Raw genomic sequence first — 57,671 nt, forward strand, 5'->3', positions numbered from 1 at the left:
GGGCGACCGCCACGCGGGGCCGACGCTTATCACGTCGTCATGTATTACGGGTTGCGATCCTCGGCCGCCCCGGGGGGCGACCGCCACCCGCCGGTGGTCCTGGAGCTGGAAAGCCGGTCGGCGGGTTGCGATCCTCGGCCGCCCCGGGGGCGACCGCCACCTCCGAGCGGAGGCCGAGTTGTCCAGCCGACACGCAGTTGCGATCCTCGGCCGCCCCGGGGGGCGACCGCCACGTTCCTGCGTGCGTCGGTGACGGCGGGCCCGACGGAGTTGCGATCCTCGGCCGCCCCGGGGGGCGACCGCCACGTAGGTGTCCGCGATGATGCCGCCCGGGGCGCGAGAGTTGCGATCCTCGGCCGCCCCGGGGGGCGACCGCCACCCGGGAGGCCCCGGGGACGGGGCACGGCTGCGAACGAGTTGCGATCCTCGGCCGCCCCGGGGGGCGACCGCCACAGCGTCTCCGCCCGCATGCCGTCGCCCGAAGAAGCGGTTGCGATCCTCGGCCGCCCCGGGGGGCGACCGCCACGTCCCACTTCGTCCAGATCATCGGCCGGCCGTCCGGGTTGCGATCCTCGGCCGCCCCGGGGGGCGACCGCCACAACCCCTCGGGCTGCAGGCAAAAGAACGTTCAACTGTTGCGATCCTCGGCCGCCCCGGGGGGCGACCGCCACCGTCGCCCGCCGCACCGAGGCCGAGCTCCGCGAGGGGTTGCGATCCTCGGCCGCCCCGGGGGGCGACCGCCACTACGACTGCCTGATGCAGGCCGCCTGGGCCAACATGTTGCGATCCTCGGCCGCCCCGGGGGGCGACCGCCACCCGGGTTCGTCGGCTGCGGCGATCCGCCGCCGGAGCCGTTGCGATCCTCGGCCGCCCCGGGGGGCGACCGCCACCTGGGGCCTCCAAGCTCGGCGGCTTCATGGGCGGCGGGTTGCGATCCTCGGCCGCCCCGGGGGGCGACCGCCACCCCTGACCGCCTCCAGCGCGTCCGCTACGCCGGGGTTGCGATCCTCGGCCGCCCCGGGGGGCGACCGCCACTCCGGGGCCGGGGCGTTCCTGGGGATCGAGCGGAAGTTGCGATCCTCGGCCGCCCCGGGGGGCGACCGCCACGCCGGCTGACCAGCGACAACTAGCGATCCGATACAGGATGACGAAGCATCCCAGAGGCCCAGACATATCCAAACAGGACATACTGCTTCGGCGTGAAGCGCGTGTCGCCTGCATGCTCCGGGTTCCGAACCACCCTCTGCCAGCCTGCCGACGACAGTAGGGTCCGGTCATGGGAAATCTGATCGGTATGGAGGACTCAAGCAGCGATGTGACGCCACTGTGGGCACACAGCCGGAACCTATCAGGCCGGCGCCACACTCTGGAGGATCACCTGCGCGGATCCGCAGCCCTGGCACGGCAGTTCGGCGCCGCCTTCGACGCGGGCGAGCTGGCCGAGTACCTGGCCCTGGTACATGACGTCGGCAAGGGCTCCTGCTCCTGGCAGCACGGTCTGCAGGTTGCCGAAGCCGACAGCCGGCGAGTCGGTATTCCTCACAAGGAGGCCGGGGCGTGGCTGGCGGCGTCGCATGCCGGGCGTCCGTTCGCCGCCGTCGTGCAGGGCCACCACGGCGGTCTTCCCGGATACCAGGACCTGCAGACGCTCATCGACTCCGTGAAGGCACGAACTCACAAGGAGCAGCCGCTGGTCGAGGAGGCGATCGCCCGTGTCGCCCTGGTTGTTCCGGAGATCGCTCCTACCGGTCGGGTGCCGCTGCCGCGGTGGCTCATGGGCCCTTCTTCCCCGGGCGCCCTGCTTGCGCGGGATCTGCTGCTGCGGATGCTGTTCAGCTGCGTGGTGGACGCCGACTTTCTCGACACCGGCGCGCACTTCGCCGATCTGCCTGTCGTGCTCCGTGAGGACGTCGATATGGCCGCTCTGGCCGGGGTGTTCGAGGAGCGCCGCCGGCGCGCGCTCGCGGCGCGTCGGCCGTCGCCGGTCGACGATGTTCGCCGCCGCGTCTATGAGCAAGCAGTGGCTCGCGCCACCGGCGGGCCCGGTATGTACGTGCTGCACGTGCCGACCGGCGGCGGGAAGACCTTCGCCTCGGCCGGGTTCGCGCTGCATCACGCGGCCGCGCATGGCCTTCGGCGGGTCGTGGTCGCCGTGCCCTACGTGAGCATCACCCAGCAGAACGCCCAGATCTACCGGGACCTCCTCGACCCCGACGATGACGCTCTCCCCTTGACCGTGCTGGAGCATCACAGCTCCGTGGACCTGGACGCCCCGGACTCCCGCCGGGCGCGCACGGCCGCCGAGAACTGGGACGCCCCGTTCGTCGTGACCACCACGGTCCAGCTCTTCGAATCGCTCTACTCCCACAAGCCCGCCGCCATGCGCAAGCTCCACCGCCTGGCGAAATCCGTGATCGTCCTGGACGAGGTCCAGGCCCTGCCGGACCATCTGCTGGTTCCGATCCTCAGTGCCCTGCGCGGGCTCGTCGAACGCTTCGGCGCCACCGTCGTCCTCGTCTCCGCGACCCAGCCCGACTTCTGGTCCCTCGCCCAGCTCCACGGCCTTCCCCGCCGCCGACTCATCGACGACCCCTCCGGCCTGTTCACCTCACTGCGCCGCGTGACCTACGACTGGCGCCAAGGCCCCCACGTCACCTGGGAATCGATGGCCGAGGAGATCGCCCACCGCAGCGGCCGCCAAACGCTGACCGTGGTGAACACCACCACGGACGCCGCACGCCTGCACCGCCTTCTGGAACACCAGGCGCCCGGCCCGGTGCTCCACCTCTCGACGCGGATGACGGCCGAACACCGTCGCACGACCATCGCCCTGATCCGGGACATGCTCGACGCCGACCAGGATGTCCACGTGGTCTCGACCCAGCTCATCGAGGCCGGCGTCGACCTCGACTTCCCCCGGGTCCTCCGGGCCTGGGCCCCCGCGGAATCCCTCCAGCAGGCCGCCGGCCGCTGCAACCGCGACGGCCGGCTTGTGCAGGGCACCGTCGTCGTGTTCCACATCCACGACGCCGGCCAGCCCCGCGACAACCTCTACGAGGCCGCCCTCAAAGCCACCGCGGCCCACATCGGCCCCGGCCTCGCCCAACCCGACGACCTCGACGCCCTCAACCGCTACTACCAGCTGCGCTACACCCTCCACGGCAGCACCCCAGCCGCCATGGGCGGCGACATCGACGACCTGCGCACCCGCTTGGAGTTCCCCGCCGTCGACCTAGCGTTCCGGATGATCAACGACGAGTACAGCCGGCCTGTCGTCGTCGTCCGCGACGAAGCCGACCGGGACGCCATCGAGGCCGACATCGCCGCGCTGCGCTCCCCCTTCCCGAGCGGCCCCGAACCCCTGCGCCGCCTGCAACCCCACACCGCCTCGCTCCCCCGCCACGAAGCCCAGGCCGCGCTCGCCGACGGGCTCGCCGAACCCGTGATCGGCGACCTCCTGCTGTGGAACGGCGCCTACCACCCCGACCGGGGACTCGACCCGGCCGAGAAGGAGGACCGCACAGCGTTCGTCGTGTAGCCGCCGACCACCGCCACAGGGCCGTCCCCATGGCCGCCCGCCCCGACGGCCGGCTGAGGTCTCACCATCGCCTACGCGGACGGATCACCCCCGCCCCCTGCGGGTCCTCGACCCGCTCCGCAAAACGCACCACCGAACTCGGCCTGCCCCGGAAGACATGTCGGCTTCCTCCGAATCCGGAGGGAGCCGACATGCCACCACAGTTGGGCACTATGCGCCGAAGGTCTCAGGCTGCCACTCGATGCAGGTGGGACGCTGTCCGCCCGAGGTCAGGAACTCCTTCACCGCCTGGCGGACGAGCGGTATCGGGATCTCCGAGTGGTCGGCGAACTGGGTCATGTTCCACACGAAGTGGTACGTGGGCCTGGTCCGGGTCTCCGGCGCTCCGACCGAGGTGAAGTTCCTCTTCTGGTCCATGTACGACACGAGCCCCAGGTCAAGACTCCTGTCCGCACCGACCACGAGCTGGTGATCCGGGAACCCCGACGAATGCAGTTCCCGGTCCTGTGAGTACACCTCCGCCAGGGTGCAGCAGTCATCCTCCCCGTCCAGGAGGTCGTCGACGAACGCATCGACGCCCTCCAGGGTGGTGATGACGACCGGCGCCTTCCCGTGGCCCTTCCGGTACCTGGCTTCAACGCCCTTCGTCAGCATTCGTTCGTCCATTTTGCTTTGTTCCTTCCGAACGCCTTGCTCGGCCGGCCGTCGCGACAAACCGGATCCGGCCAGTGCACCACCAGGTCCTTGTCGCCGAGCAGGCAGTCGAGAATCGCATCGTAACCGAGGACCGCATAGTCGCCGGGGGCCGCCGTGGTTGTTGACGGCAGTGAGCTTGTCGAAGACGGCCCGCAGTTTCGGTTCGCTGTTGGGCAGCCGCTTGTCGAACACGGTCTTGCCGCCGACGGTCAGGCCGCGGCCGTAGTGGTCGCGCTTGCCGACGTCCAGGCCGAGGCGCCGCCCTCGCCCCCGCAGCACCGCCCGCATGGAGGCCCACCTGCGCCACATCGGCGCCGTGGAGCTGTTCGTCGGCGGCGGCGCGGCAACGACTGATTCAGAACGACAGCTATATCGGATCTGTCCGTATACATGCCCTTGGCTCTAAGCCATCCGCCGCCCAGTTTCAGTCGATCCCCGACTATCGCTCCGCGATCCAAGTCGCGCTCTCGCATGATCATCCCGGCGCTGGTCTGCAGCGTCACAATCTGCGCGCGAAGGGATCGCTTCAAATATGAGGCACAACCTCCGTAGGTCATTACTCGGGTTTCTGTTATTGGCCCTTGTTTCACTGGTTCTGACACCGCCGTCGTGGGCTGAGCCGGGGAAGAATCCAGACGGTGGCGCGAGCAGCCATGGCGGTGCGGCCCCTCAGGCCGCTGCGCCGCCGGTCCCCTGGTCGATGGGGCAGAAGCAGCGCCAGGCCCACGAGCTCAAGACGGAAGGGCCCGCTGGCCCGCTGCCGAAGCCGGTCGCGGAGCGCATCGCGGGTCCGGGGACTGAGGGCTACCGCAGCCTGACGGAGGAGGAGTCGCGGGCCTGGTCTGCGGACAAGGTACAGTCGGCGTCCGCGCGCTCTGCCCGTGACGGGGAGGGTGCTGCGGCGGGCTGGCCTGCGGGTCACCCGTATATCGCCAATCTCCGGACGTTCGTCGATAATTACCAGAGCGGGAACACCGGACTTTCGTGGTGTGCGACCTGGGACTTCAACACGGATCTCCCGGCTGAGCTGCGGGCGAACAGCCGCGGGGATGTCGTGGTCACGTTTCACCGGGCTTCTGACAACGCTCTGATGCCGGGTGCCAGTCAGTGGATGGTGTACGAGGCCACCGGGTGGTGCTCCCTCGACGCTCCGATCCAGCGCGGTGTGAACTACTACGTGAAGGTCCGGTATGGGTACGCGGACGGGAGCTCGGACGAGCTGACGTCGGTCGCGGCCCCGCCGGTGCCGATCGTCGGTGTGCCGGACAACGTGTCGCTGGCGTGCCCGGACTCGCCGTCCAGCACCGGGATCGTGCTGAGCCTGGTCAAGTACTGTGCCGACCCGGTCAACACCTCAACAGGTGCTTTCGGCGAGGCGGTCACGGACGCCGAACTGCCCGGCCCCGGCCAGCCGTTCCGGCTGACCCGAAGCTACTCTTCCTCCTCCTCGACGGCCTCGGGTGTGCTCGGCAAGGGCTGGGTGTTCCCGTACTCGGCCTCCCTGGTCCTGGGCCAGTCGGTGGTCACCTTCCGGGCCGAGGACGGCTCTCAGGTCGACTACGCGGTCCAGACCGACGGTTCGCTGAAGGCCACACGCCCTTATGTCCGCTCGGTTCTGCAGAAGCAGGGCGCCGGATATCGGCTGACCACGCCCGATCGGCGTCAGCTGATGTTCGACTCGAATGGCCGGCTCACCGCGATGGTCGATGCTGCCGGTATCGGGCTGACGATGTCGTACACGGGCAGCCAGCTGACCGGCATCACCGACGGCGCCGGCCGCACTGTCGGCCTCGCCTACACCGGCGGGCTGCTCACCAGCATGACCGTTCCCGGTCAGCGCACGGTCGCCTACCAGTACACCGGCAACCTGGTCACCGGTGTCCGTGACCTGCGCGGCCAGAGCACCTCCTACGGCTACGACGCGAACGGACGGCTCAGCACCGTCACCGACCCGCTCGGCCACGTCGTGACCGCCAACACCTACGACGGCTCCGGCCGGGTCGCCGGCCAGGTCGACGCCCTCGGCGGCACAACGACGTTCAGCTACGACACCGCCAACTCCACGACGTATGTGACCCACCCGGACGGCGGCATCTGGACCCACGCCTACTCCGGCGGCGTCATCAGCTGGCAGTCCGACCCCTACGGCAAGACCACCCGCTACACCTACGACAGCGCGTTCAACCGCACGGCGTTCACCGATCCGAACGGCAACACCTCGACGTTCACGTTCGACGCCAACGGCAACATGCTGACCAGCACAGCCCCGGCGCCGGTGTCCGCCACCCAGACATGGACCTACGACGGCAACAACAACGTCACCTCGCAGAAGGACGCCCTCGGCCGCACCATCACCTACGCCTACAACACGCTGAACCAGCTGACCGGCACCACCGACCCCGCCGGCGGGAAGACCGGCTACACCTACACTGCCCTCGGTGCCCTCGCCACCGTGACCACGCCTCGCGGGGCCACCACCACGTACGGGTACGACGCAGCGGGCAACCGGACATCGGTCACCACCCCGCTCGGCGAGAAGACGACGTTCACCTACGACACGGCCACCCGGCTCACGAGCAAGACCGACCCGCGCGGGAACGCGGCAGGTGCCAACGCCGCCGCCTACACGACGGCCTACACGTACGACGCGGGCGGCCTGCTCACCTCCGCGACCGACCCGCTCGGCAACACCACCGCCTACGGCTACGACAATGCGGGCAACCTGACCAGCGTCAAGAACCCGCTCGGCGCCACCACCGCCTACGGCTACGACAACGCGGGCAACCGCACCACGGTCAAGGACTCCGCGGGCAGCACCACCTCCAGCGTCTACGACCCCGCCGGTAACCCGACCGCCGTCACGGACGCGCTGGGGAACCAGACCACTTACGGCTACGACAAGAACAACCGGCACATCAAGACAGTCACCGCCCGGGGCAACACCAGCCCTGAGCATCCGTTCGAGCGCTTCTACACCTGGACCTACGGCTACGACGCCAACGGCAACCTCACCTCGACCGGCCAGCAGGCCGGCGGCGGCCTGTCGATGACGTACGACGCCGTCAACCGGCTGCTCAGCGTCACCACGCAGAACGGCCGCACCACCTCGACGACCTACGACGCCGCCGGCCAGGCCGTCACCACCACCGACCCGACCAGCGCGATCACCACGCTCGCCTACGATGCGCTCGGCCGCCCGACAAGCCGAACCGACGCGCGTGGCAAGACCACGAGCTACGGCTACGACGCCGACGGAAACCGGACCAGCCTCACCACCCCCGAGGGCAACAGGACCACCTGGACCTACGACCTCGACCAGCGGCCGACCGGCACCGTCGACCCCCGCGGGAACGCCACCGGCGCCACCGCGGCCACCTACACCACCGCATACGCCTACGACCCGGCCGGGAACCCGACGTCTCTCAAGGACCCGCTCGGCAACACCATCACCACCGGCTTCGATCCGCTCAACCGCCCGACCACGGTCACCGACCCCCTCGGCCGCAAGACCACCACCGGCTACGATGCCGCGGGCCGCGTCACCACCGTCACCGACCCCAACGGAGCCGTCACCACCAACACGTGGAACGCGGCCGGCGAGCGCACCAAACGAACGGACGCCAACGGGCACGTCACCGGCTACGCCTACGACCAGCTCCACAGGATCACCGCCGTCACCGACCCCCTCGGTCGCACGACCCGCACCTGGTACGACGAGGAAGGCAACCGCTCCAAGACCACCGACGCCCGCGGCGTCACCAGCGAGACCAAGTACGACCCGCGCGGTTTCCCCATGGAGACGGTCTTCTCCGACGGCACCCCGAAGCTCGAGACCGCCTACGACGGCGACAACCGACTGGTCCACGTCGCCAACGGCACCGACACCCGGGACCTTGGATACGACCCCGCCGGCCGCCTGGCATCGGTGACCAAGCCCAACGAGACCACCGGCTTCGCCTACGCCTACGACACCGTCGGCAACATCACCAGCCGCCAGTATCCCGACGGCCGCAAGACCACCTACACCTACGACGCCGACGGCCGCAGGACCCAACAAACCGTCGACGGCGCCACCACCACCTACACCTACGACCCCGCAGGGCACCTGGCCACCACCGCCCTGCCCGCGAGCAACGGCCACACCGAAGCCCGCTCCTACGACCCCGCAGGCCGCCTCAGCGGCATCACCAGCGCCAAGGGCGCCACCACACTCGCCTCCTGGCAGATCACCCGCGACGCCAACGGCCGACCCGCCAAGGTCGACACCACACGCGCCGGCCTGCCCCCCGGCACCCAGAACTACACCTACGACAACGCCGGCCGCCTCCTGTCCGGCTGCCCGCTGTCGACCACCACGACCGGCTGCGCCGGCGGAACCCTGACCTACTCCTACGACCAGGTCGGAAACCGCCTCACCCAGAGCGACCCCGCCGGAACCACCACCTACACCTACGACGCCGCGGACCAGCTCACCAAGACCACCGCTCCCACGGCCACCACGACCTACGGCTACGACGCCAACGGCAACAACACCACCGTCACCGCACCCGCCAACAACAAGGACCTCGCCACCGGAACAAGCCTCAACTCCGGTGCCAGCCTGACCTCCAACACGGTTCGCCTGGCCATGCAGAGCGACGGCAACCTCGTCCTGTCCTCCGTCTCCACCAACCAGACCCTCTGGTCCTCCGGCACGGCAGGACACCCCGGTGCCTCGGCGACCATGCAGGCCGACGGGAACCTCGTCGTCTACGACACCGGTCACAACGTCCTGTGGGCCAGCAACACCCCCGCCAACCCCGGCGCCCACGCCACGCTCCAGGACGACGGCGACCTCGCCCTCTACAACAGTGCCGGCAGCCGAATCTGGAAGTCCGACACCGCCAAGGCCGTCCCCGACACCGGCAACCTCACCTACACCTACGACGCCGCCGGGCGCCTCACTACCGCCACCGGCAAGAGCACCCAGTCCTTCACCTACGACCCGCTCGGCAACCGCGCCACCTCCACAGGCACCAACACTCCCGCCCGCACGATCACCTGGGACATCAACAACCCCCTGCCGCAGATCGCCACCCAGAGCGACGGCACCGGCCAACTGATCGGCGACTACACCTACAACCCCCTCGGCCAGCCCCAGAGCCAACACGCAGGCAACGGAACCTTCTACAACCACCACGACTGGCTCGGCTCCGTCACCGACCTGACCAGCACCAACGGCACACCGCAGAGCCGCACCACCTACGACCCCTACGGGCGTGCCGCCACCACCCCCCTCGCAACCGAAGCCCCCACCTCGCCCTTCGGCTTCACCGGCCAGTACAACGACCCCGGCCTCGCCGGCAAGCAGTACCTCCGGGCCCGCGAGTACGACCCCTCACTCGGCCGCTTCACCGCCCAGGACCCCCTCGCCACCCCGGCCGGCTCCCCCTACGCATCCGCCTACACCTACGCGGCTGGCGCACCCACCGTCTACACCGACCCCACCGGCCTGTCGCCCGAGGACGACGACCCCGAGAAGATGGGCAACCTCGAGGCCATAGGCAGCGGCCTCGTCAAGGGCTTCAAAATGCCCTTCGAATTCGTCGGCGACGTCTTCAACGCCGTCACCGGCCGCAACGGCGGCGCCGGCGCCTTCGTCGACAAGTACGTCCCCGTCCGCCCCGCCTACGCCATGTACGTCGCCGCGGCCAAACTCCGCGAATTCGGCTGCCTCAACGTCGCCGACAAGGTTGAAAAACAAGCCGACGAGCTGGCCACCCAGGTCGTTCTTGCCGGTCTCGGCGGTGTACGCAGCTGGGGGAAAAAGGCGTTCGGCGAGAAAGCCGACATTGCTGGCGGCGGGGCACCCCTTCGCCGCTGGTGGGCCGCCGATGTGCGTACGACATTGAACGGCGACACCTACCTGGTTCCCTCGACGCCAGGCCTCAGGGCACGAATCAACCCTGATTGTGGCACGATGAACTGCGGACTCGTTTCTTTAGCCACTGACCAGTTGCTGGCAGGAAAGAACCCTCCCCCAGCACCCGCTGCAGACAATCCGCTTCTTCCTCACGAGCTCCAGGCCCTCGCCAACTCCAGTCAGCCATTCGTACAAAAGGGTGGCCTGTCAGGAGTCGTGAGCGACATGCTGAGCTGGGGAAACGGCTCTCGCGCGATCGTCATGGGCCAGCCAGCTTCGGCAGCGCAAAGAAGGGGTACCCTGGGGCATTTTTTCAATGTAATCAACGATAACGGCGTAATCGTCTTCCTCGATGCACAAAGCGGGCGCGCAGCCCCTGAGGGATGGCGCTACTACTACATCATGCGGACAAACTAGCCCCACCGCCTTCTGGATGGCCTCCCAAACCTTACCCGGGAGGCCATCCAGAGCCATCACGCCAAACTCCGAAGGCTTTTCAGTTGCCACACACCTAGCCCGGCGATTGCCTTGCGCGATAGAATCGCGATTACCAGAAAGGCCGCACCCGGCACGCCCGCAACCCTTCGCGAAAATTCGGAGCCGACAGTGAATGTAAGCAAGGAGCAAGCCGTCAAGCTGATTGAAGACCTGCTGATCAGGCGGCAGAGCGAAGCAGGGCTGCCAAAGCTTGCCGTCATTGGCGTCAATCAGACCGCTGTCGGATGGGTTGTGGCCTGGCAGTCCGAGCAATACAAATTGAATCCGACTCCTGAAAACATTCTCGTCGGCGGTGGACCGTACCTCGTCGACGGCACGGATGGAAGCATCTATGTAATTCCGGGAGAAACCTTCCGAACTGCGGACTGGCAAACAATGTACCGACAGCAGTTCAAAGGAGAACAGCCTCCCGACCCTATCCTTGACTCAATTCGGGCCGCCCTCCGGGCGAACGGTCAGCTCGCAGCAATTCGACTGGCGCGAAAGGTTGAACCTTCTTTCAGTATTTCCGAAGCAAAAGCGTACGTTTCTGCAATTCAAAGCGCAGGCGGCCCGCCAGAAGAATTGGTGCAACGAACCCGCAGGGTCGACCCCTGCCCACCACTTTCAATCTACAAAATTTCAGGGCCAAATATTTGATCATCCCATCGCCGTGAACTCCACTTCCCTCCGGTGCCCACTGGCACAACGGCGGCTAGGCCGTCTGGAAATCGGCCCCGCACTCGCGGGGACAGCTCCGGCATCTCAGGCATGGGGTCCTGACTCAGGGGGTCGGCCCATCCGCGAAGCGATAAGTGACCGACTCCTCTGCTTAGCGCGAACTTCCCGATGGCCTCTCGGCAGCATGGAGAGCGGCGTTCAACAGCAACCCGACAGCGTCTGATCTCGATGCGGCGTGTCCCTCCTGCGGCGCGTACGACCTGCACCGCTGGTACGGGCGGGAGACGGAGACCCGCCGGGTAGCCATGGGAGTCGTTTTCACTGCGTACGGAATCCTATGGGAGTGGTGCAGCTCGTGCTTCCGGTACCAGGTGTACCGCGACGCGATGGTTCCGGCGGAGTGGAGTCCGCCTTACAGGGTCGCGGCCAGCGACTGGGAATACTCGCCGGCACCCATTGACAAAGCCCGGAGGGATTTCATCAACCCCCTCGCTAAGGGGTGGGGGTATGAATCCCGGTAAATGAAGCGCACTAACCTTGATCGTTCGTGACGGCCCGTCGGTTCATCCGGCGGGCCGTTTCGGCTTGTCGGGTTGGCGATAGGCAGTCCGGTGGCCTGGCTGTCACGTCGGGTGAGCGCCGGGTTCCGCTGCTCCACCGGAGCCCCGACCTCCCACTGGCGAGTGGTACTCGGCAAGGAGTCTGCCGACCGCACCCGCGAAGCAGATCACCATGGAGAAGCAGGTTGGTAGCTCAGATCCGAGGTCAGCTGCGGCTGATCGGCTATCGCCTCGGGCGCCTACCGGCTCATCGGGCGAGTACGACCTGGAGCTCGGTGTCCTCGCAGCCGGCAGCGATCCGGTGCAGCGCATCGGCCTCGCGTTGATCGATGCTCAAACCCCAGCGGGTCTTCATGACAACCCAGTCGCTGACGTACGTGCAAGCGAAGCCTGCTGCCGGGGGCATCCAGTCCGCAGGGTCCTTGTCGGCTTTCGAGCGGTTCGTCTTGGCAGAGACGGCGAGCAGCGCGCGGGGGTCGCCGAGGTCGTTGCCGTACCGCTCACGCTCCTTCGAACTCCAGTTCGAGGCCCCGACTGGCGGGGAGCGTCATTCCGAACGTGCCATATTCCCCTGGCAGGAGCCTGGGGCGCCGCCATGCGCTATGTGCTGCAGACCCCCGGGCGTATGGCCAAGCTGCCCAGGTCGTCGAGGCAGGACACGGCCACGGCTCGTGTGGATGACAAGGTTCAGGAACGGAGTTGCCTCCGGGCCAGAGGGCCGGAGGCAACTCGCTCCGCCAGGGGCGGTGTTGGGGTCGTTATCCGGCGCCAGTGTGGTGCTGTCGTGGCCGGGTGCGGTCATCGGCTGGCCTCGGTGTCGCGCTGGCGGATTTCGAGGAGGAGGAGTTCGACGAAGTCGAGGGCGAGGACGGGGTCGTGGAGGGTCCAGGGGCGATCGTGCCGGCCGCGCTGGATGCTGCGGGCGCCGTCCGGGCTGGTTTCGACGCGGTGGAGGTGGCCGCGCTGAGTGAGGACGGCGAGCCAGGAGTCCGCCTCGGCCCAAGTGGCGGGGGTGGTGCGCATGGTGGGGTGCTCCCGTTCGGCGGTGGTGCGGGCGGGTTACCGGCCGGGGTGACCTGGTCGGTCACCTCGGCGTTCGGGTGTCGGTCAGTTCCGGTCGGCGGTGACCGGCTGACCGGGCTGGGGCCGGAGCTGGGCCATCAGCTCGGTCAGCGTGGCGCTGGACAGGGGGATCTTCTGACCTCGGATCGCCTCGGCGACCACCTTGCGGGTCAGCCTGCCGTTCTCCGGCGCGGCCTGCCGGGCGATGGCCAGCAGGTCCTCGGTGTCCAGGTCAGGACGGCGGTCACTGTCCCGGTCAGTGACCGGTGGGTCGGCGACCTCGGCGGGGCTGACCATCGCGGTGGTGACCGGCCTGGTGTCCGCCGGTCGCTCAGCGACCTGTCGGCCGTTGACCGGGTGACCGCCCAGGTCAGAGAGCTTGGTCAGACTGACCGCGCTGACCGGGGTCAGCAGCGGCTGATCGCCTGATGCGGTGACCGGACGGCTGACCGGCAGCTCCGCACCGGAGCAAACTCCGCTGTCCTGACCGCCGGTCAGCGCCGCCAGCCGCTCGGTCAGTCCGGCCTCGACGCTGACCTGACCTCGGCCAAGGGTGACCTCGGTCAGGTCAGGAGTGACCTGACCTCGGTCGGCCTCGGCCCCACGGCCAACCTGGCCGTCCCAGTCAACGGGGCTGACCGGTCCGCGGGCGATGAGGATGTAAAGGTGGACGGCGCCGGCCAGGGCGAGCGGGGCGATCGTGGAGAGCACCGCGACCACCGAGTCGCCAAGCCGCAGGCCGGCGGTGGCGCTCTGCTCGTTGAGCCGCACGGCGTGCAAGGCGTTGGCCCACAGGCTCGCCCCGGTGGCCGTGCCAAAGAGCAGCCAGACGTACATGCGGGCCCGCAACGGGGCATCCCGCATCACGAGCAGAGCGCGCACCCCGTAGGCAATGAAACCGTCGATCACGAGCGGGAACACGAAAGTGAGCATGCCCCTCACGTGGATGGCCACGGCCATCTGCTGCAGCGCGTCGTAGCTGAGCGCGCAGCCCGCGCCGCCGAGGGCGATGACGACGGCCCGGTCCCAGCCGGTGACGTGCGCGGAGTTCGGGGTGGTCGCGGTGGTGGTGCTCATGCGGCCGTCCCGAAGTCGTCGCGGTGCAGTTGGTCGGCGGCGCCCTGGTCGGCCGAGGCGGTGCGGGTGGCCTGTTCGGCGATGCGGCGGTGGCGGATCGCGCGGCGGGTTTCGCGGTAGAGCTTGAGGGCGTGCTCCGGGCTGATCTTGAGGAGCCAGGCGAGGCGCTCGACCGGCACGTCCTGGCGGTATCCGGCGAGGACGACAGCGCGGCGCTCGGCGCGGGTGATGTGGATGTCCCGTCCGGCCAGCACGGCGTTGACCCGGCTGTAGTCGAGGCGGTCGTTGAGCCTGGTGTGCAGGGGTTCGCGCTCCTCCTCGGTGAGGCCGCCCCGGATGCCGTGGGTGTCGCCCGTCTCCAGCGCGGCGTCCAGGCAGGCGCGGGCGACCGGGCACTGGGCGCACAGCGCCTTGGCGGTGGTGATCGCGGCCGTGTCCTCAGGACCGGGGAAGAACACCTCGGGGTCGACGGGGGTGTACTCGGTCGGGGTGCAGACGGCCTGGTCCTGCCAGGTCTGGTCGCCGAGTGCGCGGTGGCGGACAGGGCGGGTCGTGGTGGTCATGCGGGGTTGCTCCGATCGCTCTCCGCGCGCAGGGCGGCGTCGGCGGAGAGGTGCGCTGGGTCGGTGAAGGGTGGGCGGCTCGCCGTGGGGCGGCCGGGCGCGGCGGCGGCTCAGGCGGCGCGCTGGAGGCGTCTGCGGTCGACCGGCTCGAATGCGACCCGGGTGGTCATCTGGGCGAGCCGGGAGGTGACGCGGTCACCGAGGCAGGTGCGCAGGTCCTTGATCGGCAGGTTGCTGGTGATCAAGGTCGGGAGCAGGCTGTTGTAGCGCCGGTTGATCAGCCGGTAGGTCTGCTCTTCAACGAACTCGCTCGACTTGGCGGCGCCGAGGTCGTCGAGGATCAGCAGCGGCACCCGGCTGTAGGCGGCGAGAACCCGCTCGGCGTCGCTGTCCGAGCCGGGACGGAGTTCGGCATAGAGGTCCGCGGCGGTGGTGGCGCGCCACCGCACTCCGATGCCGGCCTCGACCAGGCAGCGGACGGCGCCGTACGCCTCGTGGGTCTTCCCGGCGCCGACGACCCCGGCCATCAGCAGGCTGGGGCCAGTGGCGACCTGGCGGCGGGCACCGAGGCTCGGGGCGGTGGCCTCGGCGGCAACCTGCCGCACCCAGGCCAGGACCTGCGGGTTCGTGGCAACCGCGTCGCGGTAGCGCGGCGGAAGCCCTGCAGACAGGACCTCCGCCGCCGAGTACGGCTCCACCTCGTCCGGGAGGGCGTCGACCACATGCTGGTCGATGCCCCGGGAGGCGAGGATGCGGGCCATCCGGTCGAGCACCGAGGGCGCGTCGGCGAGGGTCTGCGGGTCGCGGTGGGTGCGCATCACAGCTCCTCGGCGTAGGCGGCGACGGCGTCGACCGGGTTGGTCCACGCCTGGTGAACGGGCACGTCAGGCCGGAATCCCGGCCGGGCCAAACCGGTGCCTCGTGCGTTCATGGCGTCGTTGACCAGGCTCGGCAGCCGGGACGGGTGGCCCTGGATCTCGGCGAACCGCTGCAGCCCGGCCCGGACGTGCTCGGCGGCGATGCCCTCGTCCAGCAGGGTCTTGACGACCTTGCCGAGGTGGCCGAGCACGCTGCCCGGCGGACGCTCGGCGCAGGCCGTGACGTACTCGCCGATCAGCTGACCGGCCGAGGCGGTGTCCGCGTCGGGCGCCTCGCGCCCCGTAGGGAAAGATCCAAGATCCAAGATCCTAGATCCAGGCGCCGAGGACTCCGGGAGGGTTCGGCGAACCTTCGGGGAGGCTTCACCGAATGCCGTCTGACCTGTGGTTTTCCGGGGAGCCGGAACCGGCTTGCACTCAGCCTCGATCACCGGGGCGACTGCTTCTGCGGTACCCGGAGCCGTCTGCGCGGCGGGCACCGGGAAGTGCTCGTGCGGCTGCTGGAGGGCTGCCGGAGTGTTCGCCGAGATTTCGCCGAACACTCGGGGAGCACTCGTGGTGGTCTCGGCTCCGGGCACCGGGGTGGCTGCGAGGACGGCCTGCTGGATGCAGGGGCCCTTGCAGACGCCGCACCGCTCCGGCTCGCAGTGCGGGCACGCGGGAAGGCGACTGAGCGACGGCTTGTCGATCTTCTGGTGCTTGCGCCACGTCGGGTAATGGAAGTACCGGCGGCCGTCGCAGCCGGTGTACCGGCAGACGGCACCGACGGCTGCGAGCTGCTGGAGGTGGTCCTCGACGTCCGCTCGACCGATCTCGTCGCGCATCGGCCAGATGAGGCCGTAGACGATCGCCGCATTGTCGCGATGGCGACCGTGGTCGTCGGCGTGGTTCGCCATGCCGAGAAAGGTGATCACGGCGGGGATGGCCACCTCGGCGAGCGTCTCGCTCACCCAGGTCTCGGGCTTGATCGCTCGTATTCGCGCCATGTCAGCGGCTCCGAACCGAGGCGACGGCGAGCTGGCCGGTGGCAAGGTCCAGCGTGTGCGGGCGCGTCCAGTCCGCCTCCGGCCAGGATCGCAGCACCCAGCGGGCGGCGACCTTGGTGGTGCTGCCGCTCAGCATGAGCTGCTCGCCGCGCCCGTCGACCGCCACGGTGTAGGGGTGGGGCCACTGACGGCTGGGGTGGGTGAGGCTGACGCGGACGGCGACCGCGCCGGGAATCATGCCCGCGAGCTTGTCCCCGAGCCGCTGCTGGCTCGGGCTGGGCTCCACGTACTGGGTTCCCCTGGACAGGGCAGTCATGCGATACTCCGTGATTCGTAGGAAACGCGCGCGGCGGCCTCTCGTGCAAAAGAAGTCCCGCCGCTCGCGCGGTAGTGAATCAGCGACCTTCGGGGCGCTGGCCCGGCGTCCAGGAGTTGGTAGCTCCAGGGCGCCGGTTCTCTTTTCCGGACGTGTCCTACTGCATCGACTCCCCCTCTCTGCCCACCTGTCGCCTCCGCGGCGGGACGAGAACCTTAGGGCCTTCGGCGCCACACATCCAGTCCTTAACTCCCCACCGGGGAACACCCGTGCACACACCGCCCCACACCCCGAGCCCCTCGCCGCGCCAGAAGTGTCCGGCCATACTTCGGGTCAGGCCGCACGATCTCAGCCCGCCCAAGCACCGGCCACTGCCGCCTGCGGCAATCCCGGGCCACAGGCTGCACGCTCCCGGAATTCTGGGCCGCATCCCGCGACATCAATGAGACCTTATGATCGCCACTTGATTCCGGTCAAGAATTTCGAGCCGTCTACACGAGTATCAGCCGCCATTTCCCGCCTGGCGGGAAATGATCTTGATCGATGAATGCAAAGCACCACGTTGGCCACACTGCCTCAATCATTCCGGCACCCCAGGACTGCATCAAATGATGCCGCCTACCCTCCGATAGGCCACCGCACTCCAGAAAATGAACTGGCGGCCGACAGGCTTTCCCGTCGGCCGCCAGTTCGGGCATAGCAAAAGCGCAGCGCCCGTCCTATACGACCATTTGCCCGCCAGCAATCAGGCTCATGGCGCGCGCAGCATCGCATGTTCGCTGGATTACTCCTCGCAGGTCGCCCGGCATCTCCTTGGCCGGCATCGCTAGGGCGAGCGATCCCATCACCGTCGACCCCCACAAGACGGGCGCCGCGATGCCGTCCCACCCGGCCACGGCTTCCTGGCGGCCGATGGCGTAGCCGCGGCGGCGGATATCGGCGAGGGAAGCGAGCAGGGCAGCCTCCTCGCGGATCACACCTGGGGCCGGAGCCCGCGGCGGCCCCTCGGCAAGCACCGTCTCCTGCATGTGGGTCGGCAGGTGGGCCAGGATCACGCGTCCGGATGCTCCGACCCGCAGTGAGCGCGGGATGGAACCGAGTTGGTAGGTCAGGACCTTGCGGGTCTCGGGGTCGCCGTCGCCCAGCGTGTAGTCGGTGCACAGGCGGCGCAGACCGCCGAAGCCAGTGACCGTGAACAGCAGGGCGACGCCGCCGGTGTTTCGCTGGAGGTCGTCGAGCATCTGCTGGACGTCGGCCTCCGCGGGGGCAGAGGTCATGGCCTGCAGGGCCATCTCGATCATGGCGGGACCCGGCCGGTAGCGGCCACGGCCGACCTGGTCGACAGTGCGGGTCTCCACGCCGGCCTGGAGGATGCGGTGGACTGTGGAGTCGGGGATGCCGGTGGACCTGGTGAGGTCGAGTACGCCCTGGACGCCGCCGCGCTGGGTGACCGCCCGCAGAACGGTCAGGACGCGGGCGTGGGCACCGGCCGCCGGGGATGCCTGCTGGCAGGGCATCGGGAGCGCTGGTATTGCAGGAGAAGGCACGGGAGTCTCGCAGATGTGCAGTGTCGGGACCGGCCAGCCTCGTCAGATCTCTGGCCGGCGTCGACAGGTAGGGCCGATGGCCTCACCTGGGTCACATGGCCTCGTAAAGGGTCCGGTACAAGTGGTCGCAGCTGGAGCTGTGGGCGCGCCGGGCGTGCGAGCGGCGGGGTTGGTGCACCGGGCCTGGACATCCGCTCGTGCGCCCAGGCCCGGCAAGCGGGTCAGTGCCCCATGCCTGCGCCGCCATCAACGGGGATGATTGCCCCGGTCAGGTAGGCAGCGGAGTCGCTCGCCAGGAAGGACACCGCGGCGGCGATCTCCTCCGGCTGGGCCATGCGGCCGAGCGGCACCCGCTGGAGCAGGGCCTCGCGCTGGGCCTCGGAGAGGGCGGCAGTCATGTCCGTTTCGGTCAGGCCGGGGGCGACGACGTTGCTGGTGATACCGCGCGGACCGAGTTCGCGGGCCAGGGAACGGGCGAAGCCCACGAGGCCGGCCTTGGAGGCGGCGTAGTTGGCCTGTCCGCTCTCGCCGGTCATAGCGACGGCGGAGGAGATGAAGATCAGCCGGCCGTGCTTCGCGCGCAGCATTCCCCTGGCGGCGCGCTTGGCTGCCCGATAGGCGCCAGCCAGGTTGGTCTGGAGGGTGGCGTCGAAGTCGTCCTCGGACATGCGCAGCAGCAGCGCGTCCCGGGTGATGCCGGCGTTGACGACGAGGATCTCGACCGGTCCCTGGGCGGCCTCGACCGCGGTGAACGCGGCGTCGACGGACTCGGTGGACGTCACGTCGCACTCCACGCCGAGGAGCCCCTCGGGGGCGAGCCCGCTACGGGAGGCGACCGCCACGGTGGCGCCGCCCGCGGCAAGCCTCTGCGCGACTGCGAGGCCGATACCTCGACTACCTCCGACGATCAGGGCCGAGCGGGACATGGGAGCTCTCCTTCGTGGTGCGGGTCACCGAGCGCTCCGTCCGCAGCCCGGCAGCCCTCACCCTGCCAGCCCCCGGCTGGAACTCTCACTTCCAGAAGTGCCAGTTCCGGAAGTGAAAGTTCGCGAACTCAGAGTTCCAGACTACGCGCGTAGATAACTCAGTGTAATTTAATGGATATTTTCCGCGACGCCCCAATTTTCGCCACCTCGGAGACGGTCGGAGGCTATTGACTGCTCGTCACACACCCACCTCAAACACATGGTCAAATGATGATTCATCACTCCAGAACAGCGACTTGTTGAAAGACAAACAACAATGTCGTGATTGCGCTGATGTGGCTTTCCCCACACGCCTATCGGCGCCGACCCGCCTGTCGGCAATGCCTAGAATCGGTTGCCATGAGCACCGACTTCGAGCGCCTTGCGGCTCGCGATCAGACGCTCGCCAGCATGGTCCAGTGCTGGCGCCAGCGGACAGATCCCAACTCCATCCCCGGTCTGGTCACAAGCCCTACCCGCCGCACGCGGGAACTCTCCAAAACGGAGGTCGCCCGACTGGTTGGAATCAGCGTCAAGTGGTACTCGAAGCTGGAAGCCGGAGAATCCGCCCAATTCTCCGATGCAATTCTCGAACGTCTGGCATTCACGTTCCGGCTCAATGATGCGGAACGCCTCGCCCTGTACCACCACGCCACTGGGCGCGCCCCCGCCCCACGAGACACGGAGCCCGACGCCATGGCGGCCATGGACGCAGACATGCAGCGCCTTCTCGACAAGATGCTCCCCCACCCCGCGTACATCTCGGATGTCGCCTGGAATGTCGTGGCGCACAACAATCCGTCCCGCGAGATGTACCCCTGGGTCTACGAGCGCAACATCATGCGATGGGCGTTCCTCTACCCCGGAGCCCGCGAGCAGTTGGTCAACTGGAAGGAGAGCTGGGCCGTCCCCTTCCTCGCCCAGATCCGCACTGCCGCCGCCCAATACCCCGACAACGAGCAGCTGAAGAAGCTGGTCGCGGATATCTTGCAGGGCTGCCCCGAGGCCCAGGAGCTGTGGGACCGGCACGACTTCTACGAGCACCCTGACGGCGACATCAGGCACATGCGAATTCCGCACGGCGGCGCCGGCGAGGTCCCCGTCCGCATCATGGCCCTGGCCCCGCTGCGAACAGACAGCTGCGGTTCATCGTCGCCTTCCACGGCGTATAGCGGCTTGCGGCGCGCCGCCACTGCCGCGCCGCAAGCGACCAAGGCCCGAAGACTTGGAAAGCGGGGGGCCAACCGTGAATGCCGGAGTAAACGAGACTGGCAGTGATGGCACGCGCTGCCGGCCGTCGCACTCTGCGAGAACAGCCCACTCGACCCCCTACCGGACAGCACAGGCGCAAGGCCCTCGGCTGGCACTGCGGCGCAGTGCCAGCCGAGACAAGAGCAGGATCCCCTGTCAATGCGCACACGCCAATGCGACTACTGCCAGAAGGACATGGTCTCATTTGTCGCATATTGTGCGTACATGTCTTAGATGGGCTGTCGCCGGAACGCAGGCGGGCCACGAGAGGATGGGGTCGTGTCGTGTCCGACAGTGCCGAGGCGATCCATTCCCGACTTGCCGAGCTGATCGCACCGACGGCCCACAGCCAGGTCGTCGATCTCGGCTGCGGTTCCGGGCCGACGCTTCTCGCGCTGAGCCGGATGGCTCCCGAGGCCACGCTGATCGGGATCGACAGGTCCGTCGCGTTCCTGAGGCAAGCGCGGCAGGAGCTCCAAACGCACCGCGGTCCAGTGGTGACGCTTGCAGCCGACCTGCGTACCCCGCTTCCGTGCGGGGACGAGAGCGCAGACATCGTCGTCTCGTACAACACCATCGAGTGCCTGCCTCGCCCGGAGCGGATGCTGGTCGAGGTCGCGCGGATCCTGCGGCCGGGCGGGCGGGCGATCCTCGCACACGTCGACTTCGACTCCCTGGTGATCGCCGGCGCGGATGCAGACCTTGATCGACGGCTCTGCCACACCTTCGCAGACGATGCGCAGAATTGGATGGATCACTCGGACGGGCGGATCGGCCGGAAACTCGGGCTGCTGCTCGCACGGAGCCCGTTGAGGCTGGTGAGCGTCGAACCGTTGTTGACATGGTCGACCGAACTGTCGGGGCACGCGGAGGACCGGATCGGCGAGATCCGGAAGGCAACGTTGTCCGCCGCCAGGCATGGTCGGGGTTCAGTCAGCGCGGCCGAGGTCGAGCAGTGGTACGCAGCGGTGTGCGAGGCAGACCGCCTGGGCGGGTTCTTCTTTTCGGAGCTGGCCTTCATCGCGGTCGCCGAACGTCTTCGCGAAGAACGGTTGACCAGCAACGTCGATCCGCCGGTGCGGGACGGCGTTCTGCCCGGACCTGAAAGTGACTGCGCACCGGGCCGTCCCGCTGCCGCGTGACGGCCGTCTACTGGTCGGCGCTGCCCTGTAACACGTTGTCGGCGAAGGAGCAGAGGGCTTTCACCGAGACGTTGAAGGGAGCGGTGGTGTTCAGGGTGAGCGCCGGATGCTCGGGTTCCGTCCAGGAGAGCTCTGGTGCGTCAGGTGCGGGGTTCGCACGGTAGGCAGGTGAGGGTCGAAGGGCGTCGCGGGCGTACCGGAGTTCTTCGGGTGCGCGGACGTGGATGAGGTGGAGTCGTCGGCCGAGGAGGACAGCGGCGAGCCGTCGTTCCGTCGGCGTGGAGGTTACGAGCGTGACGATGCCGACGAAGTGCTGGCTGGCAGCGTGCGAGAGCGCCTCGATGGTGGCGATGCGGTCTTCTGGGGACCAGCCGAGTTCGCGCAGGATTCCGGTGGCCCGTTGCTCATCGGCGTCGTAGAGACCGCAATCGTGGTGCTCGGGTTGGAGGTGGGCGAGGAGTCGGCGGGCGAGGGTGGTCTTGCCCGAGGCCGGCAGGCCCATGAGCCAGAAGACCGCAGAAGCGGGTATCTGGTTCACGCCGGGTAGCCCCACTTCTGGCACCAGCGCTGGAGAAGCGGTGGGATTGCCACAGCGAGGGGAGGCGGGGTGGCGTCCTGGATGCGTCCGGAGGCGATCTGGGGGGACCAGTCGCCGATGCCGTAGATGAACGGACCGTGGTCGTGACGCCCGTAGTCGAGCATGGCAGGATCCCAGGCGATGCCGATGTACTGGCACAGTGCTTTGCAGGTGGCTTCCGGTTCGGCGGTCAGCTGTTCGTAGGTGACGCTGATGGAGGTGGGGACGTTGTCGGCGGCTTCATCGAGGGCGGTGGCGAACTTATCGACGGTGACGGCGGCTTCGGCGAGGTCTGTGGCGTCGCCGGCGCGGCGGATGGAGTCGGCAATGGCCGCTGGGTGGCGGCGCAGAATGATGTAGCGGGCGTCGGGCCAGCAGCCGACCAGCCGCCGCCAGATGAAGACGTTGCCGGGGGATTTCTCGACGAACACGGTTTTGCCGGTTTCGGTGAGTTGGCGGTGCAGCAGTCGGTCCCACAGCAGGTGTTCGAGGTCCTGGCGGTCGCGGTTCAGGGTGCGCATGGCGAGGTCGGTGAACTCGTCGTCGACCGTGACGGTAAGGCCGCCGAGGTGGAGTTCGTGCGGGGCGTAGACGTCAGGGTGGGAGCCGAGCAGGCAGCGCAGCAGGGTCGACCCGGAGCGGATCGGGGAGAGGATGAAAACGGGTGCGGGGACGAGGCGGTCGTCAGGCACGGAAGTCCTCCTTCGCCTGCTGCTCGCGTTCGGCGAAGACGCGTAGGCGGGTCGCGAGGTCTCGGCGGTAGTGGGCTGAGCCGGGCACGGTCTTCTCGTCGCAATGGAAGACCCGAAGCGACAGTTGGTGCAGGTAGCCGATGCCAGGCCCGGCCGGGTGGGCGAAGGTGTGGGAGAGCCAGTCCTCGTAGTTCATCCAGCTCTGGCCGTCGTCGTGGAACCGGTCGCCGGGGATGCCGCCGGCCGCGGCCATGACGGGCCGCGCCCGGTGGGTCTCGTAGATCAGGAAGTGGGAGGAGACCCGGTTGACCGAGCGGGCCCTGGTGCTGAGGGCGGGGCCGGTTTCTTCGAGTTGCCACTGCCAGCAGTCGTGGTCGTCGATGCGCTGGGCGAGGGCGAGTTGGGGGCAACGGTCGAAGGTGTCGGCGATCTCGGCGAGGACGTCGGTGGCGCCCGGGTCGCGGAAGGCGACGACGTCGCCCTCGATGGTGATCAGGAATCGGCTCTTGTCGGTGACGAAGTGGGTGTGGATGTTGTTGGCTTGATCGCCGGAGGCCCGGTGGCGGGTGCGCCAGCGTAGCCGCACTTCATCGAATCCCCAGGTGGCGTGAGCGAGTTCCGTGATCTCGTCGATCGGTGCGGTTTCGGCACCGTCCACGACGAGGACCAGGTCGTACGGGTGGCGGGTGCCGCGGGTCAGGGCGTCCAGCGTGGCGGGGATGGTGCGGCGCAGGAGCTCGACGTCGCTGTGGACGAGGTAGGCGATGGTGAACGCGGGCGGGTAGGTCACGGTGTTCACCAGCCTGCCGGTCCGGTCACGCCCGCCGCGGCACTGCCGTCGGACGGCGCCGGGGCGGTGAGGATCGTGCGGGCGTCGGTCAACATGGTGGCGGTCAGCTCCTGGGCAAGGTCGAGGATGCTCTGCTCGATGTCGTGCTCGACCTTCTCGGCGATGTGGGGATGTCCGACGCACATGCCCATGACCTGGTACTTGGCGGTGGTGCCGAGTCCGATGCGGTCGGCGAGGTCCTGGAGGGCGAAGAGGTCGAAGACCACGGCGCCGCTGCGGTAGAGGCGGTCGGCGAAGGCCGCGGTGTAGCGGGAGACGAGCGCGCGCACCGCTGGGTGGAGTTCCGGCCGGCTGTAAGTCTCCTGGAGCGCGTGGGCGACCTGATCGGGGAGGAAGACGAACGCGCACCGGTAGAAGTCGGACGTGCCGAGTATGCGGAAGCTGCCGGTGCGCTCCAGCAGGTCGACCATCCGCTGGTAGGCGGCCTGCCGGCCTTCGACGAGCCGGCCGATACCGTCGATTCCCTGGTGCTTCATCAGGGCCCAGAGCTTGAGTGACTCGAAGCCGCGCGAACCGTAGAACGGGGTGATCAGCCCGAGGTCGAGGCAGTCGGGGTCGTCGGCGCGGTCCGGGTAGCGGGCGAAGCGGCCGAGCGTGGCCGGGTCGCGGAAGAGCGCGTAGCTGGAGGGGTAGGAGACGAACAGGCCCTTGTGCGGGTCGAGGGCAACGGAGTCGGCGCGTTCGATGCCTGCGAGCTGGATCTTGAGTTTCTCGGACAAGATCTGCGTAGCCCTGGCGGAAGGCCGGCAAGGTAGCGCTGTTGAGCGCAAAGTCCTTGTCGTGGGTGGCGTTGACCGGCTTCATGTAGATGTTGCGGGCGCCGACGTCCTCGAAGAGGTGGCGGAAGATCGCGACGAAGTCGGTGCAGTACGCGGTCAGCACCGCGGAGACGCCCATGTCGGGGTGGCGGGCCAGCACCCGGTCCAGGACGGGCCGCACGTGGTCGTAGGTACCGCCCCGGTCGCCCGTGTAGAAGCGGACCCGGTCGTGGACGTCCTTGGGACCGTCGAGGCTGATGTCCTGGGGCGGGCCGAGCCGGTCGGCGAGTGCGGCCGTCATCGACAGCGTCGCGTTGGTGACCATCGGCCCGGCCCACACCACACTGACCGGCGACGTGGCCAGGCCTTCCTCCACCAGGGCCTGGACCTCCTCGTGCATGTGGCGCACCAGCATCGTCTCGCCGGCGAGCCCGAAGTCGATCCGGCTGTACCGCGCGTTCTCCTCGCCGAGCTGCTTGCGGTGGGTGGCGAGCCCCTGCACCACCGTCTCCAGGGGGATCGTCACGGGCTTGCCGTCGGCGTGGACCCGGTCGCGGAACGAGCAGTACGTGCAGGCCATGTTGCACTGGTCGGTCAGGGACAACTGGGCCTGCGGGTACGCCTCCCGGTAGGCCGTGACCTGGTGGACCGCCTCCGGGCCGGCGCACGGGCACGGCTCGCCCGGGGCGGTGATCTGGCCCCCGCGGACGTGGAAGACGTAGCCGTCCGCGAAGAAGACGTGCGCTGTGTCGCTGGTGGAGAGTGGAATCGCGTCACTGATCACGGTGGACCTCTCGGTCGAGAATGGTGCGGATCGGGGCGGTACCGAATTCACAGGTCTCTCGGGCCGGGCAGTCCAACACGCTGGCGGAATCGGTCCAGCCGGTCGGCGAGCCGGGCGATCTCGCCCATGGCCTGGTCCTCCGGCGGGCGCGCCAGGCCAGACCTCTCCCGCAGGGAGAAGGTGGCATGGACAAGATCGCGCAGCTCGGCCGCGTCTTCTGCGCCGATAACCTGCGGGATGACAGCGAGCTGCCCCTCAAGAGTCACAGGCATCCGAGAGATGTCCGAGGCGGTGAAGGCAAGACGCGCCAACGCGGCCCGGGACTCGAACCACAGGTACTTGGCAGTGCTCTCGCGGCCCTGCTGTTCGTACTGGCTCGGGCGAGCGACAGTACCTGCGGACGGCGGGAGCAGCAAGTCCGTTGTCCAGCCGGGGTCTTGGAATACAGAGCCGGGTCGGCGGAGCTCCAACCATTCGTGCAGGTCGCGGCTTGTGCGATTGTCCGTACTGACGAGGTCGCTCTCAGCCGGGCGCGCGGCGGATCCCTCGGCCGCCAACCCGAGGCAGGCGAGCACTTCGATCAGCAGGTCCTCCACCGGCCGGTGGCCGTCAGGGTGTTCGGCCGAGCTCAGCTCGAAGTCGACATCACTGCCACGGGCTACCACACCCTGGGCGCACGATCCCCGCAACAGCAGGTCCAACTCCTCGTTGAGCAGCAGGACGGCAAGGATGACGGCAGCGAGCCGGCCGGTGATCTCCGCAGCCGCCGCGGCCCTCTCGCATGCCGCCGCCCAACCGCTCGTGAAGGCCAACCGTTCTAACTGCGCGGCCAGTTGGTCCAGCGGCAACCCCGACACGGGCATGAGGCATGTCTCGGCAGCCGAGAACAACGCCAGCACCCAGGTCCGTCTCAACCCCTCCAACTCCAGTGAAGGAGTGGCCGACTGCCGGCCGGAGACCAGGCTCTCCAACTGCCCGAGCAGGAACGCGTAGGCATCCTCGCCGCACTGCTCGCGCAGGCGCGCGGTCAGCACACTGTGGAAGACGCCGAGCCCCGGGGGAAGGACATCCTCAGCGAGGTGTCCCAGCGATGCAGCGCTCGCCGATCCGTTTTTCCCCAAGGGAAGTTCACTCGCGAGCGTCACCCCGATCCCGTAACCGCGGACGTCCCGCCGCGCCATGGCCGGGAGCAGCCATCCCGCGAGGACGGTCTCGAAGCCGTCCAGCTCCATCTCCCGGTCCGGCGCCGAAACGGGGATCTGCTCCCGTAACTTGAGATCACGCCCGAGCAGGTCGGACCAGGCGATGTCCCACTTCATCAGGGTCAGCTCGTCCGGAGCGGTACCGGCCGGCACCAGGAGCGCGTCCTCCCAGTCGATCAGCACGGTCTCGCCCACCCGGCGGAACATGTTCCGTGGCACGCACCCCGACGCCTCGACTCCTCGATCGAGCAAGGCCACCAGCAGGCCGACGATGACGGGTGCGGAGAGACCGATCACCCCGCCGTCTTCGGCGGACATGCGTGTGCCCAGATACGGGGAGACCAGCGCAGCCCTCCGCCCGGGCAATGGAACCAGCTCAGGGACGCAGACCTTGACGATCCCGAACCCGTTGACCACCAGCCGGCCCAGACGGCGCGCGGCCTCGGCAGCGAGGGCCCGTTCGGAGCGCGCGGCCTCAAGCGGCCGGAGCTTCGCCACAAGATCACGCCCGCGATACCGGAAACGACGCACCTGCCCACCGACGTCGACGAGATCGAGGCCATCGAAGGCGACCCCTTCGCCTCCCCCGTCGTACAGCTGCCGAACCGACGCCGCAAGCTTCCCCAATTCACGCGCACTCCTCACGACCCTGCTCACCGCACTCCCCTCCCGAGCGCCGCACACAGGCTTGCCACCGTAGCCGCTTCGTCACCGTGCGTTCGATCGAATTCGTGGACTCGACCGCCGACTTCCGCTTGCGCGCGGACCACGCAGAGCGGAATGGCGAGTGCCAGGTAGTGATGATCATTCAAGTTCACTGCTTATTCCTCCTGTTGACAGTGCCTGATGCCGTCGCCAGCTGGACTTAATCGGCCTTCGCCCTCAGGGAGCATGGGATAATCGGCGCACGGCGCCAACCGTTCACCTGGTGCGGCTGCTGTGCGACTCCCGCGGCTCGTTCGCGGATCCGCCCTCTCACAGAAGTGGTCCTTCGTTCTATGGCTACGGTCACCTCCATCGCCGACGCGCTGCAGCAGCGCCTTGCTCAGGCGATTTCCACTGCGTTCCCCGACGCCGCGGACGGCGACCCCCAGCTCCGACGAAGCGACCGCGCCGACTTCCAGGCCAACGGCATCATGAGCCTCGCCAAGCCCCTACGGGCCAACCCCCGCGAGGTGGCCACCCGCGTCCTCGAACACGTGCCCGTAGACGAGATCGTCGCGAAGCTGGAAATCTCCGGCCCGGGCTTCATCAACGTCACCGTCACCGACAGCGCGATTCTGGAGCGCTTGGCCGCCCGTACTGTGGACATCCGGCTGGGTGTCCACAGTGTCACCGAGCCCGGCGTCACGGTGATCGACTACAGCCAGCCGAACATCGCCAAGGAAATGCACGTCGGCCACCTTCGATCCACGATCATCGGCGACGCGCTCGTGCGCACCCTGGAGTTCACCGGCGAGAAGGTCATCCGGCGCAACCATCTCGGTGACTGGGGAACCCAGTTCGGCATGCTCATCCAGTACCTTGTCGAGCACCCCGACGAGCTCGGCGACGACAGCGAGACCGTCGAGGCCGGCCCGTCGATGTCCCGCCTCAACCGCCTCTACAAGGCATCACGAGCCAAGTTCGACAGCGACCCCGACTTCGCCAACCGTTCCCGCCGACGCGTCGTCGAGTTGCAGGCCGGCGATGCCGACACCGTCGCGTCCTGGCAAGGCATGGTCGACGAGTCGAAGGTCTACTTCGAAGCCGTCTACGCCCGCCTCGGCGTTCTCCTCGAAGACGCCGACGCCGTCGGCGAAAGCTACTACAACCCGATGCTCGCCGACGTGTGCGCGGACCTCGAAGCGTCCGGCGTCGCCGTCCGCTCCGACGACGCCCTGTGTGTGTTCTTCGACGACATCAAGGGGCCTGACGGCGAACCGACCCCGCTGATCGTCCAGAAGAGTGACGGGGGCTACGGCTACGCCACCACCGACCTCGCTGCCATCCGCGACCGCGTCGGCATGCTCGGCGCCAACCAGCTCCTCTACATCGTTGACGCCCGCCAGGCCCTTCACTTCCAGATGGTCTTCGAGACCGCCCGCCGCGCCGGCTGGCTCCCCGATGAGGTCCGCGCTCTGCACCTCGGCTTCGGCACCGTCCTCGGCAAGGACGGCAAACCGTTCAAGACCCGCTCTGGTGAGACCGTCCGCCTCATGGACCTCCTCGACGAAGCCGTCGACCGAGCCCGCACCGTCGTCTCGGAGAAGAGCCCTCAACTCGCCACCGAGGAACTCGAAGACCGAGCCAAGCAGGTTGGCATCGGCGCGGTCAAGTACGCCGACCTGTCGACCTCGCGCACTCGTGACTACGTCTTCGATGCCGACCGCATGGTCTCCCTCAACGGCGACACCGGCACTTACCTCCAGTACGCCTACGCGCGCATCCAGTCCATCCTCCGCAAGGCCCCCGAGCGCGTCGTCCCGGCCGCTCACCAAGGCCTCGCCCTGGAGCCCGCCGAGCGCGCGCTCGGTCTCCTCCTCGACGAGTTCGGTGCCGCCATCAACCAGGTGACTGGAACCTTCGAGCCCCACCGCCTTTGTGCCTACCTGCACAACCTTGCGTCGGCGTACACCACCTTCTACGAGCACTGTCCTGTCCTCAAGGCCTCGTCCAGGGAGATCATGGAGACTCGGCTGCTGCTCTGCCAGCTCACGGGCCAGACCCTCCGCCAAGGCATGGACCTTCTCGGCATCGGAACCCCCGAGCAGCTGTAGAGCCGATCCACTGACGACGGGCAGGCGGCCCGGGACAGCCAGTCCCGGGCCGCCTGCTCGCGGCCTCGCCGAAGATCTCGGCCAAGCCGAGCAGAGTCCCTCGGAGCAGTACCGACAGTCGCGCTTCCTCTCCACGGCAGCGCCGCGGCTGGGACCGTACGGGCTTTGTGCGAGGCGGACTCCTACCGAAGGCAGTTGGTGAGCTCAGCGATCGCCTGCAGCACGGATTGCGGCTCGCACAGGCTGCCGAGGACGCGGTCTGCCCCGGCTTGGACGAGTTGGTCGGCCGTGGTGGTACCGGAGGCGACGGCGACCACGCCTGCTCCGCCTTCCGCTCCGGTCCGCACGTCTTCGAGCGAATCCCCGATGATCACCGTGTTCGACCGGTCGAAGAGAGTTCCGTGGCGGGCGGCAGCCCGCCGTTGGGCGATGCCCACCAGGGCCGGCCGGTGGGAGTCGTCGGAGGCGAACCCGCCAACGGTCAGGTCTACGTACCGATCCAGACCGAAGGTACGGAGCTTGATCTCCGCACTGCGCTGCAAGTTGCCGGTGACCACGGTGGGTACAAGGTCCGGATGGGCATCGACTGCTGCGAGCGCGGCAGCCGCACCGGGCATGAGGAGGCCGTCGGAGCGTAGCTGCTCGGCCCTGGCAGCAAGAAGTTGGGGCAGCAACGCGACGATCTGCTCTGCAAACGGCTCGAAGTCGTCGCGGTCGACATCGTTGGCCGCGAGGAGCTCCCGCACCGCCAGCGGCATCGTGCGGCCGGTTCCCCGTTCAGGGAGCTTCGTCGCTTCGCGGCCGACGACCTGGCGGAACGCCGCGCGGTAGACGGCGCGGTCCGTCTCGCCGACGTACACCAGGGTGCGGTCGATGTCCCACAGAACGAGCACGGTGCTGGTCACGGTCACAACTCCTTGGCCGCCATCACTTGTCGTGATCGTTCTATCAGCTCGCTCGACCGCTGGCTGGGGATGGCCTGGAGGTAGTCCACGGTCTGTGCGAGGTGATCGGCCAGTCGGGCCGACTGGATGTTCGCCGCGAGGGTGAGAGCGGCATCGGCAGCGATGAAGCCTCCGTCCCGGTCCCCGGCGAGCAGGTGTGCGGAGGCCGCCCGCGATGCGAAGAGCGCCCGAGTTCTGAGATCGGTGGGGTTCAGGGTGGAGGCGGCCTGTTCGAAGTGGTCTGCTGCGGTCCTGTGCTCACCGAGTTGGAGGTAGCAGCTGCCGGTCTGGCCGAGGATCTCGCCCCAGTTCATCCAGTAGAGCCAACCGGGGTCCTGTTCGGTCGGGCCGAGCTGGGCCAGTTCCGCAGCCGGTCCGAGCGCCCGCAGACATGCCTGGCGCTCCCCGAGCTTGGCATGCCCCCGCGCCTGACGGGTCAAGAGCATGGCCTCCAGCTGCGAGGAACCGAGGGTGCGGACCTTCTCCCTGGCGGCCTGCATCGCGGTCACGGCGTCGCGGGCGTTGCCGACCGAGTAGCTCTGGATGGCCAAGTAGGACAGAGCGCCGGCGCCGTAACGGGGATCCCCGGAAGCATGGGCGGCCCGGAGCCCGGCCAAGAGGGCTCGCTGGGCGAGTTCATGGTGCCCGGCGTCGAAGTGGAACCATCCGAACTGGGTTGCGGTGTCGGCGGCGATGCCGGCCAGGCGCCGTCCGACCTCCTCGGTGTAGCTGGCCGACTTCAACGTCTCGTACAGGACGCTGAGATGAGCGCGGGCGAGGTTGGCAACCATGCCACTGCCGGCGCTGGCGTCCATGGTGCGCAGGCCGTCGATCGTCCCTTGGAAGCTATCGACGAGCGCCGGGGTCACCTGCGCGCCGCCAAGCGCGCGTTCGAGGGGCTCGGCGTCGGCGATGCTCCATTGGTGGATGTAGGCGGAGAGGGCCGTTCCGGCGAGCAGTAAAAATTGGCGGCGATTCGGACGCGTCGGCATGGTGGCAGGCTCCCCTCGCATCGCGTCGTGCAGTGCCGCCACCATACGGTGGGCCGTCCACGGCTCGGCCATGTCGTCGTGAGCAGGAAGTGAACTGACGTTTCCTTCCGGGGCAGATGGGGTTGCAGTCGCGCGTAGCGGGAACCTTGCCAGATCGGCCGGAGCCCCAATCGAGTTGAGGAACTCGACGATCCGGTCGATGTGGGTCAGCTGCACCCGTCCCGCCTCCAGCCTCGACAGGTAGCCCTGGGTCAGTCCGGTGATCCCAGCCAGATCCTCTTGGCGCAGCGGAATGATCTCCCGCAGGCGCTTGCTCAGCCCGCCGAAGTCAAGCTTGGCGAGGCGGTCACGCACCACTGCGTCGCGCCACACCCACAGGGGAACGGCCTCGGACGGCGCCTCGGCAGCCGTGCGCGCGCACGGGCCGCACACTGTGTCGTCATCGTTGTACCGGCTGAGCATGCATTCACAGCGTTCACACCGCCGCGCCCCCATCCGCGCCCCCTCCAGTCTGCGGGAGGCTGGCCCCCGCAGGCGACCGCTCGTGATCATATTTCTGCGCGAATATGACTACGCGAATGGTCGCCGTCGAACACTCTCAGGCACCCTACTGCGGCGCCCAGTTGTCCACGGCGTGAAGTGATCACATTCGCCCACCAGGACCGTGACGGTTCTGGCGAGCCGGCGACGGTGTACCTGCCCGCACCGCCCAATCGGCTTGACCCCGCATCACCTCCTGGAAGAGCTCGAAGAGCGCCCCGCGTGAGCAACTCGCGAGTCCGGCCTGCTGAAACTGTCATGCTCACGATGGAAGGTTCGCCCCATGATCGCTGCGTCTCTGGCCCGGCCTGTGTTTCACCCCGCTGGCCTGGACGATTCGCTCCGGACCGCGGTGGACGATCTGAGGGTCGGACGCTGGTGGTCGACCGGACAGCTGCTTGCTGCAACCGAGCGGGAGTGGGGGCGTCGCACTTCCCGGACGCAGGTTCTGGCTCTGGTGGCCGCCCGGTCCACGGTGCTCGCCGGCTGGGCCAGGGAGGAACCCAGCGCCCCGGGGCTCGCCATCCTGCGGACGCGGGTCGCGGTCGAGCACGCCCTGGCCGCGGCCGACGCCGGTTCGCCTGAGGCCGGCCGCCTGGAGCAGGCAGCGCGTGAATCGTGCTGGGCCGCCTCCAACGCGCTGCCTCCGGATCCCGTGCCGTGGGTGTGCTTGCTCGCCCTGGCCGTGTTGGACCGTGCCAGGCACCGACCCGAGCACCAGCGGCGTTCGACAGATCCAATGCTTCCGGACGGGCCGTGGGGGCTGCTCGACGAGGTGCTGCGGCGCGATCCCGGCAACCGGGAAGCTCACCACCGGATGCTGCGCTACTGGCAGCAGGTCTACCGTCCGGCGGCAGCAGACTTCGTGAACGTCGTCCTGTCGACGGCACCGGCCGGGTCGCCGCTCACCGCGCTACCGCTGTACCTGTCGGTTGACCACTACCGCAGCGAGCCGAGACGGAACGCGATCGTGCTCCGGCAGTGGCTACGGGAGCCGCACTTCTCCCGTGCTCAGGGCGCGTACGAGAGCTGGTCCGCTTCGGAGCCCGGGTCATGGCCGGTCGCCGATCTCAGCTACCTCGCCCACGCCCTGTGGGCGTCGGCCCGCATGGAAGCCGCCGTCGAGGTGTTCACCGCGCTCGGCCAGTTCGCGTCCAGGGCGCCGTGGAGCCTCGTCGCTGACTCGCCGGACCGGGCGGAGGAACTACTGCTGACCGCACGGCAACAGGCCCTCATCGGCCGGGCGACCGCACTGGCCTGATCGCCTCACCCCAGTCCACTACCCACCTTCTCCCCACACGGAGGTCGACCTCGATGTCCCCCGCCCACGCAGCGCCGCCGCCGACCGACGAGGAACGGCTTCGCCAACTCGGATACGAGCCCAAACTTGTCCGAAGGATGGGCGAGTTCGGCAACTTCGCCAGCTCGTTCTCCGTGATCTCGATCCTCAGCGGCTGCATGACGATGTTTGCCTTCGGCCTGAACACCGGCGGCCCGGCGGTGATGTTCTGGGGCTGGATCGTCGTCGGGGCGATGGTCCTCTTCGTGGGCCTGGCGCTCGCCGAGGTGACCTCGGCCTACCCGACCTCCGGCGGGCTGTATTTCATGGCCCACCAACTCGGCGGGCCACGGTGGGGCTGGCTGGTCGGCTGGCTCAACCTGCTCGGCCTGATCGGCGGCATCTGTGGAATCGACTACGGCGCCGCCAGCTTCATCGGGGCCTTCCTGAACCTCCAGTTCGGCTACGAGCCCACCCCCGCCGGCCTGTTCGGGATCTTCGTGGCCGTCCTGCTGCTCCACGCGCTGCTGAACCTGCCGGAGGTGCGGCGGGTGTCCGTGCTCAACTCGATCTCGGTGTGGTGGCACATCGGCGGCGTCGTACTGATCGTCGGCGCGCTCGCGATCGTGCCCAGCCGACACCAGGACGCCGGCTGGGTGGTTGGGCACTTCGTCAACAACACCGGCTGGAGCAACCCGATCTACGTGAGTGCGGTCGGCCTTCTACTGGCGCAGTACACGTTCTCGGGCTACGACGCGAGCGCACACATGTCCGAGGAGACGACCCGGGCAGCGGTGTCGGCGCCCCGCGGGATCGTCCGCTCGATCTGGGTGAGCTGGATCGCCGGCGCCGTCCTGCTCGCCGGCCTGCTGTTCGCCGTCCAGGACTACGACGCCGTCCTCGGCACCACCACTGGTGTGCCACCCGCGCAGATCTTCATCGACGCGCTCGGGACGACCGGGGGGAAGTCGCTCCTGGTCGTGGTGATCGTGGCGCAGTTGTTCTGCGGGAACGCGGAAACGGCGGCCGCCAGCCGGATGGTGTTCGCCTTCGCGCGGGACGGGGCCCTGCCCGGATCAGCACTGTGGAGTCGGGTGTCGGAGCGTACCGGGACGCCGGCGGCCGGGGTGTGGCTGTCGGTGGGGGCGGCGCTGGTGCTCGCACTGCCGTCGCTGTACAGCACGACCGCGTACGGGGCGGTGACCGCCGTCAACGTCGTGGGGATGACGCCGGCGTACGCGGTGCCGATCTACCTCCGCCTGCGCAGGGGCCGCAGGTTCCAGCCCGGGCCGTGGAACCTGGGCCGCCGGGGGCCGCTGATCGGGTGGATCGCGGTGGGCTGGGTGACCGTGGTGAGCGTGCTGGTGTGCCTGCCGCAGAGCTACCCGGTGACCGTCGACACCTTCAACTACGCACCAGGTGCCTTGGCGGTTGTGCTGCTGCTGGCGTGGGCCTGGTGGCTCAAGGCCGGGCGCTCGTACGCGCCGCCGGTCCAGCAGTCGGCCGAGTTGGTCGAGCTGACCGAGGAGGTCGTGTGACGAGCCGCCGTCGCACAGGTCGCACCAACCTGACGATGCGGGCCGCCCGGGCCCGAGCCGCGGGCGACTCGCTGGAGGTGGCCTCCCCGACTGGGCCGCTGCACCGGTTGGTGGACGACTTCGGCATCAAAACGGTGCTGCTGGCGGCCATCGATGTGCAGGGACGGCTCAAGGGCAAGGAGTACGACGCGGCCGGACTGGTGGAGCGGCTCCGGTCGGGCCGGCTCTCCCCGGAGATGTGCGGGTACGTAATCGGCACCGACCTCGGGATGACCGCCCCGGCGACCGGGTCGTTCTCCTGGTCGTCCGGGTTCGGCGACATCGGGCTGCTGCCCGACACCCAGCGTGCTCGCGTCCTACCGTGGTTGCCGTCCACCGCGGTGGTGCTCGCCGAGCCGGTCGGCAAGGGCTGGCCGCACCCGTTCGCCCCGGCCACCGTGCTGGCCGAACAGCAGCACCGCCTCGCCGGTCTCGGCCTGACGGCGATGGTGGGAGTGGAGACGGAGTTCGTGCTCTACGATGGCGCGGCCCGGGACACGGTGGTGGCTGGCTGGCGCGGCCTTCGTCCCGTCACATGGGACAACCGCGACTACGCGCTCGATCTACCGGTGCCGGCGCGGGAGTTCAGCAGGCGACTGCGGGAGTTCCTCGCCGGGGCCGGCCTCCCCGTCGAGGCTGTGAAAGGTGAGGGCGCGCACGGCCAGCTGGAGGTCACCTTCCCCTACGGGCCGGTGACGGCGGCGTGCGAGCAGCACGTGCTGTTCAAACACGCCGCGAAGACGACGGCGGACGAGCAGGGGATGGTGGCGTCGTTCATGGCGGCCCCGTCCACCGGGGTCGGCAGCGGCCTGCACATGCACGTCTCGCTGCACGACGTCGACGGCCGGCCAGTGCTGGCCGCTGACTCCGAGGACGGGAGCATGCTGTCGGAGCTGGGCGAGCAGGCCGTGGCCGGGCTGCTGTCGGTGCTGCCGCAGACCGGCCCGCTGTGGGCTCCGTACGTGAACAGCTACAAGCGCTTCGCCGACCACTCCTTCGCCCCCGCCCGCCTTACCTGGGGGCGGGACAACCGCTCGTGCGCGGTGCGGGTGGTCGGGCACGGCCGCAGCCTGCGGCTGGAGGTACGGCTGCCCGGCGCGGATGCCAACCCCTACCTGGCGTTGGCGGCCGTCCTGGCCGGAATCCGGCACGGCATCGAGGCCAGCCTCAAGCCCCCGCCCGTCACCTCCGGCGATGCCTACCTGAATCGCCAGGCAGAGCTCGTGCCGCGATCCCTGGCCGAGGCCGTCGCCGCGTTCGACGCCAGCACGCTGGCCAGCGAGCTACTCGACGAGCAGGTCGTCGCCCACCTGACCGGTGTCGCCCACCTGGATCTGGACCACCACGCTGCCCGCGTCACCGACGCCGAGCTGGAGCGCGGTCTCACCCAGGCATGAGCCCCGGGCCGGCCGCGGCGCCACACCCCCGGGCCTGCGGCCGGCTCGGTCCAACCCCTCACCCCTCACCCCTCACCTGCTGGAGAATTCCATGGAGACCGTGGACACCGCCGTCCGACCCCACACGAACGGCAACGCGAAGCCCGCCCCCGACCGGTCCGACGTGCTGACCCGGGCGCACCTGGTCGATGCCGCCGCCCCCGGCATGGAGGGCCTGGCACTGTGGCTGGTCTCCCGCGGACTGGAGGTCACCGGCAGCATCGCGCTCGCCGACGAGGACAGTGCCGCTGCCACTCGGCTGCGCGAGGCCGGGGTCGGTGTCGCGGTCGGCTTCGACGCCCGACACGTCCGCGAGGACCGGACCTGCATGGTGTGGTCGGGGGTGGTGACCGATCCGCACCCTGAACTCGACCACGCGCAGGAGCTGCGCCTGCCGGTGCTCTCCCGCGCACACGCGCTCGCCTCGCTGACTGCGGGCTTCGGCCGGCAGCTGGTGGCCGTCGGCGGCAGCCACGACACCGCGACAGCGGCGGCGATGCTCGCCACCGTGTTGGACGACGGACACACCGGCTGGATCCTCAATGCCCCCGCCCGCAACCGCGCACCGGGGCAGGCCGGCGAGCGGCGGCTGGTGGTCGACCTGTGTCCGGACACCGCCACCCACGAGGCCGCTCCCCTCGGGTCCTGGAACTACCGCCCCAACACCGCGAAGCCGTACCGGCGGCCGCAACCCGCGGTGACGCTGATCACCGCCGCTGCCAGGAACGCCCCGCACTTCGATGACACCATCGAGGCCCTGAACGCCGTTACCAACCTCGCCCGCCTGTCCGGCACCGTGGTACTGCCGCTGTGGGACAAGGGCGCCAAGATCGTGCACGAGAGACTCAGTGACCGTCCCGGCCCCGCTGTGGTGACCGTCGGTCTCTACGAGAGCGCCGACGTGTGGGTTCTCCCGCCCCGCTGGCTCGGCGGCGAGCACCTTCTCACCCTCCATCACCAGGGCGTGCGGCACCAGTTCACTGTCCCGGTCGCCGGTCGCCACCACGCCCTGGCGGCCTGCGCCGCCATCGCCACGGCCCTCGCCGCCGGCGAGGACCCTCAGGCTGTCGCTCAGCGCGTCGGCACCTTTCGTGGGGTGCAGCGCTCACTCGCCGTGCTCGGCACGCAGTGCGGCATCACCGTGGTGGACTCCCGTGCCCGGCATCCCCGCGAGGTCGCCCAGGACGTCATGGCCGCGCGGATGCTCACCGAGGGGAACGTGATCGTCGCCTTGGAGCCTGACGGCATCGCCCGCACGAGCGCCCATGCCAGCGACCTCGGCGCCGCCCTCGGCGACGCCGACTACGCGCTGCTCCTGCCGGTCAGCACCCCGCTGGCCACATACGAGGAACACGACCCACTGGACGCCGTCGAGCGGGCCGCCGTCCGGGTCCTCGGCCCGGGCGCGGTTCACCGCGTCCGCTGCGGCCCGTGCGAAGCCGGCCCCGAGCAGCGGCTCTTCGAGATGACCGCCGAGGGCGACCTCGTCCTGGTCATCGGGACCGGCCAGGCCGAGCGGCTCGGCTCCAGCCTGCTGGACCGCCTCGCACAGACCGGCGCCCCGGACACCGGGCGCCCGTGAATCGTCCGTCGACCACCGGAGACGCCACCATGGCCACCGCCTGGCCCACCCACACCTTGACTGAACAGCAGGTCCGTCTGCTCGGCCACATCGCCACCGAATCCACCATCCGCACGATCGCGGCCGACCCCGAACTCCCCTGGGACAACACCGAGATCAACCCCGCCATCCAGAACCTGATCGCGGTCACCAACACCCGCACCGCAGCCCAGCTCGCCGCCTGGGGTACCGCGCACCGCATCATCACCGCCACCGCGGAGCCCTGCACCGCGCTCACCACCCCGATCTGCCTTCCCCCGCGTCTGTACCGAGTGCTCGTGGGATGGGTCGGCGGGCGCACCGCCCTGGAACTCACGGTCGACTTCGACGTCACAGCCACCACGTTGCGCGGCTACGGCCGAGACCTGCGTGCCTGGCTGGGCGTGCGCACCCAGGTGCAGGCGAGCATCGCCGCCGTCCTGGCCGGCCTGGTCTACCTCAGCGACATCGACCCCACGTGGCCCGCCGAACCGCTGCGCCGCACTGTGCCCCGCGGACAGGCCGCGTGAACACCCATCGCACCGGGAGCAGGGCCGCGGTCGGGTTCATCTGCTTTCTCCTTGGGCTTCAGGTCGGGGCCGCCGTCCTGTACCTCGTCCAGCACCGGGCCAACGCTTCCCAGCCGCTCTACCTGGCGACCTTCGCCCTTACCGCCTTCGGCACACTGGCCGTCGCCGACCGCCTGTTCGCCGTTCGTTCTGCGCCGAAGCGCCGGTCCGACGCGTCCCCGGAGCACCCGCTCCCGCCGAACGAATGAACACCGCACCACCCCATGGCGGCCGTTTCGGGCCAGGGCCGCACCCCAGCAACCCCAGACAGAAGATGAGCACCTTACAACCTGCCGACGGTATGACGGCCCGCGATATGGACCGCCACCTGATCAACCGCAAGGGCGTCCTCGTCGACGCGAGCGCGCTCGTACAGCTGCCTGCCACCCGTCTATCCGGAGCTGATCCCAGACTCCTGGCCATGGGTACCCCGGTGCCGGCCACCGACCCCGCCCCGCTGCTGCGACTGCTGATGCGCGCAGGCTCCATGGCCATCCCTTGTGCCCTGGTTGTCCAGCGGCTGGGCTTCCACGTGACCGACATGCTGGTCGCGCAGCGCGTCACCAACGTGTGGTCGGCGTCGGTGGGTGCACTGGAGCACCGCGAACAGGGAGCTAACCCCTTTGGGGCCGCAGCCCTTGCACTCGGGTTGCCGGTCGAGGCCTGCCTCGTCATCACGACCGGCCTGACGCTGCAAGAGGCCCGGGCCAGCAAGTGCCGCCGGATCCTGGTCAGCCGCTCCGGATCCCTGAAGGTGGCCGCGAAGAACAGCAACGGACTCAGCCGGCACGAGCACGACGTGGCCGTGCAGCTCGCCCTCGGGCACACCTACGACAGCGTCGCCGAGCAGCTCGGCTGTTCCGCCGGCAGCGCCTCCAACGCCATGTCGAAGGTGATGCGCCGCCGAGGCATCAGCGACCGCACCCGCGCCATCGCCGACCTCATCCTCTCGGAGCTGCTCGACACCGCCGAGCTATGCGCAGCGCTGCCCGACAAGCTCCCGGAAATCGACCCACGCGACCACCAGGTGCTCACCCTGCTTGCCACCCACGACGTGCACACGGTCGCACGGATGACCGGCATCAACCAGCACACCATCGGCGGCGTCGTCGCCCGAGCCACTACCACGATCGGAGCCCGCACCCGTACCCACGCCGTCGTCATGACCCTCCTGTTCGGCGGAACCTGTCCGGCCACCGCCTCCAGCGACGCCCGATGAAGTTGGTCGGGCGCCCACAGAACTACCCCCGGCGGCACCCCATGGCTGTACCTGATGGCCGCCCGAGCTGGCAAGCCAACACGATCACTCTTCTGGAGGTCGCCGACGTCAGCGGCACCGTCTACAACTCTCTACTGGGCACCCGGGGCAGGAGCGCCGTTCAGCTGCCAAAACACAACCTGCGGCGCTTCGCTTCCTCCCCCCAGTCCCTCACGGTGCCCAGCACGTGCGCGACGACCGGCGGCGACTCCACCAGCCAGCCACCGCCGCCCCGGTGGGTCAGGGCTTCACCGCCCCTTCGAGGGGCAGCAACGGGGTGGCGAGGGCGGCCCAGTGCAGTGGCGGGTAGTACTCACCGCCCCTTGGAGAGGTAGCACGACTACCTTCGCCTCGGCCCGCCTCGGCTCCAGCAGTCGCCGACATCACCGCTGGCCTGATCGACGTCGTGCTGCCGACTTTTCGGGCGGTCTGGGGCGAGCAGCCGGCATTCACAGCGACGGCAACGAGGGCCGGAGAAACTCAGCCGTACCGGCGAGAGCGGCTGAACCGGGCCAGCAAGCGCTCGGCATCTGCTTCGTTGCGGCCGAGGGCGGCAGCGGCCTGCTCAAAACTGCTGTTGCTCCCGGCGTTGCGGGCGGGCCAGAAGGCGACTTCCCCGGCGATCACCTCCAGCTGGCGGGCCGCCCGCACGGCGGCCAGTGGGTTCGTGCTCCCCAACTTCTCGATCTCCTCCGTCAACTGGCTGAGCAGATCGGTGACCGTCTTGGGCAGAGGCACCGCCGTCGCCGCCACCTCGACGATGTGCGTGTCCCACCAGCCGCTCTCGCACTCGATCGCTGCGCCGACACCCGCCCTGGCCATCTCCTGGTCGCCGATCTCGTCCCAGTCCAGCACGTGCTCGGGACCGGCCCACCCACAGGAGCACACCCCACGCAACGCGTGCGCCCGCGGGGCGTCGAAAGCCCCATCGTAGGCGTACCACTGCGAAACGGACCGCCCACCCCCACTACTGCTCGTCTCGTAGAAGACCGGACCGGGAACGGTGCCGTCGGCCAGCAGCACGCCGACCGAGCCTTTGTGCGAGTCGCCGAACTCGCCCGTCGACCACGTCTCCCGCTCACTCATCGCGCTCCTCCAACCGACCGTCTGCCCGATCCGCTGCCCCTCTCCTGGGGCGTCGGAGATGACGATCCCGCAGGCCTTGGTCGCGTGCCACCGAAACGGTGAAACACCAGCCTCCCGGGAGGGCGCCGACCACGCCAGCCTCAAGCAGGTCCGCTGCCCAGGCCCTGGACAACAGGGCTGCTGGCAAGCGCGCCTCCGGTCGGACCCGGTCAATGCCAAACCGTGATCGAGGGGCGCGACGACGCCGCGGCCGGCGGGCCGATGCCCACGTCTCAAGTGAGCAGCCGGCCCGGCTGGCCTCGCATGATAGCCACGGCTTCAGGAGGTAGCCCCGTCGCTAGCAGCGGGTGGCCAGTCTCGGGCCCTCCAGCAGGCCGTGGCCGTCGGCTCCAGAGCGAAGAGCGGGGTCGGCGAACCGGATATCGAAGTGGGTGCTGCCCCCTGACTCGGAGGCACCCTCGCCCCACGGCCCGAGAGGGTGCCGAAGTTCGCCAGCCCACAGGTACCAGACACAGTCCCGCGAGCCAGCGTCTCCACTGGTCAGCGCGCTCGACCGCACACCAGTCGGGCACCGTCATAGCCATGGCCTCCACCGAACCGGGAACCCCTCTCCCAGTCGTTCCGCGCCTGTACGATCTCCTCGCCGGATCTGCCGATGAAGTTCCACCACAACCCCATCGCCTGGTAGAGAGGCAGCCAATCGAGCTACAGGGCCAGTGCTGATTGAGCGCAAGGAAGCGAACGCAACACACCTTACTGCGCGACATCCCGCTCCTTTCCCCACGCCGCGATGCGAACGCTGGACCTGGGATCGCGGCGCAGAGCCTCCCGCGCCTGGCGCACACCCGCTTGCCGTTCCTCAGGGACTGTGGACAACTCCTCCGCCAGCACACGACGGACTCTGGCATTCGCATCAGCCGCGAGCCTCATCAGAGTCCCCGGATACCGATCCGGATTCCGGGCACAGAGCACGGCAGCAAGCTGCCGGACGTTCACATGGCTGTGAATTGACAAGAGGTCTGCATCGATGTCCTCCGAGAAAGCCTTGGGAAGGCCAGCCAGGACATGGGTCGCCTTCTGAACATCATCCTTGTCGTCACTATGCAGCATGTTTACCGCGTGCTCTCGAACCCAGAGGCGCTGACTGTCCGTTGAAGCGGCGGCAGCAGCAAGCCGCAGTCCACAGCCGCGCAACGAGGCGGACCCCATGTTCATCTTGAACGAGCTGAGGGGGTGCGGTTCCCCTACCAACTCGTCGAGCCGGCTTCCATCCTGCGCGCCGAGAACACACTGCTCGGCCACCCGGAACGTCTCACTGGTGTCCAACTGGTCTATGTCGAGCACGAGGTTACGCGCCGCGATCAACGCATCTTGCCTGTTGGAAGCTATCTCACGGGAGTCTTCGGCGGTGGCCAGAAGCCTGGCCAGACACCGGCGTCGATCCTCTATGCCAAGACCGGATACGAGGGCGGAGTCAGCAACCATCGTGGTTCCGATCTCCACCCGACTCGAATCAGGGGACGGCCGATTCAGGATGCGGTCCCTCGCGTCTTGCCTGCGGAAATGTACCTCCGAGCCACCGGGATCGAACTCGTCGTGGATCAGTGGGACCAGGTAGTGCCCACGCCCGGAGAGGTCTCGCACGCGAGCGCCCAGCGCTTGACAGGTCTCCGCCGGAAGCGCTTCGTACCTGACCGATGGATGGGGGCCCCTGCGCTGAAGCGACGGAGCTCCCAGCAAGCTCAGCACCCGGGCATCCAGGATCAACGAGAGCGCGCGATCCACACCCTGATCCGCCAGATCGAACAGACGCAGCAAAGCGGCCGAAGCGAGCTCCGGGTGTGCTCCCGCAATCTCGACGCAGGCATCGGCGTGCGCTTCGTCAGTCTCTCGGTAGTGATGCTCCGAACGCCGTACATCTGCGGCGAGCAAGTCCAGGAGTGCGGCCGCCTGAGCCGATGTGCCACGGCCAGCCAGGGCACACGCACTCTTCGCCGCCTGGGTCGTGAAGGTGAGGTGAGGAGATTCATTGAGCTCACCCCGCCTTCCGCGGGCCGCAAGTTCCATCAGTTGGCCCAGGAGCGTTGAAGCCGAGGAATCGTCGATCAGGTCCGCCTGCGCGTCGACCAGTACGGCACCGGCGTTAAGCACCCACCAGGGTGCCCCACTGAAGTCCGGCAACGGCAGCAGCAGGTCTCCCACACCATCTGCCAACTCTTTCGCCTTCTTCGGTCTGCCCGCCCGCTGGTAACAACGAGCGGCCAATCCAGGTTCGGAATTGTCTTGGTAGAGATCGCCGAGGAAGGCGAGCGCATCGTTCTCAGACTGCCAACTTGCGGTCACAACGCTGTCCGTGAGCCAGCGCCGGGCTGCATGGACGGCTTCGATGGCATTGCCGCTGGCGTGGTTCGACATCGCACGTTCCCGTGGGTTGCGCACACGATTCAGCAGGCGTGAGGTGCCCGTTCCGCGCAGGGCCTGAGCGAGCCTGTGGTCGTCATCGAGATCATCCCAGGGCCCGTAGTTCACGTTCAATGCTCGGATGGCATAGAGCCAGTCGCCCGCCTCCTCCGCCATGCCGACAAGGATTCCGTCGTGAATCGCATCCCGCCAATGTTCGAGCGATTCCTCTGCTCGCCCCTCCAGGCAGCACCGGCGCGCCTCCCGAGCATTGATGAGTGCTCGGGATCGTCCCTCGACTCTCCTCAACTTCGCTGCCCGCAGGAGCCGTCGACGTTCCTCTGCTCTGTATTCCGCCCGAACGAGACGCAGACGCAGGAGGATGTCCTCGTCGGCGTCACTCGTTAAATGTCGTTCGGCCTGACCGATTGCAGCCCTGACAAGCCCGTCGAGCTCATCGACACTCTCAGGCTCGGTCGCCAGCACCGACTCCGCGAGGTGCAGCACCAGCGCCGGCAGATAGACGATGTCCCGATCAGTCCCGGACTCGAGTTCGGCACGAAGGTCGGCCCGTTCCCCCAGCGGATGAAGATCACCGCTGACAGCAGCTTTGACCAGTCGAGCGTGATACACGACATCCGCCGCGCTCTCGGAGCCCTTCGCTCCTGCCTCTTGGACGATGCTCTGGAGCATGTATGAGAGTCGCCTGGGTTCATGCCAGTCCCCATGGTGAAGGGCCATGACGGCAAGACGAGCAGCAAGTTCGGCCGTCTCGCCGAGTCGGCCCGCCCTACGGAGAGCGTCGAGCTGCTTATTCCGCAGGACGATCGCATGACCACGGAATCCGGCCTTGGTCAGGCGATCTGCCAGATCACGGTACAGCTCTGCTGATGCGCCCGGGTCTCCGTCCAGCTTCCTGTCGGCCTCACGCAAAATCGGCCTCACGTCGCTGGTGTCGAGCGGGCCGAGGAGAATCCGGTCAGCCTGCTCCTGACGGTCGAGCGGCGGCATCGGCACTCCAGGCAACGGCGACCCTGAACAGAACGTCGCGGCCGTCTCGCGGGTCCAGAAACGGGCCACCACATCCGCTCGGTACCGGAGGAAATCGTTGATCTGCTCGGCTCCCCACAGGTCCAGATCGAGCTCTGGATATTGCTCCTGAAGAACTGCGAGCTCGTCGGCAACCTGAGTTGTCTGAGTCTCTGCCGAAGTGGCGACGATCAGCCTCTCTGCCCCGAACGGACGCTTCCCGAGAGCGAACAGTTCGACTGCAGCACGCAGATCACCCGCCGTGAACCTCCTGTAATCCTTGCACTGCACGACCGTATAACCGCCGTCGGGCTCCCGCCCCGCGAGGTCGATGCCGTACTGCGCCTGCCCCTGAACCCCGTACCGCCGGAACTTGACACCATGAAGGCCGCGGGCGCCGCTCACGACCGCCAACAGCAGCTTCTCGAACCGGTCCCACCCGATTGCCAGGTTGAGATCCTCGCCGGGAGGGCAGTTTCCAGGCACGCCCGAAGCCGGTGGCTCCCTGAGGTTGGGATCTGTCCAGTGGAAAGCCCACCGGTCCCTATCCAAGTTTGCCGAATCACGCCCGTCCGCTGGCTCAAGGAGTGCGCCCATAGGAAAATTATGCGCCCTTGTCCATCCCGCCTGGAATCACCAGGCACTCCGGCAATGCGTCAAGGGCATCGCCGACAAGAGTCACAGACCACCACCCAGTAGCTGAAGCCTCGGACGGCGGCCCACAACCTCTACCCCGTGCGGAGTGGTCACCACAGGCCGGTCGATGCGCAAGAGCGCCGTCGTCGAGCCCCTTACGGCCAGGGCCGCGGCCACGAGGTGAGCGTCCTCCACCAGCGCCCATGAGGACGATTGGAGGTCGAAGTGCCCGATCCCCGGCTCTTCGACCAACCTGAACCTCACGGTGATCTCTGGCTTCGGTCCTCGTCCAGTCCGGGACAGCGCACGGCGTTCGCCCCAGGTGGGTGGGCATCCGCACGCGGCTCCTGCGGCACTTGTCGGCTCCAGCAGGCGAACCCCGTCGCAGGTTCGCATTCCACTACGCCCCCGCATGACCATCCTCAGGGAAAGTGACTGCGGCCCGTCGAGTGAAATCTGAAACTCGGCTCGGTGGGTATCAAGTTCATGGGTCGCCCCTCCAGCCCCCGGGGGCCTCTTCTCGGGGGACAGAACCAGCAACCGGGCCAGGTCTGCTGCCACGTCCCTCGATGCCGTGGAGACCAGCCATCCTCCTTCTCCGGCTTCCCTCCTCCGCAATGGTCCGCCCAGGTGGAACTTCCCCACCGTAGATCCCGAAACCCGATGATCGAAGTGTGCATCACCACGCGAAGCAAGAAGTACGAGAGGAGAAACAGCGGCTGAGGACAATGCGACCTCCGGGGTCCAAGGAGCAAGACTCCTCCATGGTCCGCAGCGGAGACGACTTGGTGCGGCCGGACGTCGTCGGTAGGGTGCTCGGTTCTCGGACCACGAAGGGGCCCGGGCAGTTCGATGTCTCGGCCTGCCCGGGCCGGGACGTCGAGCTTCGGGGTTCGACGGTGGTGCGGGAGCGGGAGCTGCAGCGGCGGGTCGAGGGGGGCACTGGAGTTGGGCGAGGTGGAGCATCTGCTCGGCGTGCACACCCGGGTCGCCGTAGGGGCGGCGGAGCAGGTCCGAGTCGAGGAGCAGCGTCGTGGGCGGCGCGTCCGGGGCGCGCAGGCGGGCCTCGAACGCCTCGGCCCGCGCGGCGCCCACCTGTCGCAGCCAGGTCATTGCCGCGTGCGGGCGGTGGAGCAGGTCCGCACGGTAGGCCCTGCACAGCGGGCAGCCCAGCTCCGGCGCAGGCGAGCGGGTTGTCACGCCGGCTGGAGCCCGCAGTCGGGAGGCCTCCCGCTCCGCGACGGCAGTCAGCTCATCACAGGCCGATGGCCCGACCTGGCAGCCTCACACTTCTGCCGAATCTTCCTCCTGGGCCGCCCAGGGGTCCGGCTCGTCCAGCCAGTGGATCTCAACCCGGGACATGCCGTCGAACGGGATTCCTCGGTGCCCCTTCGAGACGACTACTCGCCGCACCAGGAGGCGAATCAGCTCACGCCTGAGCTCATGGCCAGCCCTGCCCCACGCTTCACGGATGGAACCGTCCTCCAACAACCAACTGACGTCAAGGCGCTTCGGCATCGCCTCGGCCACCTTCTGCTTGGCAGCCACCAAAGCGGCCCTGGCCTCGGCCTGGAGCTTGGGCAGATGAGTGTCGAACGGCGGCTCGAAGAATCCGTCCGCCTGCTGCTTGGCCAGCCGCTGGACGGCAGCCTCCGCTGCAGCGAGCGCGGCGACGGCGTCGGCAAGTTGCTCCGCTGTCTCCGGGTGCTGATAGCCGGTCCACCGCTCGGCCGCTACGATCAAGAGCGGGTCGTCGATCTCGGCACCGTTCAACCGGGAGAACCAAGCCTCCACGACCCAGGGCTCCAGAACCTTTCGGTTCACGGAGACGGGGGCAGAACAGCTTTGTCCCGCCCTGTGCCGTATGCACCGATGGCTCTGTCCGTCGGCCGATGCCGATCCGCGGCAACCGGAGCACCTGGCGAGATCCGTCAGTAGATGCCGCTTGCGGTTGCTTCCCACCGACTGGACGGGAAGGCGGGTTCCGCCGGTGAGCATCTGCCGGGCGCGCACAGCCAGTTCGTGTGGAACCGGCGTCCCCTCCTCGGACCACACACGCACCCGGTCACCGTTCTCGTTCCGGTAGGGGATCGGCTGGAGAGGCCTCTCGGGATGCCTCATGGTCTGCCAGCCCTCGTACACCGGGTTGTGCACGATGTACGAGATGGTGGAAACCCCCCATTCCGCCCCCCGTGGTGACAGGATCGGGCTCGGACCGGAGTTGAGCGCCTTGCAGAGAGTGCGAGCGCTGATGCCGTCGGCCAAGCTGCGGAAGATGTGGAGCACGACGGGCCACAGGTCTCCGTTGGTGAGCTTCCGGTCCTTCGTGGCCTCCGTTCCGTACGGCGGCTGGCTCGACCACTGGCCGTTCTTCAGCTGGTTCCTCTTCGTGGTGCGGATGTTGTAGCTGAGCCGTTCCGAGTACTCGCGAGCCTGCTCCGCGCGGTCGATGATCCAGCGGCGGTCGTTGGGGTCGGAACTGTCGAGTCGCTCCCAGTGGAAGATGACCCGGGCCTTACCCAGCACCGGACCGATGTCGTCGATGCCCTTGCGCGTGAAGCGGTCCAGCGCGAAGCACCAGAGAGCCGGGACCTGATCGTCAAGTACTGCGGCAAGTGCGTTGTCGAAGCCCGGACGGGCGACGTCCGACCAGGCGGACAGGTTGTCGATCCACACCTTCCGGACCCGGTAGTGATTCGCCGCGGCCCACTCCCTGCCCTCGGCTTCCTGGGTCCTGATCGAGGTGATGTCCCGCTTCTCGCCCTCACGGACGACCTTGGACTTGCGGAGGTACAGATCGATCTCCGGCCAGTCGGCCGGGTCCGTTGACGGGTGCCTGGTCGGGGATTCGTGGTGGTACGCGGGCATGGGTGGGATCCTCCGGGAGGACCGCGATTCGGTGCGGCCGACGAATGCCAGTACGTTCGACGGGCTTCAGCCGTCACCTCGCCGTCACCGCCGCCGCCGTCTGCGCGGCCGGCGCACTGGCCGCCGCCCCCGCCTCCGCGTCGCCGCAGCCCCTCGCCGCCGGTCCGGTGCTCACCACCGGGAGCGCGGGCGGTGCCGCCGTCGCCGTGGGCGACGCGCTCGCCGCGCCGCTCGCCACCGGCACCAAGGCCACCTTCTACTCGACCGCGACCAGCACCACCGGCGTCACCTGCGCCACGTCGCAGCTCTCGGCCTCGGTGCTGGGCAACCCGGCGGCGCCGGGCAGCGCGACCGCCTCGCTGACCGGGCTGACCTTCGGCTCGTGCACCGCCAACGTCACCGGGGTCACCTCGGTGCGCAGCCTGACGGTCGGCAACCTGCCGTACGGCGTCACCGTCTCCGACGCACCCGGCCTGCCGGTCACCCTCACCGGCGGGTCCGCCGGGACGATCCAGGCCACCGCCGTCCTGGACACCTGGTTCGGCACCATCACCTGTTCCTACCAGCTGAGCGGCGCCTTCACCGGCAACGCCGACAACGCCGCGCACAGCCTGGCGTTCCGCACCGAGCACTTCGCCAAGAGCGGCGGCTCGACGCTCTGCCCGGCCGACGGCTACTTCTCCGCGACGTACGGCCCGGTGGCCGACACCAGCCAGGCGGGCGGCCCGGCGGTCTTCGTCAACTGACCGCCCCGCGGGACCACCGGGGCGGGCGCGGCAACACCGCCGCGCCCACCCCGGTTCCCGTCGTCCGGCCCGCGACCGGCCGGCCGCTCAGGTCCCCGGCTCCCGGTGCCGCCACCGCACCGGGTCCACGGCCTCCGCCGCGCCCGGTGCGCCCGCCGCACCCGGTGCGGTCCGGGCCGACGGCCGGTGGGCGGCGGTGGAGAGCACCAGCAACTCGTTCCCCCCGGGCCGGTACTCGTAGGACACCTGCTCCACCCGGCTCGGGACGCCGAGTTCGGCCAGTTCCCCGCGCAGCCGGTCCAGCCCCTGGTAGCGGACTCCCGTGTCGTACACCACGAGCGGGAAGATCCGGACCTCCCGGCGCGCCACCCGGGCGAGTTCCAGCAGGGCCGCCCGGTGGAAGTCCTCGTCCAGCCGGTTGCCGTAGGAGAACAGCAGGTGCGAGCTGAGCACCAGGTCGAAGGAGTCGTCGGCGAAGGGGAGTTGGGGCAGCGAGCCGGCCACGTAGCGCTCGGGTCGGGCGGCGATGTCGGCGCGGAAGGTACGGGCGTTGGCGGTCCACTGGCGGATCATGTCGTCCGCGTCGGCGTACCAGGACCGGTCCCAGCCCTCGGTCTCCTTCACCAGCAGCTCGCGTTTGAACGCGGTCTCCCGCTCCACCAGCAGACCCAGTTCCTCGCGGTGCTCGGCGTACTGGAGGTCGACGGCGACGGCGTCGACACCGCGCCGCCCGGCCTCGGCGACGAAGCTCGCCGCGCCGGCCGGGCAGTCCAGGATGCGCTGCTCCAGGTCCCGCTCCCCCAGCGCGAACATCGCCCGGTACTCCGCGAAGGAGCGTGCACTGACCAGCACGGCTCAACCCCGTCCGACGAACGGCATGGTGGTCGGCAGCACCACCAGGGACTGGATGGTGGTGTCCGGCGGCTGCGAGGCCATCAGCACCAGCGCCTCGGTGAAGCGGTCCACCGGGATGGTCGCCTCGACGGCCATGGTCCGGTCGGCCTGCATCGCGGCCGGCTGCGGGCCGCCGTCCACCGGGGTGACGTTGCCGACGTCGATCTGCCCGCAGGAGATGCCGTACGGCCGGCCGTCCAGGGCGAGCACCTTGGTGAGGCCGAGGACGGCGTGCTTGGCGGCGGTGTACGCGATCGAGTTGGGGCGCGGCACGTAGGCCGAGGGCGCGCCGTTGTTGATGATCCGTCCGCCCTGCGGGGACTGGGTGCTCATCACCCGGAAGGCCTCGCGGGCGCAGAGGAATCCGCCGGTGACGATGGTGTCCAGCACCCGGTTCCAGTCCTCGAACGGGGTCTCGGCGATCGGCCGGCGCGGGGCGGCGGCGCCCGCGTTGTTGAACAGCAGGTCCAGCCGGCCGTACCGGTCGAGGACGGTGTCGAAGAGCCGGGCGACCTCCTCCGGGCTGCGGATGTCGGTCGGGACGGGCAGCACCCGGTCGGCGGCCGGGCCGGCCAGGGCCGCGGTCCCCTCCAGCGCGTCCTTGCGGCGCCCGGCGACGACCACGGTCCAGCCGGCCGCCAGCAGGGCCAGCGCCGAGGCCCGGCCCAGCCCGCTGCCCCCGCCGGTGACGATCGCCACCCGTCCGTACGGTGCGGTCACCGCACCGGGCTCTCCTCCGGTGGTCACGGCGCCCACTCCTCCCCCTCGTTCACCCAGACCCGCAGCATCCGCCGGGAGTACGGCCCGGGCTCGTCGACGAACGGCGAACGCCCGTGCAGCACCCGGCTGTTGCGGATGATCAGCAGGTCCCCGGCGGCCATCGGCAGCCCGAAGGCGATCTCCGGCCGGTAGAGCACCTCGTCCAGCACGCCGAGCGCCTCCCACTGATGGTCCGTCAGTTCCGGCCCGCCGCGGTCGGGCGAGGAACGGACGGTGCGGGTCTGGTAGTAGCAGCCGACCGTCCCGTCCTTGCGGTCGTACAGGATGGGGGTGACCACCACCTGCGGGCCGGCCCGGCCGCTGCGCTCGAAGGTCCACTCCTCGCGGAGCGTGGCCAGCGCGTCGGGCCGCTCCCGCTGGATCAGGTCGTGCACGTGCCGGGCGCTCGCCAGCTTGGTCAGCCCGCCGCCGTCGAAGGCGGGCCGCAGGCAGAGCAGGACCAGCAGGTCGCAGGTGTCGCAGTGGAAGCCGAGTTCGGTGTTGCCGTCGCCGTCCTGGTCGTGCAGCACCGAGGTGAGGTCGCCGCGCCCGTTCTGCGGGACGATCCGGCCGAAGTCCCGCAGCAGGAAGGAGAGCACCTCGGTGATCTCCTGCTCCGGGAGGGCCGGGTCCACCAGGCCGCTCACATGGGTGATGCCGACCGAGTCGGCGGCGTTCCGGACGAACTCCCGCAGCCGGGCCCGCACCTCCCCGGCCGCGTCCCACCGCCCGGCCCGCGCGTCGGCCCAGAGCAGCCGCCGCTCCTGCTCCCCCAGCGGGAGCGACCAGAGCTCCCGCCGGGCGTCCAACTCCAGGCTGCTCCAGCCGATTTCGGTCACCGCATCCATGTCCTCTCCTCCCTACCGGCCGCCGGCCGCGACGGCCTTCGCCCACAACTCCAGGCCCTCGTCGATCTGTTCGGCCGTGACGACCAGCGCGGGGATCATCCGGACCACATTGAGGTGGATCCCGCACAGCAACAGCAGCAGCCCGTGCTCGGCCGCGGCCTGCTGGGCGCGCCGGGCCGCCTCCGGGTCCGGCGTGCCGTCGGGACGGCAGAACTCGCTGGCGGCCATCAGCCCGAGCCCGCGGACGTCGGCGATCCCGGGCGTCCCGGCGGCCACCGCCCGCAGCCCGGCCAGCAGCCGGACGCCCTGCTCGGCCGCGTTCTCGACCAGCCGCTCCTCGCGCAGCACGTCCAGGGTCGCCAGCGCGGCGGCGCAGGCCACCGGGTTTCCGCCGTAGGTGCCGCCCTGCGAGCCCGGCCAGGCGCGCCCCATCAGCTCGGTGGAAGCGGCGATCGCGGACAGCGGGAAGCCGCTGGCCAGCCCCTTGGCGGTGATCAGGACGTCGGGACGGACGCCGGCCCCGTCCGGGTGGGCGCTCTCGTGCTCGTGGGCCCAGAACCGGCCGGTACGGCCGAAGCCGGTCTGCACCTCGTCCACCACCAGCAGGATGCCGTGCCGGTCGGCCCGCTCGCGCAGCCCGGCCAGGAAGCCGGGCGGGGCCGGGACGTAGCCGCCCTCGCCGAGCACCGGCTCGACGAACACGGCGGCCGTCTCGGCGGGCGCGGAGACGGTGGCGAGCACCTCGTCCAGTCCGCGCAGGGCGTGCGCGACCGCCTCGTCCTCGGACAGGCCCAGCCGGAACGCGGCCGGGAAGGGCGCCACCGCGACCCCGGGCATCAGCGGGCCGATACCGGCCCGGAACCGGGTGCCGGCCGTGGTGAGCGAGGCCGCGCCCATGGTCCGGCCGTGGAAGGAGCCCTCGAAGACGATCACGTTCTGCCGTCCGGTGGCGTGCCGGGCGAGCCGCAGCGCGGCCTCCACCGCCTCGGTGCCGGCGGTGGCGTAGAACAGCGAGTCCAGCCCGGGCGGCAGCACCTCGCCGAGCCGCTCCGTGAGCGTGAGGAGCTGGTCGTGCAGCACGGTGGTGTACTGCCCGTGGATCAGCCGGCCGGCCTGCTCCCGGACGGCCTCGACCACCTTCGGGTGACAGTGGCCGGTGCTGGTCACCCCCACTCCGGAGGTGAAGTCGAGGTAGCTGCGGCCGGCGGCGTCGTAGAGGTGGAGTCCTTCGCCGCGTACGGCGACGACCGGGGTGGCCTGCTTGAGCGCCGGGGAGAGCTGGGACACGGGGCCTGCCTTCACGGGTTGGTCCTGCCTTCACGGATGTCGTCACGACGTCGGTCGCGACGTTCGTCACGGATGTCGTCACGGATGTCGTCACGGATGTCGTCACGGGTGGGTGGGATCGGGCCGACGCCCGGCAGGTAGCCGGCCTCGGCGGCCCAGGTGAGCGCGGCCGACCACCACTGCGGGGTCGGCGCGGCGAAGCGCACGCCCAGCCGGTCGAGCACCGCGGTGGTGTACGCGCTGTCCACCAGCACCCGGCGTTCCTCCTGCGCCGCCCACGCGGCGGCCACCCGGGCGGCCGTCGGGTGGCGGCGCTCGGCCCGGGCCAGGGCGGCCGCGAAGCCCTCCTCGTCGGTGAGCCGCACGGGGTGGCCGTGCCCGGCCAGCCACCGCACCAGCTCGTCGTGCGGGACGGCGTGCGGCGTCTCCACGTGGTACGCGCCGGGCGCGGCGTACGGGTCGAGGGCGATCGCGGCGATCCCGGCGGCCACCGTGTCCACGTACGAGAACGCGAAGGCGGTGTCCGGCCGGCTCGGCGCGGCGCCGGCCAGCAGGTAGCCGCGGATCAGCTGGTAGATCCGGTTGTCGCCGGCGTTGGCCTGGAACGCGCCGGTCCGGCTGTGCGCCGCGATGTGGCCGCTGCGGTGCAGGTGGGCGGTGTGCCCGCGGGCGGCCCAGGCCCGGACGGCCTGCTCGGCCCGGTACTTGGTCCGCTCGTACGGGGTGCGGAAGTACTGGCCGATCTCCAGGTCCGCCTCGCTGAAGCGGCGCGGCGGGCCGTCGACGCCGCCGGAGACGGCGAGCGTGGAGACGTGGTGGAGCCGGGCGTCCGGCGCGTTCTCCCCGAGCCAGTCGAGCAGCCGCCGCACCGCCGTGTGGTTGGTGCGCTCCAGCTCGTCGGGCGAGGCCACCAGCCGGACGTCCGCCGCCGCGTGCACCACCAGGTGGGTGCCCCGGGCGAGTTCCAGCCCGGCCGGGGAGAGGCCGAGGCCGTCCCGGTCGATGTCCCCGGCGAGCGCGCGGACGGGGCCGGCCGCCCCGGCACCGAGCCGCTTCAGCGCCTCGGCGTCGTCCGCGGCCCGCACCAGGCAGGTGACCTCGGCGCCGCGGCGGAGGAAGGCCTCCAGCAGGTGCCGCCCGAGGTAGCCGGTGGCGCCGGTGAGCAGCACCCGGGCGGGTTCGCCCACCCTCGCCCGGGCCGCCGGGGCGACGCCGGGGTGCAGCAGCTGGCCGGAGGTGGACAGCGGCGCCCGGACGACCGGTGCGGCTTCCGGGGCCCGCGCCTCGGCCGCCACCGCCCGGGCGAACCGCCCGGTGATCCGATCGGCGGCGGAGTGCGGCAGGCCGGGCCGCCCGTACACCAGGTCGGCGACCAGCCGCTGCTCCACCACCCTTGCGGTGAGGCGCAGTTCGTACAGCGGGTCGCCCCCGGTACAGCGGGCCGTCCCGGCCTGTTCGGCGGCGACCGTCCAGTCCAGCGCGGGTTCCTCGGGCAGCCGGAAGGTGCCGAGGAAGTTGAAGCCGACGGCGGGCCGCCCGCCGGGCGCGTCCATCGGCCGGACGGGTGCCTCGCGCAGCCGCCGCGCCACGGCGTCCGGGGTGGCCCCGGCGTCCAGAGCGACATGCTTGACGGCCGTGAACCAGCCGACGGTGTCCAGGAATTCGCCCTCGTCGCCGACCGCGTCCCGGCCGTGGGTCTCGACCTCCACCGCGAGCCGGGGACGGCCGCTGTCGCCGGTGACGGCTGCGGCGAAGGCGGCCAGCAGCACGGCCTCCAGCCCGGACCCGGCGCCGTGCCGGGCGATCAGCCGGGCGGTGGCCGCCGGGTCGAGCGCCCAGCTGAGCGCGCCGGGCTCCTGGACCTCTCCGACGGCGGGCTCCCCTATGGCGAGCTCCCCGACGGCGGGCTCCCCGATCGCGACCTCCCCGACCGCGGGCTCCTCGGCCTCCCCGGCGACCGGCTCGACGGCGGGAGACGCGGCCGCCGCCCAGGCGTAGAAGTCCGCCGTCGGCGGCAGATCGGCCGGCTTCCGGTCGAGCACCGCCCGGTACGCGTGCGCCAGGTCGTCCAGCAGGATCCGCCAGGACAGTCCGTCGACCACCAGGTGGTGCGCGATCAGCGCGAGCCGGTCGTCGGTGCCGGGCGGACCGGTGAACAGGTGGGCGCGCAGCAGCCGGCCGGCCGCCGGGTCGAGGCTGCGGTGGAGTTCGGTGCAGACCCCGGCGACGGTGTCGGCGATCTCCCCGGCCGAGCTCGGGATCCGGGAACAGGAGACCGGGTCGAGCCCGGCCACCTCCCGGAGCTCGCCGCAGCCGTCGGGGGTGACCGGGCGGCGCAGCGCCGGGTGCCGCTCCAGGACGGCCGCGACGGCCGCCGAGAGCGCTTCCGGGTCGACGGCGGTGCGGCAGCGCAGCAGCACGGACTGGTTCCAGTGCCGCGGCTCCCGCAGCGACCGCTGCCGGTACAACCAGCGCTGCGCCGGGGCGAGTCGGTAGCCGCCGGCGTCACCGCGCGGGGCGGGGACGGACGGCGCGGCCGGGACGGCGACCGCCGCCAGGCCCTCGGCCGTCGGGTGCCGGTAGAAGTCCTCGTAGGCGACCCGCAGGCCGGAGCGCCGCAGGAAGGCGATGGTGCGCATGGCGAGGATGGAGTCCCCGCCGAGGGCGAGCACGTCGGCGCGCGGCCCGACCGCGGGCAGGCCGAGGGCGCCCGCCCAGAACCGGGCGATCTCCCCGGCCGGGCCGCTCCCGGCGGTGCCGCTGGACTCCGCCCGGGCCTCGACGAGTTCGGCCGCCAGCTCGGCCAGCCGCTGCCGGTCGAGCTTGCCGTTCGGCCCGACCGGGAACTGCGGCAGCACCAGGATCGGCTGCGGCACGGAGTAGCCGGGCAGCCGGTCCCGCAGGTGCGCGCGCAGGTCCTCCAGCGTCTCCTCCCCCGCCGACCCCACCGAATCCGCCGAATCCGCCGACCCCGTCGGCCCTGCCGCCCCCGTCGGCCCTGCCGCCCCCGTCGGCCCTGCTGCCCCCTTCGGCCCCTCCGAGCCGTCGGCGCCTCCCAACAGCCTTACCACGCCGATCAGTTGGTTGCCGAGTGCGGTCTCCCGCAGCAGCGCCGCCGAGCGGGCGACGCCGGGGTGGCCGTCCATCGCCCGCTCGACCTCGGCGAGGTCCACCCGGTAGCCGCGGACCTTCACCTGGCGGTCCACCCGGCCCAGGAAGACCAGGTCGCCGTCCGCCCGCCGGCGGCACAGGTCCCCGGTGCGGTAGACGAGTCGGCCGTCGTGCCGGACGAAGCCGCGTGCGGTCTCGGCCGGCCGGCCGTAGTAGCCGGCGGTCACGCCCCGGCCCCCGATGAGCAGTTCGCCGACCGTGCCGTCCGGTACCGCCCGGCCGGCGCCGTCCACCACGGTCAGCAGCACCTCGCCGATCCCGGTGCCGATCGGCACGGTCGGCTCCTCGGCGGGCAGTTGGCCGGCGGAGGTGACGAGCAGGCAGGTGGCGCCGACGGTGGTCTCGGTCGGGCCGTAGTGGTTGGCCAGCCGCGCGGTGGTGCCACGGTCGAGCAGGGCGGCGGCCAGCGGACGGGGCAGCGGCTCGCCGCCGAGCAGCACGGTGTGCAGCGGCGGGGAGTCGGCCGGACGGCCCTCCAGCAGGGCGGTCAGGTGCGAGGGGGTGGTCTTCAGCACGTCCACCCGGGCCCGCCGCAGCGAGGCCCAGAAGGCCTCCGGGTCGCGCACCTCGCGGTCCGGCACGAGGTGCACCGAGCCGCCGGTGGCCAGGGCGAGCAGCCAGGCGGTGTGGCCGAGGTCGGCGGCCAGGGTGGTGACGTGCGCGGCGCACGGGGCGTCGGCCTCGGTGAGGCCGAGCCGCCCGGCCAGCGCCCGGGCGTAGTGCACGGCGTTGGCGTGGGTGACGGCCACCGCCTTGGGCTCGCCGCTCGACCCGGAGGTGAAGGAGAGGTAGGCGAGGTCCTCGCCCCGTACCTCGACGGTCGCCGACCGCGGCCCCGGCAGCGCCTCGACGGCCGGTGCGACCCCGACGCCGGTGCCCGGCGCCTGCCCGGTCCCGGTGCCCGGCGCCTCGGCGCCCTCGGTGCTCGGCGCCTCCGCGTCCTCGACGCCCGGCGTCCGTCCGGCCCCGACGTCCACCACCTCCCCGCCGAGCCCGCCCTCGGTGGCCAGCACCCGGGCCACCCGCACGGACGCCAGCCGCCGGGCCAGGTCGGCCGCCGACCAGTCCGGATCGGCCAGCACGGCCGCCGCGCCCGAGCGCAGCACCCCGTACAGCAGCACCAGCATCCGGGCGTCCCGGGGCCCGACCAGGGCGACCCGGTCGCCCCGGCCGGTGCCGGCGGCGGCCAGCCTTGCGGCGATCCGGCCGGCCGCGGCGTCGACCGTGCGGTAGTCGAAGCTGCGGACCCCGTCGCCCAGGGCGGGCCGGTCGGGGTGGGCCCGGGCGAGGTGCGCGAGCAGTTCGGGCAGCGAGCGGGCGCCGCGGACGGGGTCGGCCGCGTGGCCGCGGGACGCGGAGCGGAGGTGCTGCGTCGCGGGGGTCACGCCGACTCGCCCCCCGTCCGGCCCGCCCGGGCCGGCCCGGCGACCACCGCCGGGTCGCCCACCAGGTACCCGTCGAGCAGCGCCCGCTCGGGCAGCCGTCCGGCCAATTCCCAAGCCAGCATGCGGTGCAGGCCGTCGAGGTGGATCAGCCCGGACCGGACCGCGAGGTCCCCGTAGTCGGAGTGGTCGACCGGCGCGGTGCTGAGGAAGACGGGCGTGAACGGTGCCCACCGCAGCAGCCGCAGCTTGGCCGCGCAGACCGGGTTGGCGACGGCCCAGGCGGCTCCGCCGGCGCGGACCCGCTCGGCCGCCTCGGCCACCGTCAGCCCGGAGCGCGGCACCGTTTCGAGCTCCCCGCCCTCGCTGAGGTGCCAGGGCAGCACGACGCCCAGGACGTCCGCCCGGGAGAGCCGGATCCGCCACCAGCCGCCGGGGATGCGGTCGGCACGTTCGAGGTTCTCCTCGCCGTACATGTTGCTGTTCGCCTCGTGGGCCCGCTCCACCGGGTGGTCCCGCAGGTAGGCGTCGTGGACCTCGGGGAAGGCGACGGCGGTGACGATCTCCACGGCAGTGCTCCTCAGACGGTTCCGGTGTACTCGGTGCGGGCGTGTTCGCCGGCGGTGTACTCGGTGAAGTGCCGCTCGGCGAACAGCTCGGGCCACTGGCCGTCGGCCAGGTCCAGTTCGCGGGCCCGGGCGAGCATCTGTCGCCAATAGGGCTTCACCGGACGCCAGCGCGCCCCCACCTGGCAGTAGGAGGCGTCGACGAAGTACCGGGGGTGGCCCGGTCCTTCGGGCGCCGGTCTGCGGGTGTGGAACAGCGCCGAGTTGAGCAGCACCGTCGAGCCGGGCGGCAGCCGGTCGAGGACCACCTCGCCGGGCAGTTCCGCGGTGCCGTGGTGGGCGAAGGCGGACTTGCCGACGGTGCGCAGGTGCGAGCCGGGCAGCACGGCCAGGCTGCCGACCCGCTCGTCCAGTCCGCCGAGGTAGTGCAGCGCGTGGACCATCAGCAGCGACGGGTCGGAGCGGTCGTTGGGCTCGCAGTCGTGGTGCCAGGCCTTGCCCGGGATCCCCGGGTCCTGGCGGTCGCTGTGCAGGTGGTGGA

42 protein-coding genes, 2 pseudogenes and 1 CRISPR repeat array (1 of these 45 running past the window's edge) are annotated in these 57,671 nt (G+C 69.7%); of the genes and pseudogenes, 15 read left to right on the plus strand and 29 right to left on the minus strand.

Translation table 11 applies throughout. From position 1 onward, the window contains the following. Positions 1–50 precede the first annotated feature (50 nt). Positions 51–1,107: direct repeats of the CRISPR family, unit length 37 nt; unit sequence GTTGCGATCCTCGGCCGCCCCGGGGGGCGACCGCCAC. Between the two features lie 169 nt (positions 1,108–1,276). Further along, positions 1,277–3,538, plus strand: a complete 2,262-nt coding sequence (gene cas3, locus ACFVHV_RS05060) for a CRISPR-associated helicase Cas3' (protein ID WP_380348852.1) — start codon at positions 1,277–1,279, stop codon at positions 3,536–3,538. A 210-nt stretch (positions 3,539–3,748) separates the two neighbouring features. On the opposite strand, the gene ACFVHV_RS05065 is transcribed toward cas3, so the two are convergent. Both ACFVHV_RS05065 and ACFVHV_RS05070 read right to left on the minus strand, forming a co-directional pair. Further along, positions 3,749–4,204, minus strand: a complete 456-nt coding sequence (locus ACFVHV_RS05065) for an Imm1 family immunity protein (protein WP_380349004.1) — start codon at positions 4,202–4,204, stop codon at positions 3,749–3,751. A 159-nt stretch (positions 4,205–4,363) separates the two neighbouring features. Beyond that, positions 4,364–4,522: pseudogene (locus tag ACFVHV_RS05070) on the minus strand (IS110 family transposase); the annotation flags it as partial. Positions 4,523–5,324: 802 nt separating this feature from the next. Here ACFVHV_RS05070 and ACFVHV_RS05075 point away from each other — a divergent pair. Then, positions 5,325–10,553, plus strand: a complete 5,229-nt coding sequence (locus tag ACFVHV_RS05075; RefSeq protein ID WP_380348854.1) for a DUF6531 domain-containing protein — start codon at positions 5,325–5,327, stop codon at positions 10,551–10,553. Positions 10,554–10,742: 189 nt separating this feature from the next. After that, a complete protein-coding gene (locus tag ACFVHV_RS05080; protein WP_380348856.1) occupies positions 10,743–11,273 on the plus strand; it encodes a hypothetical protein in 531 nt (176 codons plus the stop codon). 828 nt (positions 11,274–12,101) lie between these two features. Here the strand turns inward: ACFVHV_RS05080 and ACFVHV_RS05085 are convergent. From ACFVHV_RS05085 to fabG, 9 genes and pseudogenes are all read right to left on the minus strand, one after another. Then, positions 12,102–12,374: pseudogene (locus ACFVHV_RS05085) on the minus strand (DUF1524 domain-containing protein); the annotation flags it as partial. 278 nt (positions 12,375–12,652) lie between these two features. Continuing rightward, a complete protein-coding gene (locus ACFVHV_RS05090) occupies positions 12,653–12,877 on the minus strand; it encodes a hypothetical protein (RefSeq protein WP_380348858.1) in 225 nt (74 codons plus the stop codon). Positions 12,878–12,961: 84 nt separating this feature from the next. Next, on the minus strand, positions 12,962–13,993 hold the full coding sequence (locus tag ACFVHV_RS05095) for a DUF2637 domain-containing protein (RefSeq protein ID WP_380348860.1): 1,032 nt from the start codon (positions 13,991–13,993) through the stop codon (positions 12,962–12,964). Then, positions 13,990–14,556, minus strand: coding sequence for a WhiB family transcriptional regulator (locus ACFVHV_RS05100; RefSeq protein WP_380348862.1), 567 nt, complete (start codon positions 14,554–14,556; stop codon positions 13,990–13,992). Before ACFVHV_RS05100 ends, ACFVHV_RS05095 begins: the two co-directional genes overlap by 4 nt. A 110-nt stretch (positions 14,557–14,666) precedes the next feature. Continuing rightward, the gene (locus tag ACFVHV_RS05105; protein ID WP_380348864.1) at positions 14,667–15,374 is read right to left on the minus strand and encodes an ATP-binding protein; all 708 of its coding nucleotides are present in this window, start codon (positions 15,372–15,374) and stop codon (positions 14,667–14,669) included. Further along, the gene (locus tag ACFVHV_RS05110) at positions 15,374–16,465 is read right to left on the minus strand and encodes a hypothetical protein (protein WP_380348866.1); all 1,092 of its coding nucleotides are present in this window, start codon (positions 16,463–16,465) and stop codon (positions 15,374–15,376) included. Before ACFVHV_RS05110 ends, ACFVHV_RS05105 begins: the two co-directional genes overlap by 1 nt. Beyond that, a complete protein-coding gene (locus ACFVHV_RS05115; protein WP_380348868.1) occupies positions 16,422–16,736 on the minus strand; it encodes a transcriptional regulator in 315 nt (104 codons plus the stop codon). Before ACFVHV_RS05115 ends, ACFVHV_RS05110 begins: the two co-directional genes overlap by 44 nt. Positions 16,737–17,455: 719 nt before the next feature. Continuing rightward, on the minus strand, positions 17,456–18,253 hold the full coding sequence (locus tag ACFVHV_RS05120) for an IclR family transcriptional regulator (protein ID WP_380348870.1): 798 nt from the start codon (positions 18,251–18,253) through the stop codon (positions 17,456–17,458). 251 nt (positions 18,254–18,504) lie between these two features. Next, on the minus strand, positions 18,505–19,209 hold the full coding sequence (fabG, locus tag ACFVHV_RS05125; RefSeq protein WP_380348872.1) for a 3-oxoacyl-ACP reductase FabG: 705 nt from the start codon (positions 19,207–19,209) through the stop codon (positions 18,505–18,507). 399 nt (positions 19,210–19,608) lie between these two features. Here fabG and ACFVHV_RS05130 point away from each other — a divergent pair, with 399 nt between their 5' ends. Together ACFVHV_RS05130 and ACFVHV_RS05135 are read left to right on the plus strand one after the other, a co-directional pair. After that, the gene (locus ACFVHV_RS05130) at positions 19,609–20,526 is read left to right on the plus strand and encodes a helix-turn-helix transcriptional regulator (RefSeq protein WP_380348874.1); all 918 of its coding nucleotides are present in this window, start codon (positions 19,609–19,611) and stop codon (positions 20,524–20,526) included. A 257-nt stretch (positions 20,527–20,783) separates the two neighbouring features. Beyond that, positions 20,784–21,641: a methyltransferase domain-containing protein gene (locus tag ACFVHV_RS05135; RefSeq protein ID WP_380348876.1), complete on the plus strand. Its 858-nt coding sequence runs from the start codon at positions 20,784–20,786 to the stop codon at positions 21,639–21,641. Between the two features lie 7 nt (positions 21,642–21,648). Here the strand turns inward: ACFVHV_RS05135 and ACFVHV_RS05140 are convergent, their stop codons facing one another. The 4 genes from ACFVHV_RS05140 to ACFVHV_RS05155 are packed head-to-tail and all read right to left on the minus strand — an operon-like array spanning position 21,649 to position 24,479. After that, positions 21,649–22,179: an adenylyl-sulfate kinase gene (locus ACFVHV_RS05140; protein ID WP_380348878.1), complete on the minus strand. Its 531-nt coding sequence runs from the start codon at positions 22,177–22,179 to the stop codon at positions 21,649–21,651. Then, positions 22,176–22,910 carry a sulfotransferase family protein gene (locus ACFVHV_RS05145; protein WP_380348880.1) on the minus strand — a complete coding sequence of 245 codons (735 nt, stop codon included), beginning with the start codon at positions 22,908–22,910 and terminating at the stop codon, positions 22,176–22,178. Before ACFVHV_RS05145 ends, ACFVHV_RS05140 begins: the two co-directional genes overlap by 4 nt. Beyond that, a complete protein-coding gene (locus ACFVHV_RS05150) occupies positions 22,903–23,709 on the minus strand; it encodes a hypothetical protein (protein WP_380348882.1) in 807 nt (268 codons plus the stop codon). Before ACFVHV_RS05150 ends, ACFVHV_RS05145 begins: the two co-directional genes overlap by 8 nt. Continuing rightward, positions 23,706–24,479, minus strand: coding sequence for a pyridoxal-dependent decarboxylase (locus ACFVHV_RS05155; protein ID WP_380348884.1), 774 nt, complete (start codon positions 24,477–24,479; stop codon positions 23,706–23,708). Before ACFVHV_RS05155 ends, ACFVHV_RS05150 begins: the two co-directional genes overlap by 4 nt. Before the next feature lie 356 nt (positions 24,480–24,835). Between ACFVHV_RS05155 and ACFVHV_RS05160 the strand changes: the two genes are divergently transcribed. Next, on the plus strand, positions 24,836–25,150 hold the full coding sequence (locus tag ACFVHV_RS05160; protein ID WP_380348886.1) for a hypothetical protein: 315 nt from the start codon (positions 24,836–24,838) through the stop codon (positions 25,148–25,150). Between the two features lie 199 nt (positions 25,151–25,349). Here ACFVHV_RS05160 and ACFVHV_RS05165 read toward each other — a convergent pair whose 3' ends face one another. Continuing rightward, positions 25,350–27,131, minus strand: a complete 1,782-nt coding sequence (locus tag ACFVHV_RS05165) for a hypothetical protein (protein ID WP_380348888.1) — start codon at positions 27,129–27,131, stop codon at positions 25,350–25,352. A gap of 371 nt (positions 27,132–27,502) precedes the next feature. On the opposite strand from ACFVHV_RS05165, the gene argS reads away from it, so the two are divergent. Continuing rightward, on the plus strand, positions 27,503–29,263 hold the full coding sequence (gene argS / locus ACFVHV_RS05170; protein WP_380348890.1) for an arginine--tRNA ligase: 1,761 nt from the start codon (positions 27,503–27,505) through the stop codon (positions 29,261–29,263). 182 nt (positions 29,264–29,445) lie between these two features. Here argS and ACFVHV_RS05175 read toward each other — a convergent pair whose 3' ends face one another. After that, entirely contained in the window at positions 29,446–30,168 is a 723-nt protein-coding gene (locus ACFVHV_RS05175) for a haloacid dehalogenase-like hydrolase (protein WP_380348892.1), read from the minus strand. Between the two features lie 2 nt (positions 30,169–30,170). Next, entirely contained in the window at positions 30,171–31,661 is a 1,491-nt protein-coding gene (locus ACFVHV_RS05180) for an XRE family transcriptional regulator (protein WP_380348894.1), read from the minus strand. Positions 31,662–32,022: 361 nt separating this feature from the next. Between ACFVHV_RS05180 and ACFVHV_RS05185 the strand changes: the two genes are divergently transcribed. The 7 genes from ACFVHV_RS05185 (at position 32,023) to ACFVHV_RS05215 (ending at position 39,419) form a co-directional block, all read left to right on the plus strand. After that, on the plus strand, positions 32,023–33,000 hold the full coding sequence (locus ACFVHV_RS05185; protein ID WP_380348896.1) for a hypothetical protein: 978 nt from the start codon (positions 32,023–32,025) through the stop codon (positions 32,998–33,000). Positions 33,001–33,053: 53 nt separating this feature from the next. Next, positions 33,054–34,556 carry an amino acid permease gene (locus tag ACFVHV_RS05190; RefSeq protein WP_380348898.1) on the plus strand — a complete coding sequence of 501 codons (1,503 nt, stop codon included), beginning with the start codon at positions 33,054–33,056 and terminating at the stop codon, positions 34,554–34,556. Next, the gene (locus ACFVHV_RS05195) at positions 34,553–35,992 is read left to right on the plus strand and encodes a glutamine synthetase family protein (RefSeq protein ID WP_380348900.1); all 1,440 of its coding nucleotides are present in this window, start codon (positions 34,553–34,555) and stop codon (positions 35,990–35,992) included. The genes ACFVHV_RS05190 and ACFVHV_RS05195 overlap by 4 nt, the downstream gene beginning before the upstream one ends. 91 nt (positions 35,993–36,083) lie before the next feature. Next, positions 36,084–37,613 carry a Mur ligase domain-containing protein gene (locus tag ACFVHV_RS05200; RefSeq protein ID WP_380348902.1) on the plus strand — a complete coding sequence of 510 codons (1,530 nt, stop codon included), beginning with the start codon at positions 36,084–36,086 and terminating at the stop codon, positions 37,611–37,613. A gap of 29 nt (positions 37,614–37,642) precedes the next feature. Further along, positions 37,643–38,161, plus strand: a complete 519-nt coding sequence (locus ACFVHV_RS05205) for a hypothetical protein (protein ID WP_380348904.1) — start codon at positions 37,643–37,645, stop codon at positions 38,159–38,161. Then, positions 38,158–38,409, plus strand: a complete 252-nt coding sequence (locus ACFVHV_RS05210; protein ID WP_380348906.1) for a hypothetical protein — start codon at positions 38,158–38,160, stop codon at positions 38,407–38,409. The genes ACFVHV_RS05205 and ACFVHV_RS05210 overlap by 4 nt, the downstream gene beginning before the upstream one ends. Positions 38,410–38,474: 65 nt before the next feature. Further along, positions 38,475–39,419 (plus strand): hypothetical protein, encoded by a 945-nt coding sequence (locus ACFVHV_RS05215; protein ID WP_380348908.1) that lies wholly within the window; start codon positions 38,475–38,477, stop codon positions 39,417–39,419. Between the two features lie 519 nt (positions 39,420–39,938). On the opposite strand, the gene ACFVHV_RS05220 is transcribed toward ACFVHV_RS05215, so the two are convergent. The 4 genes from ACFVHV_RS05220 to ACFVHV_RS05235 form a co-directional block, all read right to left on the minus strand. Continuing rightward, complete coding sequence (locus tag ACFVHV_RS05220) at positions 39,939–40,544, minus strand: hypothetical protein (protein ID WP_380348910.1); 606 nt, start codon at positions 40,542–40,544, stop codon at positions 39,939–39,941. Between the two features lie 753 nt (positions 40,545–41,297). Beyond that, positions 41,298–44,570, minus strand: a complete 3,273-nt coding sequence (locus tag ACFVHV_RS05225) for a hypothetical protein (protein WP_380348912.1) — start codon at positions 44,568–44,570, stop codon at positions 41,298–41,300. 81 nt (positions 44,571–44,651) lie between these two features. Further along, a complete protein-coding gene (locus ACFVHV_RS05230; RefSeq protein ID WP_380348914.1) occupies positions 44,652–45,809 on the minus strand; it encodes a Scr1 family TA system antitoxin-like transcriptional regulator in 1,158 nt (385 codons plus the stop codon). Between the two features lie 84 nt (positions 45,810–45,893). After that, positions 45,894–47,477, minus strand: coding sequence for a recombinase family protein (locus ACFVHV_RS05235; RefSeq protein ID WP_380348915.1), 1,584 nt, complete (start codon positions 47,475–47,477; stop codon positions 45,894–45,896). 44 nt (positions 47,478–47,521) lie between these two features. Between ACFVHV_RS05235 and ACFVHV_RS05240 the strand changes: the two genes are divergently transcribed. Next, complete coding sequence (locus ACFVHV_RS05240; RefSeq protein WP_380348917.1) at positions 47,522–48,223, plus strand: Tat pathway signal sequence domain protein; 702 nt, start codon at positions 47,522–47,524, stop codon at positions 48,221–48,223. A gap of 87 nt (positions 48,224–48,310) precedes the next feature. Here ACFVHV_RS05240 and ACFVHV_RS05245 read toward each other — a convergent pair whose 3' ends face one another. The 7 genes in view from ACFVHV_RS05245 to ACFVHV_RS05275 are tightly spaced (at most 12 nt apart) and all read right to left on the minus strand, a layout consistent with a single transcriptional unit that may run on beyond the window. Further along, complete coding sequence (locus tag ACFVHV_RS05245) at positions 48,311–49,075, minus strand: class I SAM-dependent methyltransferase (protein ID WP_380348919.1); 765 nt, start codon at positions 49,073–49,075, stop codon at positions 48,311–48,313. Between the two features lie 3 nt (positions 49,076–49,078). Then, positions 49,079–49,864, minus strand: coding sequence for an SDR family oxidoreductase (locus ACFVHV_RS05250; RefSeq protein WP_380348921.1), 786 nt, complete (start codon positions 49,862–49,864; stop codon positions 49,079–49,081). Continuing rightward, positions 49,861–50,724 (minus strand): TauD/TfdA family dioxygenase, encoded by an 864-nt coding sequence (locus ACFVHV_RS05255; RefSeq protein ID WP_359898520.1) that lies wholly within the window; start codon positions 50,722–50,724, stop codon positions 49,861–49,863. The genes ACFVHV_RS05250 and ACFVHV_RS05255 overlap by 4 nt, the downstream gene beginning before the upstream one ends. A gap of 12 nt (positions 50,725–50,736) precedes the next feature. Continuing rightward, positions 50,737–52,011, minus strand: coding sequence for an aminotransferase class III-fold pyridoxal phosphate-dependent enzyme (locus ACFVHV_RS05260; RefSeq protein WP_359898538.1), 1,275 nt, complete (start codon positions 52,009–52,011; stop codon positions 50,737–50,739). Between the two features lie 11 nt (positions 52,012–52,022). Next, positions 52,023–56,567 (minus strand): AMP-binding protein, encoded by a 4,545-nt coding sequence (locus tag ACFVHV_RS05265; RefSeq protein WP_380348923.1) that lies wholly within the window; start codon positions 56,565–56,567, stop codon positions 52,023–52,025. Next, entirely contained in the window at positions 56,564–57,133 is a 570-nt protein-coding gene (locus ACFVHV_RS05270) for a DUF6309 family protein (protein WP_359898518.1), read from the minus strand. The genes ACFVHV_RS05265 and ACFVHV_RS05270 overlap by 4 nt, the downstream gene beginning before the upstream one ends. Before the next feature lie 11 nt (positions 57,134–57,144). Beyond that, a protein-coding gene (locus tag ACFVHV_RS05275; protein WP_380348925.1) for a phytanoyl-CoA dioxygenase family protein crosses the window boundary here: on the minus strand, positions 57,145–57,671 show its 3' portion. The gene runs 301 nt beyond the window's last position; the window shows 527 of its 828 coding nt (coding positions 302–828); its start codon lies off the right edge, out of view; its stop codon occupies positions 57,145–57,147.

The organism is Kitasatospora sp. NPDC127116, assembly GCF_042677365.1.
GTDB classification, from domain to species: domain Bacteria; phylum Actinomycetota; class Actinomycetes; order Streptomycetales; family Streptomycetaceae; genus Kitasatospora; species Kitasatospora lactacystinica.

Excerpts from the sequence above, each read along its gene's own strand:
- ACFVHV_RS05225 (WP_380348912.1), bottom strand. The coding sequence starts at position 44,570 with ATGGGCGCACTCCTTGAGCCAGCGGACGGGCGTGATTCGGCAAACTTG.
- ACFVHV_RS05065 (WP_380349004.1), bottom strand. The coding sequence starts at position 4,204 with ATGGACGAACGAATGCTGACGAAGGGCGTTGAAGCCAGGTACCGGAAG.
- ACFVHV_RS05120 (WP_380348870.1), bottom strand. The coding sequence starts at position 18,253 with ATGCCCTGCCAGCAGGCATCCCCGGCGGCCGGTGCCCACGCCCGCGTC.
- ACFVHV_RS05215 (WP_380348908.1), top strand. The coding sequence starts at position 38,475 with ATGAGCACCTTACAACCTGCCGACGGTATGACGGCCCGCGATATGGAC.
- ACFVHV_RS05130 (WP_380348874.1), top strand. The coding sequence starts at position 19,609 with ATGAGCACCGACTTCGAGCGCCTTGCGGCTCGCGATCAGACGCTCGCC.
- ACFVHV_RS05205 (WP_380348904.1), top strand. The coding sequence starts at position 37,643 with ATGGCCACCGCCTGGCCCACCCACACCTTGACTGAACAGCAGGTCCGT.
- ACFVHV_RS05235 (WP_380348915.1), bottom strand. The coding sequence starts at position 47,477 with ATGCCCGCGTACCACCACGAATCCCCGACCAGGCACCCGTCAACGGAC.
- ACFVHV_RS05075 (WP_380348854.1), top strand. The coding sequence starts at position 5,325 with ATGCCGGGTGCCAGTCAGTGGATGGTGTACGAGGCCACCGGGTGGTGC.
- ACFVHV_RS05115 (WP_380348868.1), bottom strand. The coding sequence starts at position 16,736 with ATGACTGCCCTGTCCAGGGGAACCCAGTACGTGGAGCCCAGCCCGAGC.
- ACFVHV_RS05255 (WP_359898520.1), bottom strand. The coding sequence starts at position 50,724 with ATGGATGCGGTGACCGAAATCGGCTGGAGCAGCCTGGAGTTGGACGCC.
- cas3 (WP_380348852.1), top strand. The coding sequence starts at position 1,277 with ATGGGAAATCTGATCGGTATGGAGGACTCAAGCAGCGATGTGACGCCA.
- ACFVHV_RS05185 (WP_380348896.1), top strand. The coding sequence starts at position 32,023 with ATGATCGCTGCGTCTCTGGCCCGGCCTGTGTTTCACCCCGCTGGCCTG.
- ACFVHV_RS05220 (WP_380348910.1), bottom strand. The coding sequence starts at position 40,544 with ATGAGTGAGCGGGAGACGTGGTCGACGGGCGAGTTCGGCGACTCGCAC.
- ACFVHV_RS05180 (WP_380348894.1), bottom strand. The coding sequence starts at position 31,661 with ATGCTCAGCCGGTACAACGATGACGACACAGTGTGCGGCCCGTGCGCG.
- fabG (WP_380348872.1), bottom strand. The coding sequence starts at position 19,209 with ATGTCCCGCTCGGCCCTGATCGTCGGAGGTAGTCGAGGTATCGGCCTC.
- ACFVHV_RS05240 (WP_380348917.1), top strand. The coding sequence starts at position 47,522 with ATGCCAGTACGTTCGACGGGCTTCAGCCGTCACCTCGCCGTCACCGCC.
- ACFVHV_RS05200 (WP_380348902.1), top strand. The coding sequence starts at position 36,084 with ATGGAGACCGTGGACACCGCCGTCCGACCCCACACGAACGGCAACGCG.
- ACFVHV_RS05105 (WP_380348864.1), bottom strand. The coding sequence starts at position 15,374 with ATGCGCACCCACCGCGACCCGCAGACCCTCGCCGACGCGCCCTCGGTG.
- ACFVHV_RS05190 (WP_380348898.1), top strand. The coding sequence starts at position 33,054 with ATGTCCCCCGCCCACGCAGCGCCGCCGCCGACCGACGAGGAACGGCTT.
- ACFVHV_RS05090 (WP_380348858.1), bottom strand. The coding sequence starts at position 12,877 with ATGCGCACCACCCCCGCCACTTGGGCCGAGGCGGACTCCTGGCTCGCC.
- argS (WP_380348890.1), top strand. The coding sequence starts at position 27,503 with ATGGCTACGGTCACCTCCATCGCCGACGCGCTGCAGCAGCGCCTTGCT.
- ACFVHV_RS05100 (WP_380348862.1), bottom strand. The coding sequence starts at position 14,556 with ATGACCACCACGACCCGCCCTGTCCGCCACCGCGCACTCGGCGACCAG.
- ACFVHV_RS05095 (WP_380348860.1), bottom strand. The coding sequence starts at position 13,993 with ATGAGCACCACCACCGCGACCACCCCGAACTCCGCGCACGTCACCGGC.